Origin of the sequence: Larkinella sp., from assembly GCF_965227735.1 — a bacterium.
GTDB lineage: Bacteria > Bacteroidota > Bacteroidia > Cytophagales > Spirosomataceae > Larkinella.
Genome location: NZ_OZ245776.1, coordinates 1,729,891 through 1,787,561 on the forward strand (window position 1 = coordinate 1,729,891; position 57,671 = coordinate 1,787,561).

35 protein-coding genes (1 of these 35 running past the window's edge) are annotated in these 57,671 nt (G+C 54.3%); 19 read left to right on the plus strand and 16 right to left on the minus strand.

Annotated features, from left to right (window positions below; all coding sequences use genetic code 11):
• Both ACO064_RS06655 and meaB read left to right on the plus strand, forming a co-directional pair.
• Positions 1-430, plus strand: the 3' portion of a protein-coding gene (locus tag ACO064_RS06655; RefSeq protein WP_421826610.1) for a 2-C-methyl-D-erythritol 4-phosphate cytidylyltransferase. It extends 251 nt beyond the left edge of the window; only the last 430 of its 681 coding nucleotides appear in the window; the start codon falls outside the window, past its left edge; its stop codon occupies positions 428-430.
• A gap of 70 nt (positions 431-500) precedes the next feature.
• Complete coding sequence (gene meaB, locus ACO064_RS06660; RefSeq protein ID WP_421826611.1) at positions 501-1,499, plus strand: methylmalonyl Co-A mutase-associated GTPase MeaB; 999 nt, start codon at positions 501-503, stop codon at positions 1,497-1,499.
• 58 nt (positions 1,500-1,557) lie between these two features.
• On the opposite strand, the gene ACO064_RS06665 is transcribed toward meaB, so the two are convergent.
• A complete protein-coding gene (locus tag ACO064_RS06665; RefSeq protein ID WP_421826612.1) occupies positions 1,558-2,118 on the minus strand; it encodes a hypothetical protein in 561 nt (186 codons plus the stop codon).
• Between the two features lie 127 nt (positions 2,119-2,245).
• On the minus strand, positions 2,246-2,860 hold the full coding sequence (locus ACO064_RS06670) for a hypothetical protein (protein ID WP_421826613.1): 615 nt from the start codon (positions 2,858-2,860) through the stop codon (positions 2,246-2,248).
• A gap of 170 nt (positions 2,861-3,030) precedes the next feature.
• Here ACO064_RS06670 and ACO064_RS06675 point away from each other — a divergent pair, with 170 nt between their 5' ends.
• The gene (locus ACO064_RS06675; protein ID WP_421826614.1) at positions 3,031-4,152 is read left to right on the plus strand and encodes a hypothetical protein; all 1,122 of its coding nucleotides are present in this window, start codon (positions 3,031-3,033) and stop codon (positions 4,150-4,152) included.
• 44 nt (positions 4,153-4,196) lie between these two features.
• On the opposite strand, the gene ACO064_RS06680 is transcribed toward ACO064_RS06675, so the two are convergent.
• Both ACO064_RS06680 and ACO064_RS06685 read right to left on the minus strand, forming a co-directional pair.
• Positions 4,197-5,972, minus strand: a complete 1,776-nt coding sequence (locus ACO064_RS06680; protein WP_421826615.1) for a RagB/SusD family nutrient uptake outer membrane protein — start codon at positions 5,970-5,972, stop codon at positions 4,197-4,199.
• 22 nt (positions 5,973-5,994) lie between these two features.
• The gene (locus ACO064_RS06685; protein ID WP_421826616.1) at positions 5,995-9,183 is read right to left on the minus strand and encodes a SusC/RagA family TonB-linked outer membrane protein; all 3,189 of its coding nucleotides are present in this window, start codon (positions 9,181-9,183) and stop codon (positions 5,995-5,997) included.
• Positions 9,184-9,573: 390 nt separating this feature from the next.
• Between ACO064_RS06685 and ACO064_RS06690 the strand changes: the two genes are divergently transcribed.
• Positions 9,574-10,158 carry a collagen-like triple helix repeat-containing protein gene (locus ACO064_RS06690; protein WP_421826617.1) on the plus strand — a complete coding sequence of 195 codons (585 nt, stop codon included), beginning with the start codon at positions 9,574-9,576 and terminating at the stop codon, positions 10,156-10,158.
• Between the two features lie 82 nt (positions 10,159-10,240).
• Here the strand turns inward: ACO064_RS06690 and ACO064_RS06695 are convergent, their stop codons facing one another.
• Together ACO064_RS06695 and ACO064_RS06700 are read right to left on the minus strand one after the other, a co-directional pair.
• Positions 10,241-10,675: a hypothetical protein gene (locus ACO064_RS06695; protein ID WP_421826618.1), complete on the minus strand. Its 435-nt coding sequence runs from the start codon at positions 10,673-10,675 to the stop codon at positions 10,241-10,243.
• Positions 10,676-10,944: 269 nt separating this feature from the next.
• The gene (locus ACO064_RS06700) at positions 10,945-11,199 is read right to left on the minus strand and encodes a hypothetical protein (RefSeq protein ID WP_114410123.1); all 255 of its coding nucleotides are present in this window, start codon (positions 11,197-11,199) and stop codon (positions 10,945-10,947) included.
• A 90-nt stretch (positions 11,200-11,289) separates the two neighbouring features.
• Here ACO064_RS06700 and ACO064_RS06705 point away from each other — a divergent pair, with 90 nt between their 5' ends.
• Entirely contained in the window at positions 11,290-13,254 is a 1,965-nt protein-coding gene (locus ACO064_RS06705) for a sialate O-acetylesterase (RefSeq protein ID WP_421826619.1), read from the plus strand.
• Between the two features lie 62 nt (positions 13,255-13,316).
• Here the strand turns inward: ACO064_RS06705 and ACO064_RS06710 are convergent, their stop codons facing one another.
• From ACO064_RS06710 to ACO064_RS06740, 7 genes are all read right to left on the minus strand, one after another.
• Positions 13,317-14,216 (minus strand): catechol 1,2-dioxygenase, encoded by a 900-nt coding sequence (locus ACO064_RS06710; protein WP_421826620.1) that lies wholly within the window; start codon positions 14,214-14,216, stop codon positions 13,317-13,319.
• A gap of 181 nt (positions 14,217-14,397) precedes the next feature.
• Positions 14,398-15,864, minus strand: coding sequence for a glycosyl hydrolase (locus ACO064_RS06715; RefSeq protein ID WP_421826621.1), 1,467 nt, complete (start codon positions 15,862-15,864; stop codon positions 14,398-14,400).
• 384 nt (positions 15,865-16,248) lie between these two features.
• Positions 16,249-17,331: an IPT/TIG domain-containing protein gene (locus ACO064_RS06720; protein ID WP_421826622.1), complete on the minus strand. Its 1,083-nt coding sequence runs from the start codon at positions 17,329-17,331 to the stop codon at positions 16,249-16,251.
• A 96-nt stretch (positions 17,332-17,427) separates the two neighbouring features.
• A complete protein-coding gene (locus tag ACO064_RS06725) occupies positions 17,428-18,999 on the minus strand; it encodes a RagB/SusD family nutrient uptake outer membrane protein (RefSeq protein ID WP_421826623.1) in 1,572 nt (523 codons plus the stop codon).
• A gap of 93 nt (positions 19,000-19,092) precedes the next feature.
• Positions 19,093-22,311 carry a SusC/RagA family TonB-linked outer membrane protein gene (locus ACO064_RS06730; protein ID WP_421826624.1) on the minus strand — a complete coding sequence of 1,073 codons (3,219 nt, stop codon included), beginning with the start codon at positions 22,309-22,311 and terminating at the stop codon, positions 19,093-19,095.
• 292 nt (positions 22,312-22,603) lie between these two features.
• The gene (locus tag ACO064_RS06735; RefSeq protein WP_421826625.1) at positions 22,604-24,379 is read right to left on the minus strand and encodes a sensor histidine kinase; all 1,776 of its coding nucleotides are present in this window, start codon (positions 24,377-24,379) and stop codon (positions 22,604-22,606) included.
• 71 nt (positions 24,380-24,450) lie between these two features.
• Positions 24,451-25,098, minus strand: coding sequence for a response regulator transcription factor (locus tag ACO064_RS06740; RefSeq protein ID WP_421826626.1), 648 nt, complete (start codon positions 25,096-25,098; stop codon positions 24,451-24,453).
• A 410-nt stretch (positions 25,099-25,508) separates the two neighbouring features.
• On the opposite strand from ACO064_RS06740, the gene ACO064_RS06745 reads away from it, so the two are divergent.
• From ACO064_RS06745 to ACO064_RS06775, 7 genes are all read left to right on the plus strand, one after another.
• Positions 25,509-25,658: a class I lanthipeptide gene (locus ACO064_RS06745; protein ID WP_165841074.1), complete on the plus strand. Its 150-nt coding sequence runs from the start codon at positions 25,509-25,511 to the stop codon at positions 25,656-25,658.
• 143 nt (positions 25,659-25,801) lie between these two features.
• Complete coding sequence (locus ACO064_RS06750) at positions 25,802-26,734, plus strand: LLM class flavin-dependent oxidoreductase (RefSeq protein ID WP_421826627.1); 933 nt, start codon at positions 25,802-25,804, stop codon at positions 26,732-26,734.
• Between the two features lie 152 nt (positions 26,735-26,886).
• Positions 26,887-27,024: a class I lanthipeptide gene (locus ACO064_RS06755; protein ID WP_421826628.1), complete on the plus strand. Its 138-nt coding sequence runs from the start codon at positions 26,887-26,889 to the stop codon at positions 27,022-27,024.
• Positions 27,025-27,441: 417 nt separating this feature from the next.
• Positions 27,442-30,699, plus strand: a complete 3,258-nt coding sequence (locus ACO064_RS06760; RefSeq protein ID WP_421826629.1) for a lantibiotic dehydratase — start codon at positions 27,442-27,444, stop codon at positions 30,697-30,699.
• A 129-nt stretch (positions 30,700-30,828) separates the two neighbouring features.
• On the plus strand, positions 30,829-33,051 hold the full coding sequence (locus ACO064_RS06765) for a peptidase domain-containing ABC transporter (protein WP_421826630.1): 2,223 nt from the start codon (positions 30,829-30,831) through the stop codon (positions 33,049-33,051).
• 3 nt (positions 33,052-33,054) lie between these two features.
• A complete protein-coding gene (locus tag ACO064_RS06770; protein ID WP_421826631.1) occupies positions 33,055-34,326 on the plus strand; it encodes an HlyD family secretion protein in 1,272 nt (423 codons plus the stop codon).
• Between the two features lie 13 nt (positions 34,327-34,339).
• Positions 34,340-35,545 (plus strand): lanthionine synthetase C family protein, encoded by a 1,206-nt coding sequence (locus ACO064_RS06775; RefSeq protein ID WP_421826632.1) that lies wholly within the window; start codon positions 34,340-34,342, stop codon positions 35,543-35,545.
• A gap of 21 nt (positions 35,546-35,566) precedes the next feature.
• Here the strand turns inward: ACO064_RS06775 and ACO064_RS06780 are convergent, their stop codons facing one another.
• Together ACO064_RS06780 and parS are read right to left on the minus strand one after the other, a co-directional pair.
• Positions 35,567-36,040, minus strand: a complete 474-nt coding sequence (locus ACO064_RS06780; RefSeq protein WP_421826633.1) for an RES family NAD+ phosphorylase — start codon at positions 36,038-36,040, stop codon at positions 35,567-35,569.
• 2 nt (positions 36,041-36,042) lie between these two features.
• Positions 36,043-36,447, minus strand: coding sequence for a type II toxin-antitoxin system Xre/ParS family antitoxin (parS, locus tag ACO064_RS06785; RefSeq protein WP_421826634.1), 405 nt, complete (start codon positions 36,445-36,447; stop codon positions 36,043-36,045).
• A gap of 155 nt (positions 36,448-36,602) precedes the next feature.
• On the opposite strand from parS, the gene ACO064_RS06790 reads away from it, so the two are divergent.
• Positions 36,603-40,025: a DUF7133 domain-containing protein gene (locus ACO064_RS06790; protein ID WP_421826635.1), complete on the plus strand. Its 3,423-nt coding sequence runs from the start codon at positions 36,603-36,605 to the stop codon at positions 40,023-40,025.
• A gap of 114 nt (positions 40,026-40,139) precedes the next feature.
• Positions 40,140-43,376, plus strand: a complete 3,237-nt coding sequence (locus tag ACO064_RS06795) for a CotH kinase family protein (protein WP_421826636.1) — start codon at positions 40,140-40,142, stop codon at positions 43,374-43,376.
• Positions 43,377-43,436: 60 nt separating this feature from the next.
• Here the strand turns inward: ACO064_RS06795 and ACO064_RS06800 are convergent, their stop codons facing one another.
• A complete protein-coding gene (locus ACO064_RS06800; RefSeq protein ID WP_421826637.1) occupies positions 43,437-46,448 on the minus strand; it encodes an amidohydrolase family protein in 3,012 nt (1,003 codons plus the stop codon).
• Between the two features lie 719 nt (positions 46,449-47,167).
• Here ACO064_RS06800 and ACO064_RS06805 point away from each other — a divergent pair.
• The 5 genes from ACO064_RS06805 to ACO064_RS06825 all read left to right on the plus strand — a co-directional run bounded on the left by ACO064_RS06805 (position 47,168) and on the right by ACO064_RS06825 (position 57,607).
• Positions 47,168-50,413, plus strand: coding sequence for a SusC/RagA family TonB-linked outer membrane protein (locus tag ACO064_RS06805; protein ID WP_421826638.1), 3,246 nt, complete (start codon positions 47,168-47,170; stop codon positions 50,411-50,413).
• A 57-nt stretch (positions 50,414-50,470) separates the two neighbouring features.
• On the plus strand, positions 50,471-51,922 hold the full coding sequence (locus ACO064_RS06810; protein ID WP_421826639.1) for a SusD/RagB family nutrient-binding outer membrane lipoprotein: 1,452 nt from the start codon (positions 50,471-50,473) through the stop codon (positions 51,920-51,922).
• A gap of 33 nt (positions 51,923-51,955) precedes the next feature.
• Positions 51,956-55,216 carry a WD40/YVTN/BNR-like repeat-containing protein gene (locus ACO064_RS06815; RefSeq protein WP_421826640.1) on the plus strand — a complete coding sequence of 1,087 codons (3,261 nt, stop codon included), beginning with the start codon at positions 51,956-51,958 and terminating at the stop codon, positions 55,214-55,216.
• Between the two features lie 219 nt (positions 55,217-55,435).
• Positions 55,436-56,341, plus strand: a complete 906-nt coding sequence (locus ACO064_RS06820; protein WP_421826641.1) for a LysR substrate-binding domain-containing protein — start codon at positions 55,436-55,438, stop codon at positions 56,339-56,341.
• 66 nt (positions 56,342-56,407) lie between these two features.
• A complete protein-coding gene (locus ACO064_RS06825) occupies positions 56,408-57,607 on the plus strand; it encodes a threonine synthase (RefSeq protein ID WP_421826642.1) in 1,200 nt (399 codons plus the stop codon).
• Positions 57,608-57,671: the final 64 nt, after the last annotated feature.

Here is a 57,671-nt window from a genome sequence, read left to right on the forward strand (position 1 = left end):
GTTTCAGTCGGTTCGGAACGGGCTGGAATCGATTCGGGCAGCCGACGGTCTGGTGGCCGTTCATGACGGCGTTCGTCCTTTTGTGACGGCTGAACTGATCCGTTCCGGTTTCGAAACCGCCGAACGAAGCGGAAGCGCCGTTGCTTGTGTTCCGATGAAAGACTCGGTTCGGCTGGTTCTGCCCGATGGCGGCAGTCAGGCCGTCGACCGGACGAGTTACCGGCTGATCCAGACGCCCCAAACGTTTCAACTGGCCCTTTTCAGAGACGCTTTCCGGACTCCGGAACAGCCTTTTTTCACCGATTGCGCCAGTGTGGTGGAATATGCCGGACACCCGATTACGCTCATCGACGGGTCTTACGACAACATCAAGATCACAACACCCGAAGATTTGGAGATTTCAGAACTGAAAATACGCTCAATTGAGTAGAGAGTAAAGACACTCTTTTCCGGTTTCTCTACTCTCTTGTCTTTACTCTCTTGTCTTTCTTGTTACAACCATGCGCCGACTCCCACCCGATCACTACATTGCCGGCATCCGCGCTGGCGACCGACTGGTTCTCAGCCGAGCGATTACGCTGGTGGAGAGTCAGTTGGAAAGCGATCAGGCTTTGGCATTGGCGGTTTTGGAGCAGGTGTTGCCGCAAACGGGACAGTCGGTTCGGATCGGGATTACGGGCGTTCCGGGCGTCGGCAAAAGTACGTTCATTGAAGCCTTCGGCAAGCACCTCACGGAATCCGGCAAGAGAGTAGCGGTTTTGGCCATCGATCCAACCAGTCAGCGGTCGCACGGCAGCATTCTGGGCGACAAAACCCGCATGGAAACGCTCTCGATGGACCCACGGGCCTACATTCGTCCGACGCCTTCGGGCGGTTCGCTGGGCGGTGTGGCCAACAAAACCCGCGAAACGATGCTGCTCTGCGAAGCCGCTGGCTTTGAGGTGATTCTGATTGAAACCGTGGGCGTGGGGCAATCTGAGACGCTGGTACACGGCATGGTCGATTTCTTCCTGCTGCTCATGCTGGCCGGTGCGGGCGACGAACTCCAGGGCATGAAACGCGGCATCATGGAACTCGCCGACGCCATTGCCATCACCAAAGCCGACGGCGACAACGCAGCCGCAGCCGAACGCGCCCGACTCGACTACCAGAACGCGCTCCATCTCTTCCCGCCTGCTTCCAGCAGTTGGACGCCACCGGTTTTGACCTGCTCGGCGCTGCAAAATCAGGGCATTGCCGGCCTCTGGGCTATCATCACCGATCATCAAACGAAGCTCACCCAAAGCGGCCACCGCGACCGAAACCGGCAGCAACAAAACCTCGACTGGCTGCACAGCACCATACGCCAGCAGTTGGAAGCCCGGTTTTACAACCAGCCGGGCTTGCCTGAACGACTGGCCGACGTAGAAGAAGCCATTCGGAAAGGGGCGGTTTTGCCACTGCAAGGCGCCCGGCGGCTGCTGGATTTCGCCCCTCAATCCCCTGAAGGGGACTTTTAGCATCTGGTTTAGGCTGTGTCCAAGCCCCCTTCAGGGGATTGAGGGGCAAAAAGGCCTATTACGCGTTCGATTTCCCTCCAAACGTCAGCTTCAAGCCAAAGTCTTTGCCTTTGGAGACATCCGTCAGCGTGATTCGGTTTCCGGCATTATTCCAGCTTTGCTGAGTTGGACCACCATATTTTTGGGTGAAATAGGCTGTCAACTCCTTCAGATGTGTATCGACGGAAGCCCGGTTATTGAGATAAATATCGACATCGATACGGATGACTTTTTGGTCTTTATCCAGAAAATACTGAATATCCGTCGATTCCAGATTCGGGTAGTCGAGGGTGTAGCCAACGTGGGCGGCATCTTCTTCAAAAGGCTCCAGTGTTTCCTTTTCCTTCACCACGGACACGGCATCGCCCAGGTTGACGCCCCGGAACAGCCCGTCTTCCGGCCCCACCAGCTTTTCCAGCCAGTCGCTCACCGGCACTTCCAGTTGCGAATCGGCCCGGTTCGGGAGAATTTCGGAGGTATCGACCGGGGTGGTTGCCTCCGACGTTTGTTGTTTACTCTGGCAGGCGTTTAAAGAAAGCACTGTCGCCAACAGCGCACTGTAGATAAACGTTTTTTTCATAGAATTCAGGTTGTGATTCGGTTTACGGTTTTCCGTTTACGGTATTCGGTGTGGTATCGGAGCCAACTTATTTGTATCAGCACGCGTCAGCTACCGAATACCGTAAACGGAAAACCGAATCCATTCGTTACGATGACGCTCCGCGTGAACGACCACCGCCGAAAAAGCCGCTGCGGCCACCGGATGGGCGGCTGATTCGCGAGCTGGTCACGGTGCTGCCGACGCGGTTGGCGCGTTCGTAGGTCTGCGGACTGTTGTAGACGCCGGAGCGGTATTGTTGCTCATTGGAAAACCGGGGCGTGGTCGAACGGCCAAGCATGTAGCCCAGACTGCCCCAGAGCAATACGCTGGACAAACCGCTGCCGTGGTGATAGCTCGATGGGTTGTTAAAATACCGGCTCGTCGACGAATCGGACTGAACCAGTCGTTTGGCGGCCTGAACGCTCAGGGTGTCGCGGTGACCGTCGGCATAGTTGACAATGGCACCGGCCTGTTTCGGATCGACCTGAACCTCATCCGTAATTTTGAAATTGCCCGGACTGGTTTCGGTGATATACGTCCGAACACCTTTTCCGAACTGGTCCGAAGACTCTGTCCGGTCGGATTGTTCCGTTTCCGAGTCATTGGAACCCCCACAACTTTGCAAAAGCACCGTGCCGTTCAGCAATGCAATGCTCAGAGTGGTGCTGAGGGTGATGTCTTTCACCCGGCGTAAAATGCTGTGTTTTCGTAGTGGTGTCATGATCTGGAAAGCGCTATCGTATAGACGAAACTACGGAGAAGACCGGGTGGTTGCAAGAAGTTACCGGATGAAAGGAAAAAAGATCGTAAGAGCCTCCTTTTCTGAATTATGAACAGAAGTCGGCCCATCGGCGCATAAATTTGATGGGAGTTGCCGTATTTTTGTGAATCATGCCTGACCGCAACGCCCTGATCGAACACCTACTCCACCGGATTTCGGCCCTTCAGTCGGAAAATAGTCCATTTTTTCCACCGGGACTTCTGCCTTCCTACCGGCGAAATCCGCTGCTGATGGGCTACAACCGCCCGGATACCAACGTGTTTTTTACGGCCATTACGGTTTTTACCCTGCAACAGATCCGGCCAAAGCTGGCACCGGTTTTACAGGCAAAAGTGGACGGCATCGTTCAGGAAGCCATTCAGCACTACCCTGATTTTCAGAACAAAGACGGTTTAAAAACCTATAATTTTTACAAAACACCCCAACGGGGAAAACCGTCGGGGCACTTTCCCAACGGTCACCTGCTCCACCGCATCGACCACTTCCGGCTGCCCGACGATGCCGACGATACGGCGATGGTGTATCTGACCAGCAACCCCTCGCGTGAGGATCTCCTCTGGCTAAAACACAAACTGACGCAACACGCCAACCTGGCCACCCGACAGGTGGAAGACACCTACGCCGATTATGTCAACCTGCGGGCCTACTCGACCTGGTTTGGTAAAAACATGCCCGTCGAGTTCGACGCCAGCGTGCTGTGCAACCTTCTTTTCTGCATTTTCAAGTACGAATTACCGCTCAACCAGCACGATGACGACAGCCTGGAGTTCATCCGGTCGGTCATCGAAACGGGGCGGTATCGTCAGGAGCCGTTCCGGTGTTCACATTCGTATCCGCGCGCTACGCTCATTCTGTACCACGTGGCCGGTTTGCTGGCGGCTTTCCGGCCGGAACCGCTGGCGTCGATTCGGGAACGGCTCATTCGGGATGCCTACCAGATGCTCGAAGACGGTTTGCCCCTAATGGATCAGGTTATTGTTTCGACCTCCCTGCTGCAACTGGGCGAAAAACCGCCCCAAATCGACGTTCGGGCCATTCCCGAAACCGACATCCGGGATTATTCCTTTTTCATTGCTGGGATGCTGACGGCTTCCCAAAACCCGCTCCTCAACCGCATGGCGCAATCGCGGCTGGTGCGGATGGACTGGACCTGTGAAGCCCATTCGCTGGCGTTGCTCGTTGAGTATCTGGTGTATTCGGAAAGGCCTGACAACAACCAGCCGGGCATCTGATCAGATGCCCGGCCGGTTGTTGTCAGGCCATCAAAAAAGCCCGATTACCAGCCCGGATTTTGCTTGATGGCCGGGTTCTGGGCCAGGGTGTTCAGCGGTATGGGCCACAAATAATGCTTGGCTTCGTCGAAAACCGGGTTGGCCCAATCCGTCCCCTGATACACATCGATGTAGGTTTTTTTGGAAACCGGATCGACGGCGGTTTTGATGTTGGCCTTCGGATACCGGGCAATCGCGGCAGCATCCCAGCGGATTCCCATGGTTGGAATGAGCAGTTTCTTGCCCTGTTTCCAGCGTTTGAGATCGTTGTAGCGGAAGCCTTCCATGAACAGTTCGATGCGCCGTTCCCGCCGGATTTCGGCAATCAGCGGAGAGATGCCGTCCGCCGTATAACGCGGGTCGACGGGCACCTTGCCCATATCCAGCCGCGCCATACCCACGCGGTCGCGCAATTTGTTGATGCTGAGGTCGAGGTCGGCCTGGGTGATTTTCCCCAGTTCGGCCTGAGCCTCGGCGTAGTTCAGCAAGGCTTCGGCAAAACGCAGAATGATGGCGGGCGACTCGGCGGTATCGAACGCTTTTCCGATCATGTCATCCGCATTATAATGCTTGATGATGTGGTAGCCCGTCGTCGACACATACCCGCCTTCCATACCCTGAATCCGGGGATACGGACGCCCGTCGGCCAAGTGGTATTTGTACTTGACCGCGTCTTCGGGGTGCAAGATGGTCTGGCGCAGGCGCGGGTCCCGGTTTTCGAAAACGTCTTCAATTTTATCGTCGCCTTTGTAGAGCGGTGACAGCGTGATGGGCAATCCATCCGTACAGAGGTAATCTTCGACCAGGCTTTTGGTGGCGCCCCCCGCGTATTCAAAATACGACTGCACGTGGTTGGTAAACACGCCCAACTGGTATTTCCGCCAGTACATCACTTCCGGATTGCCCGCCAGATTCAGTACGCGGTGGTAGGCATTGTAGTCGGTTTGCGGATTCCCCGTGCTATACAGCCGGTACGGGCCTTTGTCCATCAATTCTTTCGACGCACTGGCTGCTTCCTGAAGCCATTTGGTGGGGTCGGTGCCGCCGTGGTATTTGCGCCAGGTGCCTTCGAACAGACAAACCCGCGACTTCACCAGCAACGCACACCAGCGGTTCAGCCGACCCGGCGCGTTGCCGTCGCCCCAGCTATCGGGCAGTTTGGCGGCGGCAAAGTTGAGGTCTTCCAGCACCTTGTTCATCACCTCTTCGCGGGGTGTCCGGGCAGCGTTCAGTTCGGGGGAGTCCACGTTTAGTTCTTTGTCCACAAACGGCGCATCCCCAAATTTCGACACTTTTTCGGCGTAGAACCACCCTCTGAAAAGCCGGGCTTCGGCAATGTAGCGGTCTTTGATCGCCTGAGCAACCGCAGCTTTGTCATAATTGGCCAGACCGACGTTGATGGCCCGCACGAAATTCCAGCCTTTGTAGCCGAACTGCTGGGGGTCGGTCGGAGTGGTATGTTTTCCGGAGCGTACCTGCTGGAAAAGATTGTGCCGGGCATGTCGGGGCGCCATGTTGTCGGCAAATTCATCCTGAAACCAGATGCTCGCCCAGTGGCTGTCGAAGCCGTTGTAATGGCCGTGTAAAATCGGAACGTTGTCGTCGTTCCGCGCCAGGTCATACAGGCTGTTGTTGTAGACCCGCAGGTCATTTTCAGTGTTCCAGAACGTCTGATTTGTAATGCGATCCAGCGGATACCGTTCGAGAAACTCGTCATTGCAACCGCTGAACAGAAAGGCGGCAACCACGAAAAAGCCGGATAAAATGCTATATTTTTTCATATTGATCGTCGTTTATCGGTCATTAAAAGGAAACATTGAGCCCCAGGGTAGAGATGCGCTGCATCGGGTATTCGATGGCGGCCGACTGAATCGTCTCAGGATCGAGCGGTTTCCGCATTTTCGTATATTCCCACAGGTTCATACCCGTTGCAAAAATCTGGGCTCTGCCAACGCCGATTTTCTTCATCAGGCCCTGAGGCAGTTCGTAGCTCAACGTGATGTTTTTCAGACGGATATAGGCCGCACTTTGTAAATACCGCGACTGCACCTGCACGTTCTTTTTGTCATTGGTCGAAATGTGGGCCGCCGGAAAATAGGCATCCCGGTTGTCTTCCGTCCAGGTGTCGGTGATGTAGTATTTCTCAACGTGTCCGGCATTGTAGGGGAAAAACCAGGTCCAGTTGTCAGACGTCGGCCAGTGATCTTTTTTACCAATGCCCTGGAAGAACAGCGTCAGCCGAACACCCTTGTAGCCAATCCCGCCGTTGAGCCCGAACGAATACCGGGGCGTGGTGTTTCCGATCACTTTCCGGTCGCCGGGATCACCGAGCGTGTTCTTCCCGAACGTGATGTTGCCGTCGCCGTTCAGATCCTTATAGCGAATGTCGCCGGGACGCCAGTTGGCCCCGATGTTGGTCTGTTTGGGAGCCTGCGCCACCTCGTCCGTTGTCTGGAAAATACCGGCGGTTTCAAATCCCCAGATCTCGCCCAGCTTCTGACCGACGTAGTAAATGTTGCTGTTGTTGGGCAGGGCACCGGTGGGGTTGTTGAACCGGGTAATCTCCGCCGTCCAGTCCGACAATGCCAGCGTAACATCGTAGCTCCAGTCGCTTTTGAACTTATCCCGCCAGGTCAGCGACAACTCCCAGCCGTTGGTCCGCAGGTCGGCTGCGTTTTCTTTCGGGGCTGCGGTTCCCAGAATCGCCGGGTACGACACGTCCATCAGCATGTCTTTCGTGTCGCGCGTGTATACATCCAGGGACGCATCCAGCCGTCCGCGCAGCATCGTCACATCCAGACCGATGTTTTTGGAGATAACGGTCTCCCACGTGAGCGACGGACTCACCAATCCGGCGGCCGACACGAACGGAATCAGGGCGTTGGTGAACATGTAGGGCGACTGCCCCGTCCCCATCGTGGCCACGTACGGATAGTAGTTGGTGCCCAGCAACTGATTGCCCAGCGTTCCGTACGAAGCGCGCAGTTTCAGGTTGTCGAGCCAGCTTCCGGTTCCGGCCATGAATTTTTCGTTGCTGATCCGCCAGCCGGCCGATACCGAGGGGAAAAAGCCAAACCGGCTGTCTTTCGGAAACCGGGAGGTGCCGTCGTAACGCCCGTTGAATTCGATCAGGTATTTCTCTTTGTAGTTGTAATTGAGCCGGTAAAAAGCGCCCCGCAAGGCTACGTGCGACTTGCTGCCGAATGTCTGCTGCGTTCCCGTCGTCGCATTCAGGTCAATGACCTGGGGCGTAATCAGGGCGCGGGCCTGCGCTCCGGTGTAGCGGTTGATCCCCCGTTCCTGGTTAAAACCGACCATCGTGGTCAGGTTGTGGTTGGTCGGCAACGGGACTTTGTATTCAGCATAGGCGTTGAAGACGTAATACTGGTTGTATTCATTTTCGTTCCGAATCCAGTCGTCACCGCTAAATCCGTTGCTCAGCAGGTTGGCCGCCAGCAGGTTGGCATCTACAATATCGACCTTGCTCTGCACGTCCTGGTAGTTGCGGCTAAAAATGTTGTAGGAAAAATCGGACCGGATTTTGAGGCCGCGCAAAGGCGTCAGGGTGACGCCCTGGGTCAGCCAGAGGTCGTTGTTGGTGAAGGTCGTCCGTCCGCCGTCGAGCAGATACGGAAAGAAGTTGGTGCCTCCGAAGTATTTCCCGATGTAGGGCGCATACTTCTCGCGGTCGCCGGGCGTGATGTAATACTCGAGGTCGGGGAATTGAATGGCCGAAATGGGGTTAACCCGCGCCAGCGAATTGATGTTGACATCCCAGTTGTAGAAGTGCGGTTTGTCACTGTTTTGGGAGTTGAAGATCACTTTGCTGTCCAGTTTCAGCCACTCGTTGACTTCAAAATCCGCCTTCATCAACATGTTGTAGCGTTTGAACTTCTCGTTGTTGTAGCGCAGGTAGCCGTCTTTGGAAAAGTACCCGAGCGACACCAGGTACCGCGCCTTGTCCGTCCCGCCCGAAACCGACAGATCGTGCTGGCTGGTAGGGGCATAATCGGTCATAATGCTGTTCTGGTAGTCGTTGTAGCCGTAAAACCGGAGAACGCCATTGACGACTTTCCACTGGGGTGCCGTGGCCGGATTTTCCGAAAAGGCTTTCGTTCCGGCCACCATGTCGTCATCGTAGGCCGGAACCCCGCTCGAACGAATATTGGCCTGGTTCCGGGCCTGCACAAACTGGTAGGGATCGGTGACGACATCCATGTTAAAAATGGGTTTTGCCAGCGAAAACTGGGTGTTTAGTGAGACATTGATCTTGCCGCTTTTTCCGCTTTTGGTCGTCACCAGCACCACCCCGAAGGCCGCCCGCGCGCCATAAACGGCGGCCGCAGACGCATCTTTCAATACGCTGATGCTTTCGATGTCGTTGGGATTGACCCGGTTTAGATCCATCGGAACGTTGTCGACCAGGATGAGGGGCGCACCGCCGTTGATCGACTCGTAGCCCCGGATGTTAAAGGTGATGGGCTGGGCCGGGTCGCCATTGCGCACCCCGATGTTCAGGTTGGGAATCACGCCCTGCAACCCCTCGCCCACCGACGCAATCGGCCGGTTTTGAAGCCGTTTGCTGTCGGCAATCCCGACAGCTCCGGTCAGGTTCACTTTTTCCTGTGTACCGTAGCCCACGACGACCACTTCCTCCAGGGCTTTGGTATCGACTTCCAGGGCAATGTCGAGGGTCGAGCGCCCTCCCGCGGCAATTTCCTGTTTGAGGTATCCAATGAAACTCACCACCAGGGTTGCGTTGGCACCGGGCAGCTTGAGGGTGTATTTCCCCGCATTGTCCGTTGTGGTGCCTTGCGTCGTGCCTTTGATCACCACACTGACACCCGGCAGGGCTTCCCCGGTTTCAGTCGCCGTGATGCGCCCCGAAATCGTCTGACTTCTGGCTTCGTTTGCCAAACAAGCCAGTCCGAAAATACCGATGAACAGAATCACGCGCCTGGCCTGACTACTCAATTGTAGAAGCTTGTTCATAAAATAAAGAGATTAGAGATGGTAAAGTGAACGAAATAAAAAGCTAAGAGGACTTAAAATGAACCAAAAGAACTGGAATAAACCGCTAAAGAAACTCGTTACTAAAAACAGGATTTTTTACGTAATAAAATAAAACTTACACAATACACTACTTATTTATTTCATATAGTATCAAAGTCAAACCCAATTTAAACCTACTGAGTAGGAGCTATATAAATCCGTCGATGCAAAGATTGCCGCCCTTCCTGCTGCCCGTCCACATTTTTTGAATAATTTGCCAGGTGTTGGCTCTATCCGAAGCGGAATGTCAACACCGGCCCGGCTGGCTTCGTCCGATAAAGACCTGCCGGTTTTCCATTTATTCATTCTACAACCCAGTCCGAATTCTGTATGAAAAAAGTTGTGCGCGTGATGACGAAGTTCCTCCTAATGGGGTGTGTGGCGATTAGTGCCTGTCAGGGACTCGAAGGGCCCGAGGGACCTCAGGGACCACAGGGGGTAGCCGGGGCAACCGGTCCGAAAGGAGATAAGGGTGACACGGGGGCGAAAGGGGCAGACGGCAGTTCGAACGTACAACAGATCAATTATACTGCCCGCAACCATGAAGGAATGACTGATTTACTGTTGCCACTGCCCCAGGCCATCAACCGGGACATTGTCGACCGGAGCGTGTTCTATGTCTACGTCAAACAGTCGGTTCCGAAAGCCAACAATGAAGAAGATTCGTTCTGGTTCTCCATTCCGGGCGAAACCATCAAAGGCAACGCCTACACGCATTTTGTTTTTCCCGGCAATAGCCAGACGCTGGCTGCGGTTTTTCTGCGCCGAACCTCCGACTTTCAGACCGGGAACGAACATTTTGAAGCCATTCGCGTGGTGATTGTGACAGCCGACAAGCAGAGCAACGGACGGAAAGCTGCCATTGACTACAACAATTACGAAGAAGTCCGGAAAGCGTACGATTTGCCGGAGTGAAACACGTTGGGCTTGCCTACTACCTGCCGACGGTAACCCGACCCGGCGGAACTTATCACAAACGCACGTATTGTTGCTCCGTTCAATCCTTCGACTGCGTTACTTCGTAAAATACCTGTGGACGGGCGTGGGCGGTCGTGTAGAGCTTAAAGTACTCGGCAGCTTTAGCCTTGCCATACATTTTAGTGAGCAGACTCTCGATGTCGTAATCGCCCCCTTTGATGACCGGATCCATCACGAAGAAGTAGGAGTAGGTGCCATCGGCTTCGGCCTTAGTCGGATGAAGAATGCGGGTTTGACGAAATACCTTCTGGTCAGCGGGGTTAAGCTTAACCGCACCAGGCCAGAAAATTTCGTGCAGGAAGCGTTCGTACTGGGCGCGCTTGTCTTTTTTAATGGGATCGAGACACACCCACACGGTTTCGCCGGAGCGGGCCATCGGATGGGCAGCGGTTTTGGATTGACCAAAGGCCTGAACGGACAGGGTCAGCAGCAATAGTAGCGTAGCGGTTTTCATAAAAACTGTATGGTTTATCATTTAATACAGTGTATAAACCTCACCGTACATCCGACGCCACTTTCGATGGATTTGCGGGGTCTACCGGTTAATACTGGAAATGATACAAGCATAGCCAGTTACGGCTACAAATGCAAATGAAATGCCAAAAAAAATGCTGTTAATCAGACAGTTGAGCGTACCGAAGACATTGACGATTGTCCGAACTACTTCTTTGCACATGAATACCAGACGAAAGAATGACGCAGGGGCCACCCGATCGATCACCTCTACCCCAGCTCCGCCAGCAAATCATCCGGCAGCAGGGGCAGGTACGGCGTCAGGGGTTCGGTGGAGGTGAAAGCCGACAACCGGAGCAGACGGCTGCCTGCGGCATCATATTGTAACTCAACGTAAAACAGATCCAGGGCGTAGAGGAGGTAGATATTCGTTTCCTCGTAACGATTGGCCAGCACCGAACCCCGGAACCACAATTGTTCCTGCTGGTGTCCGTGGGGGAGTCTCAGAAAATCTTCTAGCTTCATCAAGGTCAATTGCACGTTGGGCTAAATATCTGTATTTTTCCCGCCTATACAAGTGTTTTTGTCAAAAAAACCGTTCCTAAACCTCTTTTTATGCGATTCAAATTTCGTTACGCAGCCGCGATCGGATGTATGCTGATGGCCCTGCAAACGTGGGCCGATGTGCGCTTGCCCAAAATTTTCGGTTCCCACATGGTGTTGCAGCGCCGGAAACCCGTCCCGGTTTGGGGCTGGTCCGACCCGAATGAGAAGATAACGATCCAGTTCAATAATCAGACCAAAACCACGAAGGCCGACAAAACCGGGAAATGGATGGTCCGGCTGGACCCAACCGAAGCCGGTGGCCCTTTTGCCCTGACGGTGGCGGGTAAAAAGAATACCGTAACCTTCGACGATGTACTGGTGGGCGAAGTCTGGATTTGCTCGGGGCAGTCGAACATGGAGTGGGTGGTCAAATCCTCGACCAATGCCGCCCAGGAAATTCAGGAAGCCAACTATCCGCTCATCCGCCATTTCAAGGTACCGCACGACCTGAGCCTGTCGCCGAAAGACGATGTGCTGGGGGGTGAATGGCAACCTGCCACGCCCGAAACCGTCGGTAATTTTACGGCAGTCGGTTACTTTTTCGCCCGCGAATTGCTGAAAGAACTCAACAACGTACCCATCGGTCTGCTCAACACCTCCTGGGGTGGTACCCAGTCCGAATCGTGGACAAGCCGGGAAGCGATGGATAGTTTCGAGGAGTTCAAACCCGTTGTCGCCACCATGCCGAAGACACTCGAAGAGTTTGCCAGCAAACGGCTGGAGCAGTTGCAGAATCAGGTCAAGTCAGTACAGGGCGAATTGCCCGGCGCGGCCGATGTTCAGCAGTGGTCGGGAGCAGATTTCAACGATGCGGCCTGGCAGACGCTCCGCTTGCCCGACCTGTTCGACCGGAAAGCCCTTCCCGGTTTCGACGGCGTGGTATGGTTCCGGCGGGAAATTTCCGTTCCGGCCGAACTGGCCGGCAAAGAAATGACCTTGACGCTGGGACCGGTTTTCGATGCCGATGAAACCTACCTCAACGGTGTCAAAGTGGGAACTACGACGCAGACGGGTCAGGCCCGAACGTATACTGTTCCGGGCGGCACGTTAAAACCGGGTCGGAATGTCATCGCTGTTCGCGTGGACGACCAGAACGGAACGGGCGGTTTTACGGCCAAAGAAGACCAGTTCAAACTGTCGGGCAATGGCCGGGAGATTTCACTGGTCGGCGACTGGAAATACCGCATTGCCGATTACAACCGGAATCCGGTGCTGGTGAACCCAAACATGACCGGTACGATTTTGTACAACGCCATGATTCACCCGCTGATTCCCTACGCCATTCAGGGCGCGATCTGGTACCAGGGCGAGTCGAACGCCGGGCGTGCTTATCAATATCGCAAGACCTTTCCGCTGATGATTACCGACTGGCGAACCCGCTGGGGGCAGGGCGATTTCCCGTTTCTGTTTGTGCAACTCGCCAGTTTCAACGCGGCCAACGGAACCAGCGCCACCGGCAGCACCTGGGGTGAACTCCGCGAAGCCCAGACCATGACGCTGGCTTTGCCCAATACTGGCATGGCCGTGACCTCCGACATTGGCGAGAGCAAGGACATTCACCCAAAAAACAAACAGGACGTGGGCAAACGATTGGCTTTGAGTGCCTTAAAAACCGTTTACGGCCAGAACCGGGTCTATTCAGGACCGGTTTTCAAAGCGATGGAAGTGACTGGCAACAAAGCCGTATTGACGTTCGACCACGTGGGCGGAGGACTGCAATCGTCCGACAAATACGGGTACCTGAAAGGGTTTGAAGTAGCCGGAGCCGACCAGAAATTTCACTGGGCCAAAGCCGAAATTCAGGGCGATAAAGTCATCGTGTCCTCCAGCGAAGTAGCAACGCCCGTTTCGGTGCATTACGGCTGGGCCGACGACAACGGCGAAGTCAATCTCTACAACAAAGAGGGACTTCCGGCGGTGCCGTTCCGAACCGATACCTGGCCGGGAAAAACGGAAGCCGGACGGTTCAAGTAAGGGTTGGCTTACGGAGTCAGGAACCGCTCCTGACTCCATTTTTGAATAAAAAAAGCTGTTTATCAGTCCTTTATGGCTATCCTGACAGATTTATTCCCTTTCGCATCCAGGCTGGTATCCGTCATTTTCACTAAGCCGCCTTCCAGAATTTCGAAAGCATAGGTTCGCTGCAGACTGGAAGGCAAGCCCGATTGGGCAAACGTGTTATTCCCGATGTAATCGTAATTGATTCCGTAGATTATTTCGCCCGCTTTGCGCCACAACTGCCCGTCCCGTTTGAAAAAGACGGTTTTCTGGTTTTTATTTTTTTCATCCGTATACGTTCCCGTCAGTTTGTCGAGAGCCGCTGGTTCAGCGGCCAACTTCTCCGTCATCGTCACATCGAACAAAACCATCTTGCGGCCCTTCGCCGTTGATTTGACCTCCAGAATCCGGCTTTTGGCCGTGGAAGCCGACGCGTAATCATCCTTCGCGATGTTGGGATCACCGCTGAAATACAGTTGTGTTACCAGACTTTGATAGCCCGGAGCCGAAACCAGCAAATGAAAGTGGGCGGGCCTGATCATGCCGTTTCCAACATCGTAGGGAACCGGCAGAATCTTCGTAAACGCATATTTTCCTTTATCGTCACACAGCGCAGTGGCCCGGTAGCGGAATTCGTCCGACGCATTGTCATACTTTCCATCCGCCCCGCAATGCCACAGTTCCACTTTCGCTCCTTGGTTCGGTGTCGTACAGTCTTTGTGTTTTACGGTTCCTGTTAAACGCACTTCCATTCCGGGCGCGCCTTTGATCAGCAGATTGTTCCGAAGTGGCGCGTCGGGCCGGTAAAAGGGGCCCAGAATATCAGAGGTCGTCTCGCAGTCACCCGCGTAGGATTCGCCATTGAAATGAACGAAACCCGTTGCACTAACCGCCACCGCACACAGGGCGGTGTTCTGGAGGAATTTTCGGCGTTGCATGATAGAGAGGTAGTAAGTGGTTTGGAAGAGAACGTCCTGTATCGCGTGCAATATAGGCACTAAAACCCCAAATACAACTCCCTGATCTTGAGTGGCATATGTTCTTATGCCACTACAAATAGCCGGATCAATGTCTGGTCGGTATGAAGTCGGTTATGATTGGTTGAGCCGCCGGTTGAGTCTATTGCCCGGCCACGGTTTTCCGCCCCGCAGACGGCGTCTGTCGCCAGTTGGGCAACTCATCGCGGGTGATAACGTTTTTGTCGGCATACACCGCCTTGAGTTGCTCCACCGGTTGTTTTTTGATGAAATCACCCCCGGTCCAGACGGAAAACCACGACCACCAGGTGCCTAAATTCTGGATCTGATCCGGATTTGGAAGATTGCCGGTTTCCGACAAAGCGACCAGTTTTTTAGCGGCAAACAGCCCCTGCGCCTGGGTCCAGTTGCCACTTAGCGATGCCGTTGGATCGGTGTAAACATCGAGCCCGACCACATCGACGTACGAATCGCCGGGATACCAGTCCGGGTGGATGGAGTCGGTGGTGGCATAGACCCAGATCAGGTTGTGCAACTGGTGATGATTCGTTAACCGGTCATACAACAAGCGCCACAGTTCCTTAAACGGCCCGGCCCCTTTGGCTCCCCACCAGAACCAGCCGCCGGATGCTTCGTGCAGCGGTCGCCACAACACGGGAATGTCGGCGGTCTGAAACTTTTTGAGTTCCCCGGCAATCGTGTCGATGTCGCGGAGCAAAAGCTGATACCGTTCGCTCTGCTTATCGGCTAGTGTAGCCGCCAGATCGAAGGTGGTGGCCCGGGTGTAAAAACCGCTCCACCAGAGTTTATCGGGCGCCTGATCGATCAGATCGGTGGGCGCATTCCAGTGCCAGAGCAGACTGATGATGCCGCGCCCCTCCCCTTTCCGCGCCCAGGCCATGCACGCTTCGCTGGACCGCTGGGGGGTGGCCCCGTGCTGCACCCGGCTCGGTGAATAATCCATCAGGTCAAACGAGCCGATGGCGGGTTCCTTGCCGGTTTTTTCCAGAATATACTCCACATCGTCCTGCTGCCCCGAAATCACCTTGCTGCCATATTGATCGACCAGATACGAAAATAAAGCTTTCGTTGAAGCCGTCGCCTGTGGATCGACGAGGGTTTTGGACGGTTTTTCCGGCAACCCGACAGTCGTCGGTGTTAGTTGCAGGAAATCGATACTAAAATATCCCCAACCCCGGAAAATGGTCACGGTGTTCCGTCCTTCGCGCACCTGGAATTTACCGGTTTTAGTCTGGCCAAAACCGGTATTCTGCGTGAGCGTACTGCTGGCCTTTTCGCCATTTACCTGAAAATCAACCCCTTTATTTCCGGAAGGCGCTGAATAGCCAATGGACAATTCATACAAACCCGCCGTGGCATCGAAGGTCAGTGTCAGTTGATCGGTGGCATCATCGAATCCGGTTACGTAGCCAGTTCCGGAAAAACCGGCCACCGAATGAGCGATTTCCACGCCCGACAAACTGCCGGTTTCCGCTTCGATCCGGATTAGAGCCGGTCCGGTTTGGGCAGTAATCTCGGGATTTCTGGGCGTACAAGCCAGCAAACTCATTAGATAAACCGTGACTACCCGTTTACGAAAGGGGAACATTACGAAGAAGATTTTCCGTACGAAGCGGATCTGGAAGTTTTGGTTTCGAGGGTCTTTTTGATCTTTAACCCCTCATTGATTTAATCTAATAACCGCCGAAGTGAATTTTTATCAGCCCACTGCTAAAGCAGTGGGAAAATTGAAGCGAAATCGAACCACTCCGGAACCGTTTTAACGGTTTCATCGTCCAACAAACCGTTAAAACGGTTTTGCTAATAGGGTTACTTTTCACTTTCCCCACTGCTTTAGCAGTGGGCTGATAAGCCAAACTTGTAATTCGGCGGTTATTAAATATAAATTAATCAGCGGATTTGGATCCAGATAAATCTGGATGCAAAACTCCCCCTTTAGGGGGCTGGGGGGCAGAACGGGGCGAAAGGACCCTTATTTAATCAACATCAGGTCATCGAAATAGAACGTCTCATCCTGCTTGTCGGGTCCCTGAATCCGAAAACCAACCTGCGACAACTTCTTGCCCGCCGACCAGAAATCGACGTCCGACAGTTTGATTTTGAAATACGTCCACACCCCGGCTTTCACGTCGATCTTGTTTTTGTCGTCAAAACCGCCAAAACCGGCTTTGCTGGCGTCGGTGGTCAGATACAGCGAATAGTCGGCGGAAGCGCCTTTGATCCAGCCCGAAACGTAGGTGTAATCGGCAGAATACGAAATAGCCGATGCCGACCAGTTGGCAAACGCAATCAGGTGCCAGTTGCCTTTCTGAAAGTTTTTGCCAACCGACGCCGTTCCGGACCGAAACTCCTTGGTCGAAACCGCACCCGCATCCCCCCAGGAACCATCCTGAAAACCAGCGCCGTATGCATCACCAAAAATCATGTACGCCTTGTCGACGTTGACCAGTTCCTGGGTTGTTTTCAACAGGCCCGTGCCGTTGGTAATGTCCAGCGTGGCCCGGTTCACCGTCGTTACCGGCATTTTGATCACCAGCTTCTTTTTCTCTTTCGAAACTATGGTAGCCGCATCCGACGTACCGGTTAACTTGACCGAGGTAACATCATCCAGGTTGTTGCCCGTAATCGTAATTTCCGAGCCTTTGGTAAAGTTATAATTGGAAACTTCTGAAACCGTCGGATAAGCCAGCACCCGGAACGGGACCGAAACCGTCCGGCCTTCGCTGTTCGTAAAAATGACGTTCTGTACGCCACCCACCACCTCGTCCGGCACCCGGAAAATGAGCGCCTGGTCGGTGTTCAGGGTCGGCTGAAAACCGGCCGGAACGTTCTGTTTTTCGAACACAATGCTGCGCATATCGCCCAGGCCGGAGCCGGTCAGGGTGACGACGGTTCCTCCGGCCGCCGAGTCGGGAGCCAGTTTGGTGGCAACGGGCGTTCCCGCCGTATACTGCGGCCGACCGTCGGTATCTTCTTCGCAGGCGGTCATCATCAGACCCGTCAACAGGGTCACGAACGATAAGCCCGCCAGGTGTTTAAATCGATTGAGTGTCATTGGAGTGTTTCGTTAGGGGACATTGACGATTGGCCATTGTCGATTGACCATTGACGATGGTCCATTGTCGATGGTCAATGGTCAATCGCCCATCGTCTATTTAAAATAAGGTACTGGTTCTTTGCCCAACTCGGGGTCCTGAACGATTTCGCCGGCCGGAATCGGCAGGTACATCTTGTCTTCGGTGAAGGTGGTGATGTAGCTGGCACCGGTTACCGTTCCACGGTTCTGCTTTTCGATCATCGCTTTCGCTTTGGCAAAACCCTGGCGCTGAATGTCATACCAGTAGTCGCCCTCGAAGGCAAACTCAACCCGGCGTTCGTGCAGGATCTGGTCCAGCGTCAGCGACGTCCGGGGCGACAACCCCGCCCGCGTCCGAACGGCATTCACGGCCTGCAACGCCTTGGCATCGGAGGTGGAAGCGGCTCCGGCCAGCGTGGCTTCGGCATAAATCAGCAGAATGTCGGCGTAGCGCAGCAGCACCACGTTATTGCCCGAATTCTGGCCCAAAACCGCTTCTCCCCCGAATCCTTTCCCCGGACCGGCAAAGTATTTGACGATGTTGGAACGGGTTGGGCTCAGACTTCCGCCGTCTGCCGTGGGCTGGATCGTGTCGTATTTGAACCCTCCGGCCATAAATTCATTGTATTTCGGGGCGTTGACGCGCTGCGGTTTCCAGTTGGGATTGGTCCAGCCGTGTTCCATCACCGACCATTTCCGGCGCAAATCTCCAAACTCATATTCTTTCAGCAGGTCCAGTGACGGAATGTACATTTCCCAGGCATCGGCTTCGGCCGTCCGCAGGGCGCTGGCACCCCTATCCGGATTTTTGATGTTGCCCGTTCCCCAGGGGTCCTGCGCCAGTTGGTGCTGAATCGAGAATAACGCTTCCGGGTTGTTGTTCATGCTCATTTTGGTAAACATGCCCGTGTAATCGGTCACCAGGCTATATTTTCCGGAGTTGATCACCTCTTCAGCCTTCGTTTTGGCATTCGCGTAGTCTTTGTTGTACAGATACAACTTGGCCATCATGCCTTTGGCGACATACTTCGTCAGCCGACCGGGCACGTCGGATTCGGGCAAACCGGCTTCGGCCAGTTGCAGTTCTTCCAGCGCAAACCGCAGCACGTCTTTCTGCAAATACCGGGGAATGTTGAAATTACCCGACAAAGCCGTTGCCCCCGGATCGGTAATGATCGGCGCAGCACCCCAGGTCCGGGCGATGTAGAAATACAGCGTTCCGCGGATAAAATGGCATTCGGCAATGGCCGGATCGAGGTAGGAAGCCCCACCCCCGGCGGCTTTTTTCTCCTCGAACGTCTTGATCATCACGTTGGAATACCCGATGATTTTGTAAAATGCACCCCAGGCGGCACCAATCCGCTCGGAAGCTGAGGAAACCGTAAAGTTCAGGTACTCGACATCGGTGTAGGTAAACATATTACCGGACATCACATCGCCGATGGCGTCCTGCGCCCGGCTTTCGTAATTCCGCCAGGGCAAACCGCTGTAGAGCGTACTGGTTGCGGCCCGCACTTCTTCCGCGTTGTTGTAATAATTTCCGGTGGTTGTTCCCGAGAGCGAAGGCCGCTCGATAAAGTCCTCCTTGCAGGAAGCCAGCAGCATCGCCGAAATGGCCAGGGCGTATATGGATTTTCGTTTCATCATTTTTATGGTTTACGGTTTACGGTTTATCGTTTACGGTTCGCTGACGCACGCTGTGGACAGTTCACCGTAAACTGAAAACTGTAAACCGACTACTTAAAATTGTACATTCGCACCGATGGTAAACGTCCGGGGGTTCGGGTAGTGGCCCGTGTCGACGTTCATGAGCTTGATGCTGTTGTTGAACGCGCCGATTTCGGGGTCGTAGCCGGAGTAGTTCGTGAACGTCTTGAGGTTCTGAATCGACCCGTAAATCCGCAGATTCGTCATTTTTACCTTGCTCAACAACGTTCTTGGCAGCCGGTAGCCCAGCGTGATGTTCTGAATCCGCCAGTAGGAAGCATCCTCCACGTAGCGATCCGACATGGCCGTGTTGTTCTTGTTAGTGGTCGTAAACCGGGGCAGTGCGCCGTCCGTGTTGGTTTCGGTATACCGATCGTTCACGGTTCGCATCTGGTTCGACCACGCATTGTTCAGCCCTTCCAACTGCCAGCGGAGGAAGTTATACGCTTTGGCGCCCTGGCTTCCCTGGAGGAACAGCGAAAAGTCGAAGTCGCCGTAGTTGAGGGAATTGGTCAAACCCCAGGTGAATTTCGGGAGCGGACTGCCAATAAAGGTGTAATCCTGCGCGTCGATTTTGCCGTCGCCGTTGATGTCTTTGTAGCGAATATCACCCAGCCAGGTTTCGTTCTGGTTTACCTTGTAGCCAAACTGCGGCAGGCTCTTGTCCAGATCTGCCTGCGTGCGGAACAACCCGTCCGTGACCAGCCCCCAGAACGAACCCACCGGATTGCCGGGCGTCGTGTGCGTGATCAGGTAGTTGTTGTAGTACACTTTTCCATCCAGCGCCGAAGCCGCACTGGCCGCCCGGTCGTAGGTGTTTTTGAATTGCGTGAACACCAGATTGGTTTTCCAGGTAAAATCGCCTTTCTTGATGTTCGTGGTCGTAATCCCAATGTCGATCCCAGTGTTGGTCATCTGTCCCGCATTGCCCAAAGGGGCTTTCAGGTCGTCCCACTGGTCGCCCACCCCAATCAGGTTGGGGCCGGTCAGGAAGATGATCATGTCGGACGTTACTTTCTTGTAGACGTCGATCGTCGCATCGATCCGGCCGTTCAGAAAACCGAGGTCAACCCCCACGTTGGTGGTTTTGACGGACTCCCATTTCAGGTTCGGATTCGGAATGCCGTTGATCATGTTCGAAGAACCGAAGCCCACCGGACCGGAGAAAAACTGCACCGCTCCCACATACGCCGGATTGGGCGCACCACTCGGAAAATTCTGGTTCCCTACGGTTCCGTAACCAGCCCGCACTTTCATGAAATTCAGCACGTTAGCCACACTGCCTTTCATAAACTTCTCGTTCGAAACCGTCCAGCCTGCCGACACGCCCGGGAAATTCCCCCAGCGGTTGTTCGGGCCGAAGTTGGACGAACCGTCGGCGCGGAAACTGGCCGACAGCGAATACCGGTCGTCGTAGGTATAGTTGGCCCGGGCAAACCAGGATTCCATCGCCCAGTGGCCTTTTCCACCGCTCAGGCCCCAGGTCGTCTGGTCGGCACTGCCGGTGTTGAGGTCAAAAATATTGGCCTGCAAATCCACTTTCGTGCCCGACATCGACTGGTAATACGACGATTGCGCCTGATGTCCCACCGTAGCCTGAATCCCGTGTTTGCCGATGTACTTGTTGTAATTCAGGTAGTTAGTAATCGAATAATAGTAGCTGTCTGAGCGCGAGTCGATCAGTTTGCTCCGAAACGACGTGCCACCCACATTCCCGGCTTTCTGAAAAGCAACGTTGTTATCCTGACCCAGTGAATACGAAAGTTCGTTCCGCAAGGTCAGGTCTTTCATCAGTTGCAGTTCGGCATACAGACTCCCGAATACGTTGTTCGAGGTTTTCGTATTGCCCCGGTACTGGCTGTTTCCGACCAGGTTGGAGTTGCTGTATTGCACCCCGCCGACGGTTTGTCCACCGCCCCAGGAACCGTCGAGGTTTTTCACCGGAACCAGCGGACTGGTCACCGCGCCCCACCAGATGGTGCCTTCGGCGGCATCGGCCAGCGACACCTCCTGAATGCTGCGCGACACGTTGGCACTCAGGCCGACTTTGGCCCAGCTTTTCAACTGCGTATCGAGGCTAAAGCGGCTCGAATACCGTTTAAAATTCGACCCCAGCAGAATTCCCTTGTTGTCGAAATAGTTGAGTGACAGGTAGTACGTCGTTTTCTCGCGTCCGCCCGAAAAGCTCAACTGCTGGTTGTTGATCGTTCCGCGCTGGAACATCGCGTCCTGCCAGTCGGTGCCTCTGCCCAGCAAATCCGGGTTTCTGAACTCGTCCGAAACCGGGTTCCCGATGATCGGCAGCACCTCATTCTGGTAGCGGGCAAAATCCCGCAAATCCATCAGGTCCAGCCGCCGGGCCACTTCCGAAACGCCGGTATACATCTCGTAATTGATCTTGCCTTCGCCCGACTTACCTTTTTTGGTGGTCACCAGAATCACACCGTTGGCCGCCTGAGAACCGTAAATGGCCTGCGCCGACGCATCTTTCAGGACGTCGATGCTCTCGATGTCGTTGGGATTCAGCATCGCCATGACGCTGTTCCCGGTTTGCCCATCGCCCCCGCCCAAACCGGCGTAGCCCGTGCTGTTCGACGTGTTGCCCCCGACAAACGGTACACCGTCGATCACGAACAGGGGATCGTTGCTGTTAATGGACGTCACCCCGCGCACTTTCACCGAAACGCCACCGCCCGGTTGGCCGCCGTTGCTGGTTACCGTTACCCCGGCTGCTTTGCCTTGTAGTAACTGGTCGATCCCGGCCGCCGGAATGTCTTTCAACTCGGTGGCTTTGATGGTCGTAATGGACGAGGTAACGTCGGAGCGTTTGGCGGTTCCGTAGCCGATCACCACCACTTCGTCCAGCGACTGGTCATTGGCGAGCAGTGTAATGGTCAGGTTGGTCCGGTTGCCGATCGTAACTTCCTGCGTTTTCATCCCAATGAACGAGATCACGAGCACGTTGGCACCCGCCGGAGTGTTGATCGTAAACCGCCCTTCGGCGTCCGTCGTGGTTCCCTGCGTGGTGCCTTTAACAGACACGGTTGCGCCGGGAAGTGTGTTGCCTTTGTCGTCAGAAACTACCCCTTTGATGAGGGCGTTGACATCGGATTTTCCGACGGTTGCATTCTTCAGTGATGCCATCACCACCCGGTTTTTCGCCGGTTCGGCAACGGTACTGGGTCGGGTCTGCGCGTGAACTGATGCCCAGTAGCTCAAGACCAAAACCCCCGAAAGCACATGTTTTATCATAGTAAGTAAAATAAAGGGACAAAAAAGCAGCACCTCTCCAAAAAGCTGAGCTTGAGAGTAGTACGTATTCAATCGGATAAAGGTGAAAATTCAGACCCTCGGCACATCAGGTGCCCGGTCAGTCAAGTGGAGTTAGTTCGGCATGGCCTGCAAAATAAAAAGGATGGGTTTAGGTGTATTTGTCAGATTTGCCCCCAGCCCCCTGAAGGCCGGGCGGCCGGTGCCGGGCTTCGAAATCCGGATGTTTTAGCCCGGCACCGGCCGCCCGGCCTTCAGGGGGTTGGGGGCAGAATTATAAAACCGCCAGCGTATTCCTCACGAGTTTCTGCATCGGCAGCGAAATCATGACTGAGGTTCCTTTTCCGGGTTCGCTCTGCCACATCACCTGACCGCCCAAATAGGCAATCCGGGATTTGATATTCGCAATGCCGTTGCCTTTCGACGGACTGTTTTCAAAATCAGCACCCCGTCCGTCATCGTCCACACTGATGAGAACTGCTTCGTCATTGGTCATCATCTGTACGGTAATCGTCTCGGCTTCAGCGTGTTTTAAGGCGTTGTTCAGGAGTTCCTGCACCACCCGGTAAATCATCACCGAAGCTTCGTCGCCCAGATCCGGCACTTCGCCGTAATGTTCCAGCGTCAGGGCGGTTTCGTTGACCAGATTTAACTTCTGCACCAGGTCTTCAAGAGCCGGGATCAGACCAAAATTCGAGAGCGCATACGGTCGTAAATCACTGGAAATCAGTCGGGTTTCGGTGCAGGCTTCGTCCAGAAACTGGTTCAGCGGTTCCTTCACCGACAAGGGCAACAGTTCCTGATGTGCTTCCACAAACAGTTTGATTCGCGAGAGCTGAATGCCCAGCCCGTCGTGCAAATCCCGGGCAATCCGGCTCCGTTCTCCCTCCTGCCCTTCAATCATGGCCTGCAACGACTTCAATTCCAGATCCTGGATCTGCTGCTGGGCAATAACCGTCTGCTGGTGCGAAATCAGTTTCTGCTGGCGTCGCAGAAAGACCAACGCGCCAACCCCCAACACACTGATTACCAAGCCACCCGCCAGCATCGAATTCAGGATGTGCTGGTGTCGACTTTGCTCCTCGACCAACTGTTTTTCAACCGCCAGCGTCTTCACCTGACTGTCCAGTTCCTGCAACCGGATGCTTTTGGTCTGCTCGGAATAGTAAAACTGATTCGTAAAATCCAGCGTCTTCAACGACGACCGATACGCATTTTTGAAGTCGCCCTGGTACGAATAACTATCGGCCGAATGCCGGGACAATTCCCGCAGCATGGACACGTTTTTCTCCGATTCCGCCAGCTTGTAGCTTTTCTGGTAGGCGGCAATGGCGGCTTCCGGGCGGTTTTTGAATTGCTCGACCAGCCCCAGATAAAAGTAGTTCAGGGCGATCATCCAGTTGGTTTTCAACTGCCGGGCCATGTCCAGACTGCGGATGGCGAAGTACTGCGCCGAGTCCGGTTGTTTATTCCGCAAATAACTGTTGGCCAGTAGGTTCATGGCAAACGCCTGTGAATACGCTTGCTTATAGTGGGCACTCATCCGCTCGGTTTCCCGCAATTCCGTGATCAATTTCTTCGGAATCAACTCGTTTTTCTGCGCCAGATTCGCAAACGCCAGTCGGCATTCAATGATCTTCGGGTGGTTCTGTTGACGCTTGAAATACTGCAGGGCTTTTCCCAGGTACTGCTCCGCGTAGGGCTGCATAAACAGATCCTGCGAATAGTAATCGCCAATGGCAATGTGGATGTTGTAATACCCCAGCGAATCGCCCTGCAGGTGATAGTATTTCATCCCATTGAAATAGGAATCGAGCGTATACTTGTTGTAACCGTATTGCTGGTGGTAAAGCCATCCCAACTCTTCATAGGATTTGGCGGTTTTTCCATACTGCTTTTCCTGCGCCCATTGCCGTATCTGGTTTTTCAGGCTAACAATGGCCGAAGAATCCGATTGCGCCCGTACGTTCTGCCCCAGGCCCAGAAGCCCCAGGAGCAATACCGCGCCCAGGCACCTTTGTCGGACTAGCTTACGTACCCGTTCTGCCATTTTCAGAGTCGTTAAATGCGATATAACTGATGAATCAATTCCTTTATTATCGATCAATCCCGAACCATCTGTCAATCAATACACTGCATTTCCATGGCGGTTTTGATCAGCAACGCGGTATTGGGAACGCTGAATTTCATGAGCAGACTGCTGCGGTGAAATTCGATGGCTTTGACACTCACGAACAGTTGCGTGGCCATTTGCTGCGTCGTTAATCCCTGAGAAATGAGCGTCAGCACCTCCGATTCGCGGGGTGTCAGGTTGGGTTTCAGGCCCGTTCCGCTGCCCGATTTCCGGTTTCGGGGCTCATCGTGCAACAGAATATTCGTAATGATTTCGTTGAAATACGGTTTTTCGCGGTGGACCGTCCGAATCGCCTGCAACAGTTCAACTTTGGTCGTGTTTTTCAATAAATAGCCTTTTGCGCCTTTTTTCACCACCCGTTTAATCAAACTGGCGTCGTCGTGCATCGTCAAGGCGATTACTTTGGTGGCCGGGAACGTACGGGTAATGTGTTCGCAAAGCGCCAGCCCATCTTCCACCTGCGGAAAAGAAATATCCAGCAAAATGACGTCGATCAATGACTGACTCAACTCTTCAATGACCGACGACACATCAAAACAGCGCGCGGTCACTTCAATTTCCGAAGACCCCGAAATCAGCGACTCAATCCCCTCAACAAACACATTGTGGTCATCGGCAATCAGTACTCGTATCATCCATTCGTATGCGTTAACTCGTATGGGCATTTGGCATCTCCACTGGGGAGAAAACCGGTTGTCGGTGTAACAACGGAACCGCGTTTTTAATTTAACCCTTTATCGTTTCGATTGTACGAAACGGATAAATTGAATATTGTTTAGCAAAAATAGGACAAAGGGGGTAGGTTATAAAATAGGGGAAACCCCCGTTTTTAGAAAATTAGGGAAAACCCTAGCAAACCGCTTCGAAACCGCTTTCAAGCTACGATCCAATTTCAGCCTGTTATCAATAAATCGCAACCAGTTACAAATTACGGTTTCACTATCGGCCCGGAACCCGCCAAGTTTGTACCGGCCAAAGCAAAAAGCCGCCGGGGACGCTGAAAACCGAACAGAGTAGGCACACCATCACACCATAATTTACCATCATGAAAAAGCAAATTGCCAAATTGACACTGAAAACCGATCAGATCATTGCCTTATCCAAAACGCAGGCTTCGAACGTTATGGGCGGCCGTCCGAAAGACAAAACGATCGGAGGATGCACCACGGCGGGATATTGCCCAACGGAATTGTAATCCGTCCGCACACGCTTCCAGGAAGCAAAAATAATACTTACCAATCTCCGGACTCAGCAGCCTTTCTAACCCAGGGCTGTTGAGTCTTTTTCAATTATAAACCCGGACTGCGACATTCGCTTGTCTTTCAACTTCTTACCACTATGAAATTGGGTCTTCTTGAATTCGGAACCGGCTGCGTCAGTCCGATGGATCTGGTTGAAAATGTACTGGACTATGCGCAGCAGGCCGAAAACCTGGGCTACACTCGGTTCTGGCTGGGCGAGCATTACGGCACCCTAACGGCCTACCACAACCCTGAAGTGTTGCTGCCCATCATTGCCGGCATGACGGATCGCATCAAAGTCGGCGTGGCGGGGCTGCTGATGGCGTTCCACAATCCGTACCGTGTGGCGGCTTCGTTCAAAGTCCTCAACAACCTGTTTCCCAACCGCATCGATCTGGGTGTGGCTGGCGGAGGAGTTCCACCGGAAATCGGAATGCTTCTGGCTCCGGATCTTGATTTGTCCAGTTCTGCCCCTAAAGTGGAACGGTTTGCCGGGAACTGCCGGGCCTTATACGACTATCTCTTTGCGGAGGAAAACGCCAGCCTGATTGCGCCCGTTGGCGGCTATTTGCCCACCTACTGGTCACTCACGGCGGGCCTGAAAAACCCGGCGGTTCTGGCCAGCCAGCCGACGGCCCTCTGCAAGTCCCTGTTTCATACCGAGATCACGGATCACAAACGGGATGCGGAGAAAATTCAGGAATACCGGGCGGTTTTTTACGAAAAACACGGCCGGGAGCCGGAAATCAATCTGGCCGTGGCCGGGGTCTGCGCCGAGACGGGCGCGATAGCCCGCCAGATTCGGGAAAGTCTGGAGCGCCCGGTCAGCGTCTGTAACGAACTGATTGGCTCACCGGCTTACATCCTGGATGAAGTGGCGAGGTTGCAGGAAATCTACGGCGTGGCGGAATTTATTTTTCTGAACATGGCGGAAGAAACCGGTCATAAAAAGGACGGCATCGAACGGCTGGCTCAGGCCCTGCCGCAGTATGCAGACGCTGCCAGCAACGTTTGTGCTATTTCCTGCTAGTTATCAATCCATCCCGACCAGTTACAAGTTACGGTTTCACTATCGTTTCAAAACCTGCCAAGTTTGTATCGGCCAAACAGAAAAGCCATCGGGGACGCTGAAAACCGCAACAGAGTAAGCACATCAATCACACCAGTTCAAAACAACAAATCATGAAAAAGCAAGTTTCAAAAATCACGTTGAAGACCGACAAAATCATCGCTCTGTCGAAAAACCAGGCCCTGAATGTCATGGGTGGTAAGCCAAAGGAAACCCGTACGGCCTGTACCAGCAAAATCTGCGAACCGTAAGCAAAACCGGTTTACAATACGCCAGATCGGAGAATAGCTTCGATTCTTCTAGGGGCTTACGTCTGATCATTCTTTACATTTTCGCTTTTTGCCCCTAAATCCCCTAAAGGCAGGGCTGTTAAGTTCTGGAAATTAGGATCGTTGAAGTTAGCAATATCAATTCGCTTTTCGCCCCCAACCCCCTAAAGGCCGGGCGGGCGGTGCCGGGCTAAAACATCCGGATTTCGAAGCCCCCTTTAGGGGGTTGGGGGCGAAAAGCGGAAGAACTTAACAGCCCTGCCTTTAAGGAATTTAGGGGCAAAAAGCGAAAGTCCTACTTCTCAGTTGAATCGCGGAGCGGAACGAAGGGGTGTAAAAGCTCCTTCGTTCTTCCCATAGTATCAGTACCACACCCTATACACACGATACTTTCTGGTCATGAAAACGACTGCTTTCGAAACGGCTTTTGTTCGGGTTCCCCTGGCCGGTTTTGCCGCCATCGACAATCCGAACTGGATGCAACTCAGCCAGCAACTACAGAATCCGGCTTTCCTCGAAGCGTTATACATTGCGTCTCCGGCTTTGTATGAAGAAGCCATCCAGTTCGATTTCAGCCGTCAGCCCGACGAAAAATCCCGGCGGGTCCTCTATTCACTGATCAAATATTTGTCCCGCTATGCCACCCGCTGCACACCCTTCGGTTTGTTCGGCGGTTTTGCAACCGCGCCCATTGAGGCTACCCATTCCGATATACGTATAGCGAATACCGGTAGTCTGAAACGCGTCGTTCGGCTCGACATGAATTACCTCTGCGCGCTGGCGCAGGATCTGGAAAAACACCCCGATGTGAAGCCCCATCTCCGGTTTTTTCCGAATTCGAGCCTGTACGAAATCAATGACCAATACCGCTACGTCACGTATCGGTATGACAACGGCCAACGGGTTCACCACCTCAGCAGCGCCGAAAAAAGCGAGTATTTAGCCGCAGTTCTGGAACAAAGCCGGTCAGGCGTCCGGGCCGAAAGCCTGTCTACGGTTTTAATCAGCGACGAAATCAGTGACGAAGAGGCCCGGGATTTCGTTGAATCGGTGATCGATGCCCAGTTGCTGGTGAGTGAACTGGAGCCGTCGCTGACGGGCGAAAATTTTCTAGTCCAAATTCTGACCATTCTGCAAACGATTGGCAGCCAGCATCCTTCTGATGAGATCGCGCAAATTGTGGCGCTGTTGCAGGAGGTGACCGTTGATCTGAAAACCCTGGAAAGCGGGGAACATGAGACTTCCATCGAACTACTAAGCCAGGTAGAGCACAAACTGAGCCACCTGTCCACGCCCTTCGACCGCAAAGTCCTTTTCCAGATCGACACCTATTTACCCACGCTCTCCGGCCAGTTGAACCGGGGACTTCTCAATAAATTAGTCGCCAAAATTCCAACGCTCCTCAAACTGACACCCACCAGTGAGGGAGCGTTGGATGACTTCAGAAACCGCTTCACCGAAAAATACGAAGACGAAGAAATCCCGCTCGTCGTCGCGCTTGACCCCGAAATTGGCGTCGGTTTTCCGGCCGATCAGGAACCCTTCGACGATTCTCCGCTGGTGGACGGCGTAGTGCCCGGTTCATCGACCAAACCCAAAAAGACCTGGACGGTGGCTCCCGAACAGGCGTTTCTGTTCCAGAAAGTTGCGGAGGCCCAACTCCACCGCACCACCCAGATTGCCATTACGGAGGAAGATTTGTTGTCGATTGAACCCGTCCGGCCTAACCTGCCGCCTACGAATGCCGCGATGTTTTCGGTTATTCGCGAGAACGGTCGGGAAACGCTGGTGCTCGATAGTTTTGGCGGAACCACCGGCACGTCATTGCTGGGCCGTTTTGGCCATACCGATTCCACCATTTTGAACCTGATTCAGCAGATCAGCGACGCCGAAGACCAGATCCGGCCCGACGTGATTTTTGCCGACATCATTCACCTGCCCGAAGCCCGAACCGGCAACATCATCATCCGCCCCCAACTGAAAAACTACCAGATTCCGTACCTGGGCAAGTCGTCGGTTGACAGCGAACACCAGATTCCGGTGACGGATTTAGTGATTCGGGTGGTGGGAAACCGCGTGGTGTTGCGGTCGAAGTCGCTCGACAAAGTCATTGTTCCGCAGCTTTCCAACGCCCATCACTACGCCCAGACCAATTCGCTGGATGTTTATCATTTCCTGTGTGCCCTGCAAAACCAGGCCATTCGGCCTTGGTTGGGCCTGTCGCTGGGGCCGGTCAATTCGGTATTTGTCTACGTTCCCCGGATTGTGCTCGACAACATCGTTCTGTCGGAAGCCCGCTGGAATTGCCGCGCGCAGCAGGTCAAACCGCTGGTGACGGCGTTCAAAACGGCGGACTGGCTGAGCCTAAAAACCGAGATTGACCGCTGGCGCGACCAATACGGTATTCCCCGGCACATCTGTTTGCTCGATTACGACAACGAATTGTACGTGGATCTGGAAAACCGGTGGCTGGCCGAAACGTTCGTCAACGAGATCAAATCGCAGGACAAATTTCAAATCAAGGAGTTTCTGTTCCGGGCCGACAACGCCGTTACGCAGTCGGCCGCGGGCTGGCATACGAATCAGTTTGTGGTAGCTTTTAAAAATGAGCCGGATTCGCCAGCCTTTACCCCTAAATCCCCTAAAGGGGACTTTGCAAATCTGGATTTTACCGCGTCCAAGTCCCCTTTAGGGGATTTAGGGGCAAGGCCGGGGTCGCGCACGACTTTAGGGGCAAAGCCAGGGTCGCGCAAATTCTTCGCCGGTTCCGAATGGCTTTATTACAAGATTTACACCGGGATTAAAACCGCCGATGCGATCCTGACCACGGTGCTGCATCCGCTGGCCGACCGGTTTGCGGAATGCGGCTGGACCGACCAATTTTTCTTCATCCGCTACGGTGATCCGCAGTTACACATCCGGTTCCGCTTTCACGTCATCGACCCGGCTTTTCTGGGGACCATCATTCAGGAATTGCACGATGCGCTGGCCCCTTTTCTGGCCTCCAATGTGATTACCGCCATCAAAACCGACACCTACAACCGCGAACTGGAACGCTACGGACGCCATTCCATCGACGCCGTGGAGAACTATTTTCACCGGGACAGTCAAACGATTCTGAACTTCCTGAGCCTGATCGAAGGCTCGGAAGGCGAAGAATGCCGGTGGCGGTTTGGCATGAAACTCATCGACACGCTGCTGGACGAGATTGGCTTTGACCTGAAACAGAAACTGGATTTTGCGGACGAAAAAGCCGCTCAATTCGGTCAGGAATTTGGCTACAACTCGGTATTGAAAAAGCAACTGGATACGCGGTACAAAGAAATTGAAACCGCCATCACAGAGCTATGGGGCGAAACTAACGAGGATCACCGGTTTTTCTACGACCTGAACCAACAGCATCGGAAAACATTACGACCCTTTATCCAGACCATTCTTCAACTGAAAGAACAGAATCAACTGGAAATTCCCCTGACGTCGTTGCTGGGCAGTTTGATTCACATGACGACCAACCGCTTGTTCCGCACCCGGCAGCGGTTTGTCGAATATTCGCTCTACTACCATCTCCACAAGTACTACCGAACCTCGTACGGTCGGGCCACGTATGGCCGCACGGTACTGGCGAAGAAAAACACCCTCGTCGAAGCAGTTTTTTGATCTGGAAAACGACATGAATCAGACAATATTCCTGAGTGATGCCCCCGTTTGCAGACCCGCCCGACAGTCTGACTATTCGCTCATTCACTCATTCACTCATTCACTCATTATTTTCAGATGAAAAACGTTTTGAGAACCATACTGGGCGGCAAAATGAGTCCCTATGCGCTGGTAGACCGGTTTCCACACCTCGACCAGAGTGCCGGGATGGATTGCGGCCCCACCTGTCTGGCGATGGTTTTCAAGCATTACGGCGCACAGGACGTTCGGCACCAACTGACCAAACTGGCCGAAATCAACACGGAAGGAAGCAGTTTGTATGACCTGATGGAAATTTCGGAAAGCTTCGGTTTTAAAGCGGAAGGCTACGAACTGGATTATCCCTATTTACAGAAGATTCAACTGCCGTGCATCGCCCATTACGAAGGCCAGCATTTTGTGGTGGTGTACGAAGCCACGGGTACCTACGTGCGCGTGGCCGATCCGGCTTTTGGCAAGGCCCGGTACGAAAAAGACGAATTTTGCAACAAGTTCAGCGGCATTGTTCTGGAGTTAAAACCGACAGATAAGTTTTTTGAAAACACGGAACTGGAGGAAGTTGCCCAGGAACAGCAGGCGAAAAAGGCGTCGGTTTTCCGGCAATTGTATTTCCCGATTCTGAAAGAAGGCAAGCGCGTGCTGGCCGAGATTTTCCTGTTTTCGCTGGTGCTCGAACTCGTCGGGCTGGTGTTGCCGCTGTTCACGCAAACGATGATCGACAACGTGTTGATCAACCAGAACAAAAAGCTGCTGGTCGGGATTCTGGCGGGTCTGGTGCTGGTGTTTGTCGTGCAGGTGGTTCTGACCTACGGGCGCAGCATGCTGATGATGCACTACCGGTTTCGCTTCGAAACCGAGTTCATGGGCAAGTTCTTCGAACGGCTGATTTCGCTGAAACAAAAGTATTACGACAGCCGCAAGCGCGAAGAATTCATGGCGCGGTTTCAGGAAGGCATCGGCATTCGGGCGCTGACCAACCCGATCATCATCCAGCAGTTTCTGGATGTGTTTTTCATGCTGATTTATTTCCCAATTCTCTTCGGTTTCAACACGCAACTGGCCACCATCGCGCTGGTGTGTTTTGTGGCGTATGGGCTAACGACGGTTTATTTTATCCCGATCATTAAAAACCTGCGGTCGAAAGTCTATCACAAAAATCAGGCGTCGCTCGGCGGTTTTCTGGATACGGTTCTGGGCATCAAAACCGTCAAACTGCTGTCGCTCGAAAAATACAAACTCGTTCGCTGGAAACAGCTTCACCGCGAGTCGATCAACTCGGTGATGGCCGACGAGGAAAAGCAGATTCTGATCAACTCCTTACAGCGGCTGATTTTCATTTTCAGCCAGATTGCGGTGTATTGGGTCGGTGCGTACCAGATTTTTACGGGCGAACTCACGATTGGGCAATACATGGCGTTTACGGCCATTTTCATGATTCTGATGAACTCGATCAACAGCGTCAGCATGCTCTGGATGATGGTGACGCAGCTCAGTGTCAGCTTCGGAAAAGTCAACGAGATTTTTCTGGAAGACGAAGAATCGGCGAATGTTCAGGAGCAGGTTTCCCGGTTTTCGGGGAAGTCCATTCGCTTCAACAACGTTTCGTTCCGCTACCAGCAGAAAGACGCAAAATATGTGTTGAAGAACCTGAACTGCGAAATCCGGCAGGGCGAACGCATCGGCATTGTCGGACGAAACGGCACGGGAAAATCCACCTTCGTCAAACTGCTGATGAACCTTTATCCCGACTACGAAGGGCAAATCTTTTGCGACGATACCGAACTGCGGAACATTCACCCGAAAACACTTCGCAAACACGTTCACCTGTTTCCGCAGGACACCTACGTTTTCAACGATACCATCAAGGAAAACATCCGTTGCGCCAACCTGTCGGCTTCGATGGAGCAAATCGCGGAAGCCGCCCAACTGGCGGATTTGCACCCGTTTGTCAAGTCGAATCACCTGGGTTACAACCACATGATCGGCAGTTTTGGGAGCAACCTGTCGGGCGGACAGGTTTTGAAGATCGGTTTTGCCCGGCTTTTTGTGGCCGACCAACCCGACATCATCATTCTCGATGAAGCCAGCAGCGCATTGGATGTAGAAACGGAACGCCGGATTCTGGACAACATTTACGAGCGGTTTAAGGGAAAAACCATCATTTCCATTGCGCACCGGCTGCACACGCTCAAAAACGTGGACCGGATTCTGGTGTTCGACGGCGGCACCATCGCCGAACAGGGTAACCACGGCGAACTGATTGATAAACAAGGCATTTACTACGATTTCATCAAAACGTACATCGACTATTAAACCATGCATCCGTTATTAGCTGATCTGGAAATCACCCAGTTCGAGAATTTATACCACGTCGATGATGCGCCCATTGCCGACGTTCGCCAGCGGATTTTGAGTCGTCTGGGCTGGTTTGCGGTCCTGCTGGCTGTGGTCGGTGGCGCGATGGGTTTTGTCATTGAATTTCCGGACATGATTGCCGTACCGTTCGTGGTCAAATCCGAAGTGGCCGAAGAGATGTACCGGTTTCCTTCGACGATTTACGTGGAAAAGACCTTCGTCAAACCGGGTCAAACTGTGGCCGCCGGAGCGCCTTTGCTGGAAGTGAGCGCCCCGGATGTGGCCGCGCTGGTGGCCGATTTTTCCGCAGCCAACACGGCGGTGGATCAATACGAGAAATACCGGACGGTTTCGGCCGACAAAGAACGCCAGATTATTGAACTGACGGTGGCTCAGATTCGGGAAGATATTCGGCTGAAAGAAACCCAAATTGAAGTTCAAAAAACGAAATGGGCGTCGGAACGGGTGAAGCTGAAGTTTGAGCAGGAAGACGCACAGCGGATTTTCAACAGCAACCAGGCGTTGTACCGCACCGGCGACATCAGCAAAAACGACCTGAATGCTTACGAGGCCACGTTGCTGCGGGCACAATCCGCCTACCAATCGGGGACGCAGAATTTCGGGCAGGAAGAAAGAACCTTACGCCAGCAAATCGAAAGCAAACGGCTGGAAATGTTAAGTTTAGAAAAGCAGTTGACTAAAAAAGATACCGACTTCCGGGGCGAGGGCGCGCAGCTCCGCAGCTCGCTGGATGCCATGCACAAACGCATTGAAGGGCGGTTTGGGAAGTATGAAATTACCGCCAACAACCACCTCATTCTGAAAGCCGAGCGGGCCGGAACCGTGTCGTTTGTCTTCGACGGCGAGAAGGAAGCCGCAGCCAGTGCGATTGTCCTCAAAATCATTTACAAGGAAGCTCCACTTTACGCCTACACGCAGGTGAACTCGTCACGCATCGGGCAGGTGAAAGTCGGACAGCCGGTGATTCTGAAACTGGATGCCTTTCCGGTTTACGAATGGGGAACCGTGCGCGGCCGGGTGAGCCAGGTTTCGATTACGCCCGACGAGAAGGGACTCTTCAACGTTCAGGTGCAACTCACCAATTATCAGCGACTTGATAAGCGCATCCAGATTGGTATGCAGGGAAATTGCAACATCATTTTCGACGAACGAACGCTGTATGCGTACACGTTTCGAAACTTCAAGAAAGTAGCCACCGAACTCACAGAGTAACTGACAATCCGCCATGAACGCCCTGTTGACCGATACCCAAACCCGGATTGAAACGGAACTCCACCGACTTTACGATACCGTTGCAGCCGAACCGGTGGCCGAAAACCCGTCGCTGTTATCGGGGCAGGTCGGCTACGCGATTTTTGAAGCCTATTACCAGCGTCAGTTCGAATTAACCGACAACAGCCGCGTCTGGGAACGACTCAGTGCGGGCATCGACGCCATTCAAGTGGGGGCCGTCGATCACACGTTCGCGGGCGGCATTTCCGGCATTGCCTGGGGTTTTCTGCACCTCCACAACCACGGTTTTCTGGCCGATAGTCAGGACGATCCGCAGGAAATTGTGGCTGCCCTCGACGAACCGCTCTTTCTGCTTTCGATGGAAGACCTGAGCAAAGGCCGTTTCGATTATCTACACGCCGGGCTTGGAGCTTGTCTGTATTTCCTGGAACGCACCCGTACGCCCGAAATCGTGTATTATCTGAAGGAAATCGTCGCCCAACTGGATAAAATAGCCATCAAAAAAACCGACGGATCGATCACCTGGCATTTCCGAAATTTTAACGACCCCGCCGATGAGTCGGTTTCCTACAACCCGGGATTGTCGCACGGCACGGCCAGTATTGTCGCTATTCTGAGTCTGTTGTATCAGAATGGCTACGCCCGGCCGCAATGCGCCCGGCTGGTTGAAGGCGGTTTGCAGTGGTTGTGGAGCGTCCGCAACACCGACCATCCGGCGGTATTTCCCAGACAGCTTCTCGATGATCAAACCCGGGATGAATTCAGTCGGCTGGCCTGGTGTTACGGCGATCCGGGCATCGCGCACACGTTTCAACTGGCGGGTGAAGTCTTCGGGAATACCCGCTGGAAACAAATTGCAGAATACACGATGCTGAAAGCCGCTGCCCGCCGAAGCCGGAAGGAAACGCTGGTGTCCGACACGGGATTCTGCCACGGATCGAGTGGTCTGGGGCATCTGTTTTCCAAATTTGCCCGGTGGCATTCGAACCCGGTTTTCGACGAAACCGCCCGCTACTGGCTGGATACTACGTTGAATCAGGCCCTGCCCTCCCCGGAAATCGACGGGTTGTCGTCCGCTACTCCCCTGCCCAATCGCGGAGAACGCTGTTTGCTGGAAGGCGACGCCAGTGTGGGGATGGTTTTGTTGTCACAACTTGGCGCGAATCCGGCCTGGGAGCGGTTTTTACTGATGAGGTGAAAGACGGTTTGACGGCAGGTTTCAACTTCTTTGCCAGAGCCGTGGGTCAATAGGAAAGGGGGACGTGCGGAGAATTTTTACCTGCTCAAAAGAGGAATGACGGGAATGCAGCAGGTAATTGTATGATTCGGCTACCACGGCCGATGGAACACCTACCGCCAGACAATCCGGTTCAGAAAGCCAGTTGGCTAAAAATTGATAGTTATCCCTAAAATCGGCTTCATCGCGCCAGTTAACAGGCAATTCACTAGAAAAAATAATCCTCGGTTCATCGGGCAATTCTAGCGTTAGCAGCACTAATTTGGGCAGATCTTCAAAAGGTAACGTCCTCAAGTGAACCAGTTGCTCCAGCAAAGCCAGTTCCGGGCTGGCGGAAGTATACAGAATACCGACTCCGGCTGGATTCCAGCGTCCTCCAAAACGACGTGAACCCTCGGCTGACAAGGGACTTTCCAGAAACCGCTCTTTGATCAGTCGGTAAACGATGCGGCTCATGTTTACGAATAAATGCCGTGTTCGATACGGCCCAGAACCGTATGAACCATACCAAAACCGGTTGTGGTATCCAGCAAAGCAACCGGAGCCTGTCGCCGAAGTTCGGGCAAAGGCCCCCTCAACCAGCGAGCCAGCACATCGGCTCGTCCGTCAAAAACATCCAGACCATGCCGAATCAACCCCTCCAGCAAAATCAATCGCTCCGATGAGTTGCCGTCTAAGCGGGCATCCGGTTGAAGCCGATGCAACGTCCGTTCTGAAATAGTCAGAACTCGGGCCATTTCTTTGTCAGTCAAGCCCACTCGCTGAGCCACCTCATCGACCCTGGCCCGGCTCACTCCTGAGCGGGTTTTTTCTACCACGACGAAGCTATCTTCCAGCCATTGCGTGTCCGTATACCCTTCCATAACTTTCTTTTTACTGTCACTAAGATACATGCCATTTGGCAGACAGTCAATTTTTCGTTCTGGAATTTACTACGACAGATTTATTAATCCCCTAAACCGGGTAAAGTACCTGTGACATATTCTTTATCTTCGCATGTATTAAAGTTGTTTACTCAATGATTCAACCCAACCGCTTTCGAACACCGCTGCTCATTTCGGGACTTTTCGCCGTCGCAGTCGTGTCCTGCATGAAAATGAACCCAACCGGGTCGTCCAAAACCGCCAGCACACCGCTGGTCGTTCAGGAAGATCCGGCGACCGCCCGCACCCGGGCGAAAAAAATCCGGGACAATACCGCCATCAAACTGGCCGATGGACTCAAAGTTGACCTCTGGGCGTCGGATTCGCTGGCTCCCGATCCGGTTTCCATGTCCATCGACGATCAGGGGCGGGTGTACCTGACCCGAACCAACCGCCAGAAAAACTCCGAGTTTGACATTCGCGGCCACCGCGACTGGATGACGCCATCCATCGCCCTGCAATCCGTTGAGGAACGGCGGGCGTTTCTGCGCAGCACCTTCGCACCCGAAAAAAGCAAGGAAAACGAATGGCTGAAAGACCTGAACGGCGACGGTAGCCACGACTGGAAAGACCTGGCCGTTGAAAAAGACGAAGTCTGGCGGTTGGAAGACACTACCGGCGACGGCATTGCCGACAAGGCGACCCGGATTCTGAACGATTTCTTCGAAGAAGTTTCTGACGTCGCGGGCGGTTTGCTGATTCGGGCCGAAGACGCGTTTGTGGCCATTGCCCCGGATTTGTGGCGGCTGAAAGACACCAATGGCGACGGTATGCTGGATCAGAAAACGTCTATTAGCCACGGCTACGGCGTTCACATCGGTTTTGGCGGCCACGGCATGTCGAATCCGATTGAAGGACCAGATGGCAAGATTTACTGGAACATCGGCGACATCGGTGCCAACATCACCACCGCCGAAGGGGTCAACCACAAACGCCCCAACGAGGGAATCATCGCCCGGTCTAATCCGGACGGCACTGATTTTGAAGTATTTGCGGGCGGTTTGCGCAACACCCACGAATTTGTATTTGACGATTACGGCAACCTGATCAGCTCCGACAACGACGGCGATCACCCCGGCGAAAGCGAAAGACTGGTTCACGTTGTCGAAGGCTCGGACGCGGGCTGGCGGTCCAACTGGCAGTATGGCAAATACACCGATCCGAAGAACAACAGTTACAAGGTCTGGATGGATGAGAAACTGTATACGCCCCGCTGGGAAGGCCAAGCGGCTTACATCATCCCGCCGATTCAGAACTTCCACAACGGCCCGACCGGCATGGTCTACAACCCCGGCACCGCCCTGGGTTCGGAATGGAAAAACAAATTTTTCCTGGTCGAATTCGTGGGGAATCCCGCCCGGTCGCCCATCTGGTCGTTTGGCCTGAAACCGAAAGGCGCATCGTTCGTGCTTGATGGCGAGAAGAATATTCTGAACGGGATTCTGCCCACCGGTATTCGGTTCGGCCCCGATGGTGCCCTATACATTGCCGACTGGATCAACGGCTGGGATGCGAAAAACTACGGACGGGTCTGGAAACTGGATGTAACCGACGACAAAAACGACCTAAAGGCGCTGCGGGCCGAAACAAAACGCCTGATGGTGTTGAATTACGGGACGCAAACGGACGACATGCTGTTGTCGCTGCTGTCGAACCCCGACATGCGCATTCGCCAGAAATCGCAGTTTGAACTCGTCAAACGCGGAGCCAAAGGAGCGGTTGTGTTGCAGAAAGCCGTAGCGCAAACCGGCAACCAACTGGCCCGGATTCACGGCATCTGGGGACTGGGGCAACTGGAACGGCAGGACAAATCCTACACGACTTCCCTCCTTCCGTTGCTGAAAGATGCGGACCTCGAAATCGTGGCCCAAACCGCCAAAGTCCTCGGCGATGCGGCTGCTCCGGAAGCCGGACCGCTGCTAATTCCTTTGCTGACCAGTCAGAATCCCCACGTGAAATTCTTTGGTGCTCAGGCACTCGGACGCATCAAATACCAGCCCGCCGTCGAACCGCTGCTGGATCTGATCAAGGCCAACAACGACGAGGATGTGTATCTGCGTCACGCTGCGGTTTTGGCCCTGTCGCGCATCGGGCAGGTTGAACCGATGGTAGCCCTGGCCAGCAATCCCAACAAATCCCTGCGCCTGGCCGCAGTTTTGGTACTGCGCCGGCTGAGCAGCGAAAAAGTTGCGTTGTTTTTGCAGGACAAAGACGAATACATCGCGACGGAAGCGGCCCGCGCCATCAACGACGATTTATCCATCGAAAAGGCTTTACCGGCCCTGGCGGCAACACTGAAAGAAACCCGGTTTACGTCCGAACCACTTCTGCGCCGGGCCATCAACGCGGCCCTGCGGGTGGGCACCGACGAGCAACTGAACACGCTGATTGCTTTTGCCAAACGCAAAGACGTGGACAAGGAACTGCGGGCCGAAGCCCTGGCGACCCTCGGAACCTGGGCCAAACCGTCCCCGCTGGACCGCGTCGACGGACGCTACCGGGGTGTGGTTGAACGCAATCCGGCGCTGGTGAAAGCCAAAATCCAGGAACAGGCCGATGTCTTTTTGCAGGAAACCGACCCCACGGTTTTGGTGGCGATTTCGCAGATGGTGAGCAATTTAGGCATTTCCGACAAAGCCGCCAGCCTCGCTAAAATCATGGACGAAAGTCAATCCGCCGAGGTTCGGTCGGCCATGCTGACGGCTTTGCACCAGTTGAAATACCCGGCGATGGAGACGGTGATCAGAAAAGGCATGAACGACGCCGATGCCGACGTTCGCACCACGGCCCTGGGTCTGGTCAGTGGCCTGAATCTGTCGACGGAAGCGTTAGCGGACGTTTCGAAAGCGATTTTTGAAAAGGGAACCGTGAAAGAACAGCAGCAACTGCTGCGCGTTCTGGGGAGTATGCCCGCGGCAAAAACCGAACCGATTCTGGCCGGTGCTATCGATAAAATGATCAGCAAACAACTGCCGGCCAGCCTGGCGCTGGAACTCGGTGAAGCCGTGGACTCCACCAAATCAGCGGCTCTGATTGCCAAACTGGCTCCACTCCGGGGGACCGGAACCGGCGTCGCGGAATACCAGGATGCCCTTTTTGGCGGAAATGCGCAGGCGGGTCGCCGGATTTTCAATACCAATTCCACGGCCCAATGCGTTCGCTGCCACGCCATTGGCGGGCAGGGCGGGGCCGTCGGACCGTCGCTGACGGGCATTGGTGATGTGCTGACCCGGGAGCAGATTTTACAGGCGCTCATCGAACCGAGTGCGCGACTGGCACCCGGTTTTGGCATGGTTTCGCTGACGCTGAAAGATGGGCAAACCGTGAGTGGTGTTCTCAACGCCGAAAACGCGCACGAGCTGGTTCTAAAAACATCCGAAGCCGAACCCCTGAAAGTACCCGTTGCCCGAATCGACAAACGGGAAAACCTCCCCTCCAGCATGCCGCCGATGGGCTACATTCTCTCCAAACGGGAAATCCGCGATGTGGTCGAGTTTCTGGCGACCTTGAAAAAATGACAGAATGAGCACATGAAAAAATGAAGAAATATTTGGAATGATTTTTGGTGTATCTAAATGGATACACCAAAAATTCAACCCAAAGGCGTAATGCCTGCTCAACGTTAAGTCATCATGAATCGAGAAAGTCTACTTTCCAGGCATTGCTATGCCTTCGCCATTGCGTGTTTTTTATTTTTTCTACAAGTTAAAGCATCTCACGCCCAATCCATTACCGTAGAACCCCAACGTTATCAGATCGACAACTCCCTTAAATTGATTGTCTGTAATCAACTACCGGAATTTCCTTCCGGACAGTCACTTCCAACCCTTCGTTTCGATAAGGATTACACGTTTACGCAGCCCGTTAGTGCCTTTGAGGTGGGTAAATCGTATAAAGTAAAAACCGGCAATACGGTTTACACCCTCTATTTTACGGGTCTGCCACTCATCGAGATCAACACCCAAAGCAATCAAACCATCAGCAACACCGATGAGCGGACGAAAGGCTCTTTCACGCTTGCCAATGGGAATGAGGCCCTTTTCACGTCGCACATGGGCATTCGAATCCGGGGGAATATTTCGCGCCGGTTTCCGAAGAAGTCATACAACATGGAACTCTGGAAAGACCCGGAAGGCGACAAAGAACTGGAAGTTTCCCTGCTCAACCTGCGAAAAGACAGCAAATGGTATCTGCTTGCGCTGTATAACGAACCGCTCCGACTTACCAATGCCACTTCGCACGACTTGTGGCTGAACATGCACAAGTTATATTATGCCGCTCAGGAATCAGATGCCAATTCGGCCATCCGGACCAAATACTGCGATGTTTTCATCAACAATGCTTACGCCGGTGTTTATCTCTTTACAGAACCCATGGATCGGAAACAGCTCAAACTGAAAAAATCGGGTGATAATGGCGAGGTAAGGGGCGAGTTATACAAAGCGGATGGCTGGTCTGAAGCAACCACGTTTGATGGCCTGCCCGCCCTGCCGGGAAACGCCACGGATGAGGTCTGGGCCGCCTGGGAAATGGATTATCCGGACCCTTACTGGAATAATCTTTATGAGCAGCTCAAATACGTGATTAATTCGCCGGCTGATAATTTTAAAGCCGCTCTTTCTGAAAAATTTAAAGTCGATAACCTGATCGATTATTTCATTTTCCTGAACCTGGTCAACGCCACGGACAATTTCGGTAACAATCAGTTTCTGGCCCGGTACAAAGAAAATGAACCGTACTTTTTTATACCCTGGGATCTGGACGGCACCTTTGGGTATACGACTACCGGCGAACGGTCGGAACAAGCCCGGAACATCACCAGCAATGGGCTTTTTAACCGGTTGTTAACGCTTGATCCGGATGGTTTTAAAAGTAAGATGCGGAAAAGATGGTTTGCGCTGCGAAAAAATTATTTTTCCCAGCAAAATTTAAAGAGTAAAGTCGGGGCTAATTTCAACCTCCTGACAGCCCAGGGTGCCTATGAGCGCGAAAACATGAAGTGGTCGGGAACCGTTAAAACAGCGGATCTTTCGAACGTCAATTCCTGGATCGATAACCGGCTGAATTTTCTGGATGAATATTTTGCCCTTTTCCCCGGCGAAGAAGCCGGAACGAACCTGAACTATTTTCATGGGGAAGCCCTGACGGAGGGCAAAATCCTGAAGTGGGCTTTTCTGCCGAAAACAACCGCCCAACAGGTTGAGGTGGAACATAGCTCCGACGGTGTCAATTTCAGTTCCCTGACAACAATTCCCGTCAACGGCGATAACCAAAGTTCGCAAACGTATGAGTTTATCCACGAAGATGCTTCTGCTTTGGCATTCTACCGATTGAAAATCCAAACCGCAGATCAGGTTTTTACCTACACGCCCTTCCTTCAGATTGGCACGAATAGCTGTGCGGAAGCTCCGGCTGCCCCGTCGATCAGCACCAATTTAGCGGATATTACAGAAGGGCAGACTGCCGTCCTTACAGCCAGTGGATGTGCCCATACCGTGGTGTGGAGTACCGGACAAACCGGTCATTCGATCACGATCAGACCCGAGGTTACGGGAATTTATACGGCCCGATGCCGTCAGGAGGCCGGTTGCGAAAGCCCGGCTTCCACTTCTGTGAAAGTCAACGTTTTTTCCAGCGGTTCGCTGCCCGGAAATTTTGAAGGCTACCTGGGTGGAATCGATTGCAGTTCCATTCGCGGCTGGGGCTGGGACCGCAACAAACCCAACACGGCCATCTATGTTGAAATACTGGATGGGCAGCAAGTCGTTGCTACCACCATTGCCGATTTTTACCGCCCGGAACTCAAGACGGCTGGCAAAGGAAACGGGATGCACGCGTTTGTTTTTTCCGTTCCGGAAACCCTCAAAGACAATCGGGTACACTCCATCAGTGCCCGGGTGCTGGGAACGGGGTATATTTTGAAAGACTCCCCTAAAAAAATAACCTGCCAGGGTTCTTTCAGCAGCCCGCCGGTCAATCAGCCACCGGTGGGGCCGTCGGTTTCTCCGTTGCTGGCGACCGTCGACACCCCTTTTACGGCTACTTTACCCGCCTTCGCCGATCCGGATTCGCCGTCGCTGACCTACACACTAACGGGACTCCCTGAAGGGATGAGTTTTACGGCCGGTACCCGAACCATTCAGGGAACACCCACGGCTACGGCTACACAAAGCCTGACCTACACCGCCAGCGACGGAACCAGCTCGAGTACGGTTTTGGTACAACTCACGGTTGGAGATGGCTCAGCCCCTCCACCTCCTCCGGTGACGGTAACGGGTAATTTTGAGGGTTATCTGGACAAAGTAGAATGCGGAACGATCCGGGGCTGGGTCTGGGATCGTAACAAACCCAACCAACCGCTCATGGTGGAGTTTTTTGCCAACGGCCAGTCGATTGGAACAGCCAGAGCCGATATTTTCCGGCAGGATCTGCTAACCGCAAAAAAAGGTAATGGCAACCATGTGTATTCCTTTACAACACCGAATGAGGTCAAAACGGGGCAAACCTTTCAGATCAGCGCCAAAGTCCAGAACAGTAATTTCACGCTAACCTGGTCGCCCAAAACGCTGAATTGTGCGCCCAATGCCCGGTTGAGTGCTTCAGCGGAGACGGTAGACAGCCCGGACGGCTTTTTGGTAACGCCCAATCCAACCAACGGCGAATTTGACATTCATTTTTATACCGAATCACCGACGGTCAGTGAATTATCGGTTGTGGATGAGTCAGGCCGGTCGTGGTATAAAAAAACGGTGAAGGGAACAGGCCACCAACAGCACAAGGTACAATTGTCCGGTGCCAATGGCCTCTATGTGGTGGGCATCCGGCAGGGTCAGCAGATCCGCAGCAAGAAAATTCTGATTGTCCGGTAAAGAGCCTTCATATTGCTATGGATAAAAACCGTGAGGGCTGGCTACTGGTGTAGTCGGCCCTCACGGTTTTTTAAGCAAATCGTCGAGCGTGTGGACCTCTCCATTTTTGACGACGCTCACCACGTTCCAGGCATCCCGGATGGTGGCGAGTGGATCGCCGGTAACAATCACCAGATCAGCCAGTTTCCCCGGCTCCAGCGACCCCAGGTCTTTGCTCACGCCCACCGCTTCGGCCGCCCGGAGTGTCGCCGAACGCAGGGCTTCGAAGGGCGTCAGACCTGCATCGACAAATGTCTGAAGTTCCGTGTGCAGACTCATCGCATACGGCACAAACGGGCTGTCGGTTCCCGTTGTGACGTGTGCCCCCGCAGCCACCAGGGCCTTTATTGTGTTTTGCAGATTCCGAAAATTAGTCAGATAGCCCGGATTGATTCGGGTAATCTGCGACGCCCCGGCCTGGAGTGAGGTCGTAAACCGTTCCGAATAAAACGCCTTGTACTGCCGGTTTTCGAAGAACGCGGGATCTTTGCCAGCCATCACGTAAAAACCGCCCTGGAGCGAAGCCGTCGGTGTGATGTTCATGCCCGACTTCGCCAGCAATTGAATCACATCCTGGTAACTCCGGTTCATGCCCGTGATTTTGGGCGAATAGCCCCGCCGACTGGTGCCGCCAATGTGCTCAACGGCATCGACTTCGTAGCTCATGGCCGGATAGATTTCGTGCGACGAAACCGGCATGCCGTGGGCGTGGGCAAACGCCGTGATGCGCTTTTGCATGGGGTCCGGCATCCGGACGTAGGTTTTGATGAGGTCAAAATTCAGCCGGACGGCGCGGTTCAATTCCAGTTCGAGTTGCGCCCCCGACGCAATGCTGGTGGCCAATCCGTAGTAAATCCGGCTTCCATCGGTGAGACCGCCGGTAAAAAACTGGCGCGGTCCGATGCGCCGACCGCTGGCCCAGGCTTCTTTTCGCTCCAGCGCATCATACGGATCGGCACCCGTTTCCCGCAGCGATGTAATGCCGTACGACAGCCACAACCGCCCCTGCGGTTCGCCGTTCATGGCACTCTGGTGGGTGTGCATTTCGAACAAACCCGGAATAACGGTTTTGTCCGACGCATCGATTAGTTTACCCGCCCGACCCGCCTGATGGGGCACAATCGCCTTGATCCGGCTGCCTTCGATCAGAATATCCACATTTTTGCGATACGCAGCCGTGCGTCCGTCGAATACCTGCCCGGCATGAATGACCGTCTGGCCCAGCGGTTTTTTGATTTGCCAGGTAAAGTTCATCGGAATGGTTTCGATGCGCCCGTCGGCCAGAAACACCTGCTTGAGTGTGTCGGTAGCGAGGTAAACCAAACGTTGTGAATCGCCGGTCCAACTGGGCGAATCGGCCAGTTCGTTGGTGAGCCGTTTTGCCGGGCCTGTAAAATTCCCCAGCGCATCGACCGGACTGACCCACAGCAAACCGTCGAGGATGTAGGCCATAAACTGGCCGTTTGGCGACCAGGCCGGGCCGTTTTTCCCCCGCGTCCCCAGCGACCGATCCGGAACGGGCGACACGTGCCGATCGCTGTTGCCGTCGGCTTTTCCGTCGATGGTGACGAGTAAAATTTCGGTCACGCCTTCCCGGTAGCGCGATGAATAGACATCCAGCGCCGACAAGGCGATGGTTTTGCCCGTTGGTGACCAGCTCGGCTGGCTCGGCACAAAAACCGATTCGTGGTATTTCTCAACCTGCCCGGTTCGAACGTCCACGAGGTTCAGCGTACCCCGCCCCCAGACGTTGCGCGGGTCGCCCTCATAAAAAGCAATCCGGCTGCCGTCCGGCGACCAGACGGGAAAGTTCAGGTCGTCGGGCAAATCCACCAGCCGACGGTCTTCACCGGTTTTCAGGTCGCGCACCCAGAGATCCATGTTGCCCTGCCGGTCGGACGTAAAAGCCAGTTTCGTGCCGTCGGGCGACCAGGCCGGATCGGCTTCGATGTAGACATCGCTGGTCAAGGCTTTGGGCTGCGGAACACCATTCGTCAACAGCCACAAATCCCCCAGGGCGGCAAAAACGATCTGTTTGCCATCGGGCGAAACCGTCGGTCCTTTGATTCCCCGAACGGGTTGGGGAGCGGGCTGGTCAAAATCGTAGCGTTTACGCTGGTACGTGGTACGGGCCAGCGAAACTGTCGCCTGAAAGGCAATCTCTCTGGTTGGGGCTGGTTTCAGGCTTTGCTTTTTCAGTTTGCCGTCGGCGGTGTAGAGGTAGTCAGTCGCGGAAGCCCAGCTAATCCGGAACGGGAACACGTCTTCGGCGGGCGGGGTCAGAATCTGGCTGCTGCCCGTTGCGACGCTCGCCACGGCCAGACCGCTCTGGTTTTTGGTCAGAATGTTATAAAAAACCTGCAAGCCGTCTGGTTGCCAGGCGGGGGCAGCGAGTTTGGCCGGACTGGCCGTCAGCAGGTGTTCTTTACCCATTTCATCGATCCGGTAAAGCCCCGGTGAATCCGTTCGCTCGGAGACAAAAGCCACCTGCCGGCCGTCGGGCGAGAAAGCCGGATTATAGTCGTTGGCCGGGTTGCGGGTGAGTTGGGTCAACACGCCGGTTTCGAGAGTCAGTTGCCAGATGTCGTAGTTGCCGCTTCGGTCGGACGAAAACACGAGGTGTTTGCCATCGGGCGACCAATGCGGTTCCCGGTCGTCGAACACCCCGAAGGTCAACTGTTTTTTACCCGAACCATCTTTGTTCACCATCCAGAGGTGGTAGATACCATCCCAGAAGGCGTGAAACACAATCCAGTTGCCGTCGGGCGACCAGGCGGGTTGTCGGCAATCGCCCAGGGCATCGGTAACGGGCCGCGCAGTGCCTCCCCCAGCGGGCAAAACCCAGATGGTTCCCTGTAGATCGATGGCGATGGTTTTCTGATCGGGCGAAAGCACGGCGGCCATGTTGGTGCCTTCAGTCACCGTAATTTTCAGCGAATCGGCAGCGGTTCCGGCCCAGGCAGCGGGCCTTGAAAAAACACTCGCCACCAGCAATAGCCAGACAAAGCGCTTGCACAAGTAGGTATTCTTCATAAGCAAAAGCGAAAAAAAAGGAGTGGGCCCGTTGACCGGACGAACAGGAACAAGCGTATTTTAGTATGCAGAAAAGCCGGTAAAATTCAAGGTGGGACGACGGAAGAAAATAGTTCGGGCAACACGCCGATAGATGAGTAATGCCTTCATCGCCAGATTAATATTAACGCAATAAATCCATACTTGGTAGCGGTTTTTGGATAAAATTTGAAAATTATATTTTGAACGATAAAAAATTATATTTTGAATAATAAAATATAAAACATATAATATTTTGAATAATACAGTATTTTATTGAACTATAAACAGTATTACAACAAAAATAACAAATTATCTACCGAACACTATTGACACTTTAAAACTTGCTTCTATATTTGAGTCATCATTACGGAATAATACAATCCGATTCTTACCCCGTCTGCTTGATTCTGGCCGCACTTGAAGAGAGCAAGTATCGAATTCTCAGTCATACAATACAAAGAATTTTCTCCGGTAGACTCACCCGCCCACCGGTGGTAAACGTTTGGAACTGATTTCGCCCATTCACCCCGTTCGAGTGGAAGCGAACGATCGATCAATACACCACACACCATCCATCTGACGGCCTTGGCTGGTTGCCGCGACCAGTCTGGAAAAGCTATTGCCTTTCAAAACCACCGGAATACCCCCTAGTGCCCTATCCACGAATAAACCAGTTCAACTTTAACTCCTTTCCAACGATGAAAAAAGTACCTTTACTCTGTGTATTGCTTTTTATCTCGTGCCTCCCGAGTCCGCTCTGGGCTCAAACCCGGATTATAAAAGGCATTGTTACCTCCGGTGAAGACAATTCTCCGCTTCCCGGCGTCAACGTGGTGCTCAAAGGAACCACCACCGGGGTTTCGACCAACCCCGAAGGCGCCTACTCCTTCGCCATTCCGACCAATCTGGACAAAGATGCCGCGCTGGTTTTCTCGTTCATCGGGATGGTTACGCAGGAGGTTCCGATTGGCAATCAGAGCCTCATTTCAGTCGCCCTCAAACATGAAGCGCTTTCGCTCAGCGAGGTGGTGGTCAGCGCGTTAGGCTTTAAAGAAAACGCCGACAAAATCGGGGCTACGGCCGCCAAGATCGATGCGAAAGACATCGTCCGTTCCGGCGAAACCGGGGTGATCAACAGCATGGCCGGCAAAGCCGCCGGGGTGCAGGTGACCCGCTCCGCCGGTGATCCGGGCGCGGGTTCCTACATCCAGATCCGGGGGCAGAACACCATTACCGGCTCCACCCAGCCGCTGGTGATTGTCGACGGCATTCCGGTCAGTAACTCCACCCTGGGCGACGGTGTGGCCGGTGTTTCCCAGCAATCCCGTCTGAACGACATCAATCCCGACGACATTGCCTCTATGCAGGTTCTGAAGGGCGCGTCGGCTGCGGCACTCTGGGGATCGCGGGCGGCCAACGGCGTGATTGTGATTACGACCAAAAAAGGAGCCAACAGCAACAAAGTCAACGTCTCGCTCAGTTCGACGGTTTCGTTCGACGAACCGAACCGCCTGCACCCGATGCAGAGCACCTATGGTCAGGGCGCGGGGGGCGTCTACAGCCCGACGGGTTCGTTTACCTGGGGCGACCGGATTGCCGACCGGTCGGGAGCCGCCGACGAACTGAACATGACCGGCCAACGGTTTGAAGCGGAAAATGGCGTGACGTATTATCCAATTCTCAAGAAAAACTCGAAGGAAACGTTCAACGACATCCGCAGAGATCAGGTGTTCCGGACAGGAACTTACCTCGATAACAACGTAAACATCAGCGGAGGAAACGACAAAGGAAATTTCTACCTGAGCATCGGCGATCTGCGTCAGAAAGGCATTCTGAACGGGCAGAGTGACTACAAGCGGACGTCGGTTCGGTTCAACACCGAACGGCGGTTCAACGACATCCTCAAAGCTTCCACCAACGCTACCTACGCCCGAACGACCTCCAACCGGGTGCAGCGCAGCAACAGCGTCGCCGGCTTGTACATCGGGATGCTCCGAACTCCGCCCGATTACGACAACCGGGGATACAAGGGGAATTATTACGCGTCGCCAACGGCCAGCCCGATTCCGAACCGGCAACGCTCCTTCCGAAATTACCTCGGCGCGTCGGCCAACCCCGTCTACAACGATCCGCTGTGGGCGATTAACGAAATGACCAACACCACGGAAGTAGACCGGTTTATTCTGAGTTCCGAATTGCTGATTACACCGGCCAAATGGTTCGACATCACTGCCCGGGGCGGTCTGGATAGTTACACGGATTTGCGGATCACCAACTCGCCGGTGTCTTCCGCCGTAAACAGCGGTTTGGGGAGTTTTGAGGAACAGATGCTCAAGGAAACCGAGATGAACCTGGATGTGATTGGCCGGGTTTTCAAGGATTTTGGCAAGGACATCACCAGCACGCTGATCGTCGGTTTCAACATCAACGACCGGAAATACCTGAGCCTGGGCGGCACGCTGAACACGTTCATCATCCCGGACGCTCCCGCAAACTTCAGCAATGCCCTGGCCACCAACCGGGTTCCGTACAACACCTCGACCCACCGCCGAACCGCCCGTCTGTATTCATCCCTGAACCTGGGTTTTTATGACCAGGTATTTTTGAACATGTCGGTGGCTGGTGAAGCCGGTTCTACGTTCGGAAGCGAGTCGCAATCGACCTTCTATTATCCGTCGGCCGACGTGGCCTGGCAGTTTACCAAGTTGCCGTTACTGGCGAGTAACAACGTCCTGTCGTTCGGTAAACTGCGGGCATCCTACGGAACGGTGGGGGTTCAGCCGGATGCCTACCGGAACACGACTACGTTTGTGAATGCCTCCTTCGGGAGCTGGGGCGGTCCCGTCAGCGGCACCGGCTACGGCAATGGTGCCTTTGTCCGCAGCAACCGGCAGGGCGATCCCAACCTGCGTCCCGAACGGAAAACCGAGTGGGAACTGGGTACCGACCTGCGCTTCCTGAACGACAAACTTTCCGTCGGTTTTACGTATTACCAGAACAAGATTGTCGACCTGCTGCTGGATGTGGCCGCGGCCGGTTCCACCGGTTTTACGCAGAAATACACCAACGCCGGGAGCATGCAGAACAAGGGTCTGGAACTGGAACTGAACTACAACATCCTGAACCGCAACGCGTTTAGCTGGAATGTCTTTGCCAACTGGAGCCGCAACATCAACGAAGTGATCGATCTGGCTGGCACCGACAACATCACCCTGGGCGGTTTCAGCAGTACCTCCAGTACGGTGGCCAAAGTGGGTTACGCGATGTCGTCGCTGTATGGTGGGGTGTATCAACGAACGGAAAACGGCTCGCTGGCGCTGAATGCCAACGGTTTTCCACAGATCGCGTCGTCGTTCGGCGTTCTCGGCAATCCCAATCCCGACTGGCGCGGAGGATTTGGTACGAACCTGGCCTACAAAGGCGTTTCCCTGAATGTGCTTTTCGAAACCTCGCAGGGTGGTGATTTCTACAACGGAACGCGCGGGGTGATGTACCATTTCGGCACCCACGCAGACGTGGGAACGGATGTAACGCTGACCCAGGATCTGAAAAATTATTCGGGGAAAGTGGTAGCCGCCGGAACAACAGTTCGGGGGAAGATCCAGGATTTCGGAGCCGGGCCGGTGTTGCTCGATGAAGCCTATTACACCTCCATTGGCGGGGGCTTCAGCACACTGGTCGAGCAGTTTATCAGCGACGGAAGCTGGACGCGGCTGCGGGAAGTTTCACTGGGCTATTCCCTCAATTCGGCCAAATTCCGGCAGAAAACCCGGCTGCAATCCATCGACTTTACGGTCACGGGCCGCAACCCGGTGTTGTGGACAAAGGTGGTGGGAATCGACCCCGAAACCGGTCTGAACGGAACGGGCAACTCGCGGGGGCAGGACTACTTCAACAGCCCCAACACGCGTTCGCTGCTGTTCAGTGTAAAAATCAATTACTGATCGCCCGTGATTTCTTCACGCAGTTTTCCCTTTTCATTCATCTCAACCCGGAAGAAAATGAAGCGAATGTATAAACCGTTTTCCGTTTTTGCCTTTCTGTTCAGCCTCCAGTTCGTCTCCTGCAAATCGATTGTCGACGGGCTGAACGTCGACCCCAACAACCCGACCAGCGCCCCCGCCACGCTGGTATTCACCGGTGCCCAACTGGGTAACATTGCCACCCAGGAAGGCATGGCCAGCCGCCTGACCACCATCTGGAGCGGCTACACGACCGGCGCGGACCGCCAGTGGCGGGATTACTTCAACTACAACGTAACGGCCGGAGTCTACGATTCGGACTGGAACCTCGTCTTTCAGGCCACCAACGCCAACGCCCTCATTGCCATCGAGAAAGCCACCGAACTGGGCAACCGGAAAATGATCGGGATTGCCAGGATCCTGCGCGCCAACGCCCTGGCAACGGGCACCGAACTGTGGGGTGACATTCCGTTCGACGAAGCCGGCGACATTGTCAAATTCCCCAACCCCAGATTCCAGCCTCAGGCCGAGGTCTACACCAAGCTGATTGCGCTGGTCGACGAAGCCATTGCCGACCTGGATGCCGGCATCGGAACCGTGGGGGCCGAGGACGTTCACTTTGGCGGAGACGCCACCAAATGGAAACAGGTCGCCTTTACGCTCAAAGCCCGGCTGCTCACGGACACGAAGCAATACGATGCGGCCTACACGGCAGCCCTGAGCGGCATCAGCGCCTTTGCCAACTCGCTGTATGCGCCCCACGGAACCACGACGAGCGTGAACGAAAACCATTACTTCTCCTTTCTGACCAACCAGCGTCTCGGGGATATTTACGCCGTCGGTGCCTACAACGTGAGCCTCATGAATCCGACCAGTGCCGCTTACCGGGGCAATGCCAAAACCGTTGAAACCGCCCGGTTCCGGTTTTATTACCTGGAAAACGGCGTCAACACCCCCGGACGGATCGAACCCAATACGTCCAGCACGGCAACCGCCAGCGGTTTTTTTGCCCGGAGTGCCAGCTTCCCGATGATTACGTTCCAGGAAAACAGCCTGACGCTGGCCGAAATGGCGCTGCGTTCCGGGAAAGGCTTTGCGGTGGCCCTCGATCACCTGAACAAATACCGGGCTTTTCTGAACACGGGCGGTTACATCAGTTCCACCTACCTAACCGCCGGAAACTACAAATACGAACCGTACGTAGCGGCTGATTTTGCCGCCGGTGGCCTTGAAAACAAGGACGGCATTTCGGCCGACAACGCCCTGCTGCGGGAGATTTTGCAGGAACGCTACGTCTCGTTTTACGGTCAGCACATCGGCTGGAACGACGAACGCCGGACCCGCAACGAAGCGTACGGCATCAAGCTGACGCCCAATAACGGCACCCAGCTCCCGGGGCGATTTATCTATTCGCAGAACGAGCTGAACTCGAACCCCAACAGCCCGAATCCGGTGCCGGGCACGTTCGATGCCCTGTCCATTTATAAGTAATCGACCCTCCTTTTTTATCCTATCCTTACGAAAATGAATAAACCAATTCTAACACTCGCCTTCGCCTTCCTGCTGAGTATCTCGGCGGTTCTGGCCCAGCCGGTTCCGACGGCGTCCCTGAAGCAGATGAAAGCCCGCAGCGTGGGGCCTGCCGTGATGGGTGGGCGAATCACGGCCATCGATGCCCACGTCAGCAATCCCGATCTGATTTACGTCGGCGCGGCATCCGGGGGCGTCTGGAAAAGTGAAAACGCCGGGGGCACCTGGACCCCGGTTTTTGACGACCAGCCCACCCTGAACATTGGCTCCGTGGCCATTCAGCAAAGCAATCCCAACGTGGTGTGGGTCGGCACGGGCGAAGGCAACCCCCGCAATTCCGTCAACATGGGGGGCGGTATTTTCAAAAGCATCGACGGGGGGCTGACCTGGAAAGCGATGGGGCTGGAAAAAACCATCAACATCCACCGGATCATCATCGACCCCATGAACCCGGACGTCGTGTATGCGGGCGTCATCGGTTTTCCGTTTGGCGAACATCCGGAGCGCGGGGTCTTTAAAACCACCAACGGCGGTCAGACCTGGGAAAAGATTCTGTATACGAACGAAAAATCCGGCGTGGCCGAAATGGTGATGGACCCCGCCAACCCGAGCAAACTGGTGGTCGCCATGTGGCAACACCGCCGAACGCCCTGGGATTTTACGTCCGGCGGCCCCGGTTCTGGTTTGTACATTACCTACGACGGCGGCAAAACCTGGAAGAAAAAAGGCGAAGCCGACGGACTGCCCAAAGGCGATTTCGGTCGGCTGGGGCTGGCCATCAGCCGGAGTTCGCCGAACAAAATCTACGCACTGGTTGAAGCCAAAAAGAACGGCCTGTACCGCTCCGACGATGGCGGTGAAAAGTGGACACTCGTGACCGACGATCCCGCCGTTGCCACCGATCGACCGTTTTACTACAATGAGATTTACGTGGACCCGAAGGTCGAAACCCGGCTTTACAAACTCAGCGCACCGCTCTCGGTGAGCGAAGACGGCGGCAAATCGTTCAAACCGCTGGCCACGCCCGATCAGGTTCACTCCGATCACCACGCGTTCTGGATTCATCCCGAAAACCCCAACCTGATCATCGAAGGCAACGACGGCGGTCTGGCGATCAGCCGCGACCACGGCAAATCCTGGACGAATCCCGAAGCCATTCCTGCCGGTCAGTTTTACCACGTCAACGTCGACAACGAAATTCCGTACAACATTTACGGCGGTTTGCAGGACAATGGTTCCTGGACCGGACCGGCCTACACGTTTCATACGGGTGGCATTCGGAACAGCCACTGGCAGGCGCTGATTCTGGCGGACGGGTTCGACGTTATTCCCGACCCCGAAGATTCCCGGTACGGCTACGCCATGTCGCAGGGTGGCAACATCGTTCGCTACGACAAAGTAACCGGTGGTGCCGCCTTCGTGAAACCGATCATCGGCGATATGAACACGCGGTTGCGGTTTAACTGGAACACCGGTTTTGCGCTGGACCCGTTCGACAAAAAAACGATTTATGCAGGAAGCCAGTTTCTGCACAAGTCGACGGATAAAGGCATGACCTGGGAAACGGTTTCGCCCGACCTGACGCTCAACGATCCGGCGCACCAGAAGCAGGACGACAGCGGTGGGCTGACCATCGATGCCACGCAGGCCGAAAACCACAACACGGTGTTGACCATCGCGCCCAGCACCCTCCAGCAGGGCGTGATCTGGGTGGGGACCGATGATGGCAATGTGCAACTGACCCGCGACGGCGGCAAGACCTGGACCAACCTCAGCAGCCGGATTCCCGGTTTGCCGAAAGAAGCCTGGATTCCGCAAATTACGGCTTCGCGCCACAAAGCTGGGGAAGCGTTTGTGGTCGCCAACCTCTACCGCATGGGCAGCGACCTGGCTCCCTATATTTACCGGACCACGGACTTCGGCCAGACCTGGACCCGCATCATGAGCGAGAAAGAGGCCAAAGGGTATGCCCTCTGTTTTTTGCAGGACCCGACCGAACCCCGGCTGATGTTTGCCGGAACGGAACACGGGTTGTGGGTCAGCATCGACGAGGGAAAAACCTGGACGCAGTGGGACAACGGGATGCCCGCAGCCACGCCAACGATGGATCTGGCGATTCAGGAACGGGAAGCCGATCTGGTGATCGGAACGTTTGGGCGTTCGCTGTATGTGCTCGACAACATTCGTCCCCTGAGAAAACTGGCTGCCACGGGGGGAAAAATACTGGAACAACCGCTCGTTGCGTTTGAACCCTCACCGGCTTATCAGGCGACCTACCGGGGTCCGCAGGGCTACGGAAAAGACGCCGAAGACCTGTATCAGGCCACAAACCGCCCCGCCGGAGCCGTGCTGGATCTGTATCTGAAACCCAAAACCGCCATCGACAAAGTTGCGGAGCCGGTGGAAACGGTGAAAAAGTCTAAAAAACCGGCGGCTGTGACTGTTCAGGCGACGGCACCTGCTCCGGTTTTGGCCAGCGCTCCGAAAGCCGACTCCATCGTGGTGAACTTCTACAACGAAGCCAACAAGCTGGTTCGGACGCTCAAACAGGCACCGGACACGACGCTGGGCCTGCAACGCATCGGCTGGAATCTGACCGAAACCGCCGTCAACCTGCCGAGCATGCCGGGACCCCGGCGCGGGGGCGGAGCATCGGGCGGCAGTCCGGCTTTACCGGGTCGCTACAAGGTGGTTTTTGCGTATGCGGGGGCTAAAGACTCAACGCTTCTGACTATCCTTCCCGACCCACGCGTGCCCTACAACAAGGAAGCCGCGCTGGCCCGGCAGGGATTGCAAAACCGACTGAACAAAACGATTGCGCAGTTGACGGAAATCACCAACCGGATTCAGGAAGCGACCGACGCAACCGAAGCCGTGAAGTCGCGGCTGAAACAGAAGAAAGGCAAGGAATTTGACGAACTGCGCAAGGCAACGCTCTCGATTCAGGATTCGCTAAAAACCGCCCGGGAAGGCATTGTGGGCAAACGAAGCGACCGGCAGGGCTTCGGTCGGGTGTATATGGTGACCCCGGTTTTGAAGATTCAGGAGGCCAGTTCATACATCAGCCGCCGAACCGATCCACCAACGAAAACGGAAACCCTGCTGGTGGATCAGGCCGAGCTGCTTAGCAACGAGACCATTACGAAAGTGAACGCGTTCTTCAGCAAGCAGTGGGCCGACTACTACAAAAAAGTGCAGGCAACACCCCTGGATTTCATCAAGGAATACCCGCCCATCGCCGGTACACCCGAGTAAAAACCGTACGATAGTCAGACCCTGTCCCCCGACGAACCCGCTTCGTCGGGGGACTTTTTTTAGCGTCGATCCTCTTTTCTTCCGGCTGTATCCGTATTTTTACCCCCTGGCGGCTTGCTACATCCCAGTTTATACAACCCGGTACACGGATATTTTCAATCCCATTTTTGACCCGTAGACAGCCGCAGCCGGTCCAATTTCGATCAAGCAGAAACCACGATGCTGTCTTTTCGACACGAACTCTTTATGGAAGTGGCCCGGCTGCTGAGCTTTACCAAAGCCAGCCAGACGTTGTTCATCAGCCAATCGGCACTGAGCAAACACGTCAAGGCGCTGGAGTTTTTTTATAAAATTGCTCTCTTCGAACGGCACGGCAACACCATCAGTCTGACCCGTGCGGGCCAGATTCTGTACGGTAAACTACTGGAAGCTGGGGCCTTGCAAAACGAACTGCACCAGGAGCTCCAGCTTGTCAACGAAAATTTCCAGCCGCCCACCACGCTCGCCATCGGGGCCAGCACCACCATCACCCTGTATGTGCTGCCCCCGGTTTTGTCGGCGTATCTACAGAAACATCCTGCGATCCGGATCAATGTCCTGAATCGCAATTCGGACAACATTCAGAAGGCCCTGCTCGAACACGAGATCGACGTGGGCATCGTGGAAAGCCTGACCCGCGTGACCACGCTGACGTACGTACCCTTCATGACCGATGAGGTGCTGGCGGTTTGCTCCCGAAAAAGTCCGCTGCGCGAACGAACCCTCACCGTTCAGGATCTGCCCACCATTCCGCTGGCGTTGCGCGAAAGCGGTTCGGGCACGTTGGCGGTGGTGGAAAAAGCGTTGGGCCGGAAAGGAATCCGGCTGTCGGACCTGCGCATTCTCATCCGGCTGGGCGGGACGGAAGCGCTGAAAAACTTCGTGCTGGCCGACACCTGCCTGGCCTTCATGCCCAAACGGGCGATTGTCCGGGAACTGGCTGTGGGTGACCTGGTTGAAGTTCCGATCCGCGATCTGACGGCTCAGCGGACGTTTCATTTCATTCAGCGGAAAGGTACTGAAAACAACCGGCTGGTAAACGAGTTTATTCGTTTTACGCAACGCCATTATTCCCCGGTGGAATAACCCATCTCAAAACGTCGTTTGCTTCATCCGGGGTCGGCTTTCAACTTGCAGAAAAGTTAGCCCATCATGCAAACCGTTACGACTTCATCGCTTCTCCATCACCTGCAGTGTTCGAACTGCGGCCATTCCTTTGATCCGCTGCCGGGCCAAACCCTGTCTGTTTGTTGCCAGGCCCCTCTCCTGTGTTGTTATGATCTTGCCGAAAACCGCTTTTCGAAACGGGAGTTATCAGACAGAGCCCAGTCCCTCTGGCGGTACGAAAAACTGTTGCCGGTTTTTCAGGAACAAAACCGGGTGAGTCTGGGCGAAGGGTGGACGCCCCTGTTGCCGCTTCCCCGTCTGGCGGCCGACTACGGTTTACAACATCTGACACTGAAAGATGAGGGGCTGAACCCAACGGGTTCGTTCAAAGCGCGGGGGTTGTGTCTCGCCATTTCGAAGGCGAAGGAAAACGGCGAAGAAGCCTGTATCATTCCGACGGCGGGCAATGCGGGCGTTGCGATGGCAGCCTACTGCGCCCGGGCGGGGCTGGAAGCGGTGGTGGTGATGCCGCGCCACACACCCGACGCCTTCAAGGAGGAGTGTCTGGCCTATCACGCAAGGCTGATTCTGGTCGATGGATTGATCAACGATTGTGCGGCAAAAGTACAGGAATTGAACCAGAAAGGCGGGTATTTTGACGTTTCGACCCTGAAAGAACCGTATCGGCTGGAAGGCAAGAAAACGATGGGCTATGAAATTGCCGAACAGCTGGCCTGGCAATTGCCGGACGTCATTATGTATCCAACGGGCGGAGGAACCGGCCTGATCGGCATCTGGAAGGCTTTTCAGGAAATGAAGGCGCTGGGCTGGCTTTCCGAACACCAGCGGTTTCCGCGGATGGTGGCGGTTCAGGCCGAAAACTGCCGTCCGGTTGTCGACACATTTCACGGAAAACAGGCGAATAGCAAACAGTACGTCGGGAAACCGACACTGGCAAACGGCTTGGCCGTACCGCGTCCGATTGGCGAGCCACTGATGCTGACGGTTTTGCGGGAATCCGGCGGAACGGCCCTGGCGGTTTCGGAGGACGACATGATTGAAGGCGTGAGCGAACTGAGTGGCCGGGAAGGCATTTTTGCCGCTCCCGAAGGCGGAGCGCTCTGGGCCGCCACGAAGCAATTGCTTCGGCAGGGCTGGATTCGCCCGGAGGAGCAGGTGCTGTTGTTGAACACCGGCTCAGGACAGAAATACCTGGATAATCTGAAAGGGAAATGGCGGCCGTAAACAAATAGAATGTTAAATGTAAAATGATGAATGTTGAATGTAAAAGTGCCCAAGTGGAAACCAC

Excerpts from the sequence above, each read along its gene's own strand:
- ACO064_RS06735 (WP_421826625.1), bottom strand. The coding sequence starts at position 24,379 with ATGGCAGAACGGGTACGTAAGCTAGTCCGACAAAGGTGCCTGGGCGCG.
- meaB (WP_421826611.1), top strand. The coding sequence starts at position 501 with ATGCGCCGACTCCCACCCGATCACTACATTGCCGGCATCCGCGCTGGC.
- parS (WP_421826634.1), bottom strand. The coding sequence starts at position 36,447 with ATGGAAGGGTATACGGACACGCAATGGCTGGAAGATAGCTTCGTCGTG.
- ACO064_RS06690 (WP_421826617.1), top strand. The coding sequence starts at position 9,574 with ATGAAAAAAGTTGTGCGCGTGATGACGAAGTTCCTCCTAATGGGGTGT.
- ACO064_RS06760 (WP_421826629.1), top strand. The coding sequence starts at position 27,442 with ATGAAAACGACTGCTTTCGAAACGGCTTTTGTTCGGGTTCCCCTGGCC.
- ACO064_RS06665 (WP_421826612.1), bottom strand. The coding sequence starts at position 2,118 with ATGAAAAAAACGTTTATCTACAGTGCGCTGTTGGCGACAGTGCTTTCT.
- ACO064_RS06675 (WP_421826614.1), top strand. The coding sequence starts at position 3,031 with ATGCCTGACCGCAACGCCCTGATCGAACACCTACTCCACCGGATTTCG.
- ACO064_RS06790 (WP_421826635.1), top strand. The coding sequence starts at position 36,603 with ATGATTCAACCCAACCGCTTTCGAACACCGCTGCTCATTTCGGGACTT.
- ACO064_RS06820 (WP_421826641.1), top strand. The coding sequence starts at position 55,436 with ATGCTGTCTTTTCGACACGAACTCTTTATGGAAGTGGCCCGGCTGCTG.
- ACO064_RS06720 (WP_421826622.1), bottom strand. The coding sequence starts at position 17,331 with ATGACACTCAATCGATTTAAACACCTGGCGGGCTTATCGTTCGTGACC.
- ACO064_RS06805 (WP_421826638.1), top strand. The coding sequence starts at position 47,168 with ATGAAAAAAGTACCTTTACTCTGTGTATTGCTTTTTATCTCGTGCCTC.
- ACO064_RS06745 (WP_165841074.1), top strand. The coding sequence starts at position 25,509 with ATGAAAAAGCAAATTGCCAAATTGACACTGAAAACCGATCAGATCATT.
- ACO064_RS06825 (WP_421826642.1), top strand. The coding sequence starts at position 56,408 with ATGCAAACCGTTACGACTTCATCGCTTCTCCATCACCTGCAGTGTTCG.
- ACO064_RS06670 (WP_421826613.1), bottom strand. The coding sequence starts at position 2,860 with ATGACACCACTACGAAAACACAGCATTTTACGCCGGGTGAAAGACATC.
- ACO064_RS06680 (WP_421826615.1), bottom strand. The coding sequence starts at position 5,972 with ATGAAAAAATATAGCATTTTATCCGGCTTTTTCGTGGTTGCCGCCTTT.
- ACO064_RS06710 (WP_421826620.1), bottom strand. The coding sequence starts at position 14,216 with ATGCAACGCCGAAAATTCCTCCAGAACACCGCCCTGTGTGCGGTGGCG.
- ACO064_RS06755 (WP_421826628.1), top strand. The coding sequence starts at position 26,887 with ATGAAAAAGCAAGTTTCAAAAATCACGTTGAAGACCGACAAAATCATC.
- ACO064_RS06705 (WP_421826619.1), top strand. The coding sequence starts at position 11,290 with ATGCGATTCAAATTTCGTTACGCAGCCGCGATCGGATGTATGCTGATG.
- ACO064_RS06780 (WP_421826633.1), bottom strand. The coding sequence starts at position 36,040 with ATGAGCCGCATCGTTTACCGACTGATCAAAGAGCGGTTTCTGGAAAGT.
- ACO064_RS06800 (WP_421826637.1), bottom strand. The coding sequence starts at position 46,448 with ATGAAGAATACCTACTTGTGCAAGCGCTTTGTCTGGCTATTGCTGGTG.
- ACO064_RS06770 (WP_421826631.1), top strand. The coding sequence starts at position 33,055 with ATGCATCCGTTATTAGCTGATCTGGAAATCACCCAGTTCGAGAATTTA.
- ACO064_RS06795 (WP_421826636.1), top strand. The coding sequence starts at position 40,140 with ATGAATCGAGAAAGTCTACTTTCCAGGCATTGCTATGCCTTCGCCATT.
- ACO064_RS06730 (WP_421826624.1), bottom strand. The coding sequence starts at position 22,311 with ATGATAAAACATGTGCTTTCGGGGGTTTTGGTCTTGAGCTACTGGGCA.
- ACO064_RS06815 (WP_421826640.1), top strand. The coding sequence starts at position 51,956 with ATGAATAAACCAATTCTAACACTCGCCTTCGCCTTCCTGCTGAGTATC.
- ACO064_RS06695 (WP_421826618.1), bottom strand. The coding sequence starts at position 10,675 with ATGAAAACCGCTACGCTACTATTGCTGCTGACCCTGTCCGTTCAGGCC.
- ACO064_RS06810 (WP_421826639.1), top strand. The coding sequence starts at position 50,471 with ATGAAGCGAATGTATAAACCGTTTTCCGTTTTTGCCTTTCTGTTCAGC.
- ACO064_RS06740 (WP_421826626.1), bottom strand. The coding sequence starts at position 25,098 with ATGATACGAGTACTGATTGCCGATGACCACAATGTGTTTGTTGAGGGG.
- ACO064_RS06700 (WP_114410123.1), bottom strand. The coding sequence starts at position 11,199 with ATGAAGCTAGAAGATTTTCTGAGACTCCCCCACGGACACCAGCAGGAA.
- ACO064_RS06715 (WP_421826621.1), bottom strand. The coding sequence starts at position 15,864 with ATGTTCCCCTTTCGTAAACGGGTAGTCACGGTTTATCTAATGAGTTTG.
- ACO064_RS06775 (WP_421826632.1), top strand. The coding sequence starts at position 34,340 with ATGAACGCCCTGTTGACCGATACCCAAACCCGGATTGAAACGGAACTC.
- ACO064_RS06725 (WP_421826623.1), bottom strand. The coding sequence starts at position 18,999 with ATGATGAAACGAAAATCCATATACGCCCTGGCCATTTCGGCGATGCTG.
- ACO064_RS06750 (WP_421826627.1), top strand. The coding sequence starts at position 25,802 with ATGAAATTGGGTCTTCTTGAATTCGGAACCGGCTGCGTCAGTCCGATG.
- ACO064_RS06685 (WP_421826616.1), bottom strand. The coding sequence starts at position 9,183 with ATGAACAAGCTTCTACAATTGAGTAGTCAGGCCAGGCGCGTGATTCTG.